We start from the raw sequence: 47,589 nt of genomic DNA on the forward strand, positions 1-47,589 counted from the left end.
CCTGGACGACCTGGCCGACGCGGGACGGCTGGCCGCGCCCACCGCCTGGGTCTTCGGCGCCGAGGCGCACGGGCTGCCCGACGACCTGACCGCCGCCGCGGACGCCCGGGTCCGGGTGCCGCTGCACGGGCGCGCCGAGAGCCTCAACCTGGCTGCGGCCGCGGCGGTGTGCCTGTACGCTTCAGCGAGAGCGCAGCGCCGGCCGTCGACCGGTCGCGCGGCCGAGACAGCAGGGGAGAGCGTCCGTCCATGAACGCGCCACGGCGTTCGTTTAGCCAGCCCGCCGGTGTCGGCGGGCGGCGGGCCTGACCTGCTCTCCGCACAACTCCCACCGGCGGGCTGCGGCACAGCCGCGCGTCCGTAGACTCGCTTCGCCGCCTGACGAGGGCCGGCGCCGCCGTGAGGGAGTGCCCGTACGCCATGACCTACCGCAACGATCCGTACGACCCGAAGCAGGTCGCCCTGCTCGACCCGGCCGCTCTGGCCGAGGCCGTCGCCGCCGCCGAGAAGGCGTTCACCGACGCCGCCGACCCGGACGCGTTGACCGCGCTGCGCCCGGCGCACCTCGGCGACCGGGCCCCGGTCTCGCTGGCCCGCCGCGAGATCGGCGCGCTGCCGCCGGCCGCCAAGGCCGACGCCGGCAAGCGGGTCAACGAGGCCCGTCGGGCGATCGAGAGCGCCTACGCCGCCCGCGCCGAGGTGCTGGAGCGCGAGCAGGCCGAGCGGATGCTGGTCGAGGAGCGGGTGGATGTCACCCTGCCGTACGACCGGCGCCCGGCGGGCGCCCGCCACCCGGTCAGCACACTCATGGAGCAGATCACCGACCTCTTCGTCGGGATGGGCTACGAGGTGGCCGAGGGGCCCGAGGTCGAGCTGGAGTGGACCAACTTCGACGCGCTCAACATCCCGCCGGACCACCCGGCGCGCGGCCTGATGGACACGTTCCACGTCGCGCCGGAGGGCTCGGGCACCGTGCTGCGTACGCACACCTCGCCGGTGCAGGCGCGCACGATGCTGACCCGCCAGCCGCCGATCTACGTGATCTGCCCGGGCCGGGTCTACCGCACCGACGAACTGGACGCCACGCACGCGCCGGTGTTCCACCAGGTCGAGGGCCTCGTCGTCGACAAGGGCATCACGATGGCGCACCTGCGCGGCACCCTGGACCACTTCGCGCGGGCCATGTTCGGGCCGGGCGCGAAGACCCGGTTCCGCCCGCACTACTTCCCGTTCACCGAACCCTCGGCGGAGTTCGACGTGTGGTTCCCGGAGCACCGCAAGGGGCCGCAGTGGGTCGAGTGGGGCGGCTGCGGCATGGTGAACCCGCGGGTGCTGCGGGCCTGCGGCATCGACCCGGAGGTCTACTCCGGATTCGCCTTCGGCATGGGCATCGACCGGACGGTCATGTTCCGGCACGGGGTCGGTGACATGCGGGACATGGTCGAGGGCGACGTCCGGTTCACCCGGGCGTTCGGGTACGGGTCGTGAGTCGGGTGCGAGTTACGGAGACGGTGGTCTGAGTCATGCGAGTTTCTGTCAGCTGGCTGCGCGAGCACGTCGACCTGCCGGCGCACCTGTCCCCGGCGGACCTGGAGCGGTCCCTGGTCGAGTTGGGCATCGAGGTCGAGTCCATCGTGGACCTGGCCGAGACGGTCACCGGGCCGCTGGTGGTCGGTGAGGTCCGCGAGATCGAGGAGCTGACCGGCTTCAAGAAGCCGATCCGGTTCTGCCGCGTCGACGTGGGCGACGCCAACGGCACCGGTGAGCTCCAGGAGATCGTCTGCGGTGCGCGCAACTTCGCGGTCGGCGACCGCGTCGTGGTGATCCTCCCCGGCGGCGTGCTGCCGGGGAACTTCGCCATCGGTGCGCGCCGGACGTACGGGCGCAACTCCAACGGCATGATCTGCTCCGCGAAGGAGCTCGGGCTGGGCGAGGACCACTCGGGCATCATCGTGCTGCCCGAGTCCAGCCCGGCCAAGCCCGGCGACGACGCCCGCCCGGTGGTGGGGCTCGACGATGTCGTGGTGGAGGCCGAGCTGACCCCGGACCGGGGCTACCAGATGTCGGTCCGCGGGATCGCCCGCGAACTCGGCCACGCGCTGGGGGTGCCGTTCCGCGACCCGGGTCTGGCGCCCGCCCCGGGCGCGACCGAGCGGCCCGCGTACCCGGTCGAGGTGCGCGACCCGGTCGGGTGTGACCGGTTCGCCGCCCGGATGGTGCGCGGCGTCGACCCGGCCGCGCCCTCGCCCGCCTGGATGGTGCAGCGGCTCACCACCGCCGGCATCCGCAGCATCTCGCTGCCGGTCGACATCACCAACTACGTGATGCTGGAGCTGGGCCAGCCGATGCACGCGTTCGACGCCGACCGGATCGCCGGCCCGCTGGTGGTGCGCCGCGCCGAGCCGGGGGAGAAGCTGACCACCCTGGACGGCGTGGTCCGTACGCTCGCGCCCGAGGACATGGTGATCTGCGACGACACGGGCCCGATCTCGCTCGCCGCGGTGATGGGCGGGGAGACCAGCGAGGTGGTCGAGGGCACCACGAACGTGCTCTTCGAGGCCGCCCACTGGGACCCGGTGATGGTCGGGCGCACCGCGCGCCGGCACAAGCTGTTCAGCGAGGCCGCGAAGCGCTGGGAGCGGGGTGTCGACCCGGCGCTGCCGCTGGTCGCCATCGAGCGGGCGGTCCGGCTGCTGGTCGAGCACGGTGGCGGCACGGCCGGCGAGGAGATCCTCGACATCGACCACGTCCGGCCGCGTACCCCGGTGCCCCTGCCCGCCGACCTGCCGTCGCGGCGGGTCGGGGTGGACTATCCGCCGGCCCGCGTGGTCGCGCTGTTGGAGGAGGTCGGCTGCACGGTGACCACCGGCGCCGACCGGCTCGCGGAGGACCCGGGCGAGGTCGGCGTCGCCGCCGGCGGGGCCCAGGCGCTCAGCGTCACCCCGCCGACCTGGCGGCCCGACCTCACCGACCCGGCCGACCTGGTCGAGGAGGTGGTCCGTCTCGACGGGTACGACCGGGTGCCGTCGGTGCTGCCGGTGGCGCCCGCCGGCCGCGGCCTGACCTGGCAGCAGCGGCGCCGCCGGGCGGTGGCCCGGGCGCTCGCCGACCAGGGGTACGTCGAGGTGCTCTCGCAGCCGTTCGTGGCCCCCGAGCTGGCCGATCTGCTGGGCCTGCCGGCGGGGGACGCGCGCCGGCGGGCGGTGCGGCTGGCCAACCCGCTGTCGGAGGAGGAGCCGCTGCTGCGCACCACGCTGCTGGGCCCGCTGCTCGGGGTGCTCAAGCGCAACCTGGGCCGGGGCCAGCGGGATCTCGCGCTGTACGAGATCGGCTCGGTCTTCCACTCGCGCCCGGGGGTGGGCGCTCCGCCCCGGATGGGGGTGGAGCACCGGCCGTCGGACGCCGAGTTCGCCGCCGCCGACGCGGTCCTGCCGGACCAGCCACGGCACGTCGCCGTGGTGCTCGCCGGTGAGGTCGAGCAGACCGGCTGGTGGGGTCCGGGGCGGGTGGCGGGCTGGATGGACGCGGTCGAGGCCGCCCGCTCGGTCCTGGCGGTCGCCGGCATCCCCGACGACCGGGTGACGGTGCGGGCGGCCGAGCACGCGCCCTGGCATCCGGGGCGGTGCGCGCAGCTGCTGGTCGGGGACACGGTCGTCGGCCACGCGGGCGAGCTGCACCCGGCCGTGGTCGCGGCGCTGGAGCTGCCGCGGCGTACCGCCGCGATGGAGCTGGACCTGGACGCGGTGCCGCCGGCGCCGATGCGCCAGGCGCCGAGGGTCTCGTCGTTCCCGCCCGCGCTGATCGACGTGGCCCTGGTCGTCGATGCCTCGGTGCCGGCGGCGGACGTGCAGGCGGCGCTGGTGGCGGGCGCCGGGGAGCTGCTGGAGTCGGTGCGGCTGTTCGACGTGTACGCCTCCGAGCAGCTCGGGGCGGGGCGCCGGTCGCTGGCGTACAAGCTGACCTTCCGGGCGCCGGACCGGACGCTGACGGTGGAGGAGGCGGTGGCCGCGCGGGACGCGGCGGTGGCCGAGGTGGCGCGGCGCTACGGCGCCACCCTCCGCGGCGCCTGATCCGTACGCGCGGGGCCCTCCGGACGGCGGTGCCGGTGGAGGGCCTCCGCGCGTGGGTTCCGCCCGACCCGGGAATCCGCAGACCTGACGCTGCCGTATCGGTGGCGTGAAATACTGCCCGAAGCTGAAGAATTAGGGCAGATCTACATGGTCGTGCGGGATGGGGCAGCCGAGCTCCCGGGGAGTCGCAAGCCCCCGCAGCGGGCCGGTTTCGTGGAACTGCTGTTCGACGTCGTACTCGTCTTCGCCTTCAACCGCCTCTCCGACCGGCTGGCCGAGCACCTGAGCTGGGAGGGCTTCTACTCGTCGCTGGTCCTGGTCCTGGCCCTGTGGTGGCTCTGGTACCGGATGGCCTGGACCGCGAACCGGTACGACCCGACCCGGCCGATGGTCCAGGTCATGGTCATCTTGACCATGCTCGGCGCCCTGCTGATGGCCGCCGCGTTGCCGGCGGCCTTCGAGGAGCGAGCCGCCGTCTTCGCGGCGGTCTTCGTCGCCGTCGAGGTGCTGCGACATCTCTGGCTGGTGCTGTTCGGCGGGGACGGACCCCAGCGACTGGTCACGATCCGGATCCTGTTCTGGGCCTGCGTCTCGGCGGTGCCGTGGATCGCCGGGGTCCTCGTCGACGACGACTCGCGGCTGGTCTGGTGGACGGTGGCGGTCCTCATCGACTACGCCGGCGGCCTGCTCGACTTCCCGACGCCGTTGCTCGGCCGGGCCGGCCTGCGGGGCCAGCCGATCGCGGAGGAGCACCTGACCGAGCGCTACCGGCAGGTGCTGATCATCGCCTTCGGTGAGTCGATCCTGACCTCGGGCATCCGGTTCAGCCCGTACGGCTTCGAGCGTGAGCGGACCGCCGCGCTGCTGGTGACGTTCGTGATCACGGTGCTGCTCTGGCAGATCTACTACTACCGGGCGGGGGAGCTGCTCCCGCACGCGATCGCCTCGTCCCGGGCGCCGGCCTACGTGGGCGACCTCGCGTCGTACGCGCACCTGGTCATGGTGGTCGGCGTCGCGGTCGTCGGTGTGGGGGACAAGCTCATCATCGGGCAGCCCCTCGGCGAGACCCGGGTCTCCTGGGTCATGGTCATCTTCGGTGGGCCGGTGCTGTTCCTCGTCGGCCGGGCGATGCTCGACTACGCGGCATTCAGCCGGATCTCCTGGTCGCGGCCGATCGGGGTGGGGCTGCTCGCCGCCCTCGCCCCGCTGACCCTCGCGTTGCCGCCGCTGCTGGTCGCCCTGACCGCCGCCGTGGTGCTGGCGGTGGTCGCCACCTCGAACGCGGTCACCTGGCGGCTCTTCCCGCGGGAGATGGCTCCGCCGCCCGTCGTGCGGCGTCGCGGCTGACGGCTGTCGGGCGAGACCGGGGAGGTGGCCCAGCTCCGCTTGAAGTTCATGCAGCGGACTGCATGAACTTGCGCTGTGTGGCCGCCGTCGCTAGCATGGATTGCATAGTCATGCGGAGGTGAGTATGGGTATCCGGGTCGCGGTCGCCGGGGCGAGTGGCTACGCCGGGGGCGAGCTGCTGCGCCTGGTCGCCGGGCATCCGGAGTTCGACCTGGTCGCCGCCACCGCGCACAGCCAGGCCGGGCACCGGCTGGACGCCGTACACCCGCACCTCACCGGGCTGGACCTGGTGCTGGCCCAGACCGACCCGGCCACCCTGGCCGACGCGGACCTGGTCTTCCTCGCCCTGCCGCACGGCCAGTCGGCGGCGCTCGCCGCGCAGCTGCCGCCCGAGGTGCGCGTCGTCGACCTCGGCGCCGATCACCGCCTCGCCGACCCGTACGACTGGGCGAACTACTACGGCGGCAGCCATGCCGGGCAGTGGACCTACGGCCTGCCGGAGCTGCCCGGCCAGCGCGCGCTGATCGCCGGCTCGACCCGGGTGGCGAACACCGGCTGCTACGCCGCGACGATCATCCTGGCGCTCGCGCCGCTGATCGCCGCCGGCGCGGCCCGGCCGGAGGACGTGGTGGTGGTCGCCGCCTCCGGCACCTCCGGCGCCGGGCGCGTCGCCAAGCCGCACCTGCTCGCCAGCGAGGTCATGGGCGACCTGTCGCCCTACCGCGTCGGCGCGCACCAGCACGTCCCGGAGATCAAGCAGGCCACCGGCGCGACCAGCCTGTCGTTCACCCCGCTGCTCGCGCCGATGCCCCGCGGCATCCTCGCCACGGTGACCGCCGTGCCGGCGCGGGGCGTCGATCCGCAGGCGGTGCTCGCGGAGGCGTACGCGGACGCACCGTTCGTGCACGTGCTGCCGGAGGGGCGGTGGCCGCACACCGCCGCCACCCTCGGTTCCAACTCCTGCCACCTGCAGGCCACCGTCGACGTCGACTCGCGCCGAACGATCGTGGTGAGCGCGCTGGACAACCTCGGCAAGGGCGCGGCCGGCCAGGCCGTGCAGAACGCCAACATCATGTTCGGCCTGCCGGAGACGACGGGCCTGTCCGTCTGGGGAGTCGCGCCATGAGTGTCACCGCCCCGCGGGGGTTCCGGGCGGCCGGTGTGGCCGCCGGGCTGAAGACCGGCGACGCGTCCGACGTCGCCCTCGTCGTCAACGACGGCCCGGACGCCGGGGTGGCCGGCGTCTTCACGGCCAACCGGGTCAAGGCCGCGCCGGTGCTCTGGACGCAGCAGGTCGTCCACGGCGGCGTGGTGCGCGCCGTGGTGCTCAACTCCGGCGGGGCCAACGCCTGCACCGGCCCGGGCGGCTTCCAGGACACCCACGCCACCGCCGAGCACACCGCGGCGGCGCTGACCGCGACCAACCCCCGGCTGATCCTCGCCGCCGGCGACGTCGCCGTCTGCTCCACCGGCCTGATCGGCGAGCGCCTGCCGATGGACCGGCTGCTGCCCGGCGTGCGCGCCGCCGCCCGGGCGCTCGGCCGCGACGGCGGGCCGGCCGCCGCCCGGGCCATCATGACCACCGACACCCGGCCGAAGAACACGATCGCCCACGGCAGCGGCTGGACCGTGGGCGGGATGGCCAAGGGCGCCGGCATGCTCGCCCCGGCGCTGGCGACGATGCTCTGCGTCCTCACCACCGACGCGGTGGCCGGCCCGGACGTCCTGGACGCGGCGCTGCGCTCCGCCTGCCGGGTCACGTTCGACCGGATCGACTCCGACGGGTGCATGTCCACCAACGACACGGTGCTGCTGCTGGCCAGCGGCGCGAGCGGCATCGAGCCCAGCGCCGCCGAGCTGACCGCCGCGGTCACCGCGGCCTGCCACGACCTCGCGCAGCAGCTGATCGCCGACGCGGAGGGCGCCACCAAGCAGATCGCGATCGACGTCGTCGGCGCGGCCGGCGAGGACGACGCCGTCGAGGTGGGGCGCAGCGTGGCGCGCAACAACCTGGTGAAGACCGCCCTGTTCGGCAACGACCCGAACTGGGGCCGCATCCTGGCCGCGGTCGGCACCACCGCCGCCCGGTTCGAGCCGGACGCGGTCGACGTGGCGGTGAACGGCGTGTGGGTGTGCCGGGGCGGCGCCGCCGCCGAGGACCGGTCGAAGGTCGACCTGGGCGGGCGGGACGTCACCATCCGCATCGACCTGCACGCCGGCGACGCGGCGGCGACGATCTGGACCAACGACCTGTCGCACGCGTACGTGCACGAGAACTCGGCGTACTCGACGTGACCACCGACCTCGCCCGCGCCCAGGCCAAGGCCGCCACGCTGATCGAGGCGCTGCCCTGGCTGGCCCGTTTCTCCGGCTCGACCGTCGTCGTCAAGTACGGCGGCAACGCCATGGTCGACCCCGAGCTGCAGAAGGCGTTCGCCGCCGACATGGTGTTCCTCCGCTACGCCGGCCTCAAGCCGGTCGTGGTGCACGGCGGCGGCCCGCAGATCTCGGCCATGCTGGGCCGGCTCGGCATCGACAGCGAGTTCCGGGGCGGCCTGCGGGTCACCACGCCCGAGGCGATGGACGTGGTCCGGATGGTGCTGGTCGGCCAGGTCGGCCGGGAACTGGTCGGGCTGATCAACGCCCACGGGCCGTTCGCCGTCGGCCTCTCCGGCGAGGACGCCGGCCTGTTCACCGCCGTCCGGCGGCCGGCGTACGTCGACGGGCGGCCGGTCGACGTCGGCCAGGTCGGCGACGTGGAGTCGGTGGACGTCTCGGCCGTCACCGACCTGATCGCGGCCGGCCGGATCCCGGTCATCTCGACGGTGGCGCCGGACGCGGACGGAGTGCTGCACAACCTCAACGCGGACACCGCCGCGGCGGCCCTCGCGGTCGCCCTGCAGGCCCGCAAGCTGGTCGTGCTGACCGACGTGCCGGGCCTCTACGCCGACTGGCCGGACACGTCCAGCCTGGTCAGCGAGATCACCACGGACGACCTGGCGAAGCTGCTGCCGGCCCTGGAGGCGGGCATGGTCCCGAAGATGGAGGCCTGCCTGCGGGCCGTGCACGGGGGAGTGCCGGCCGCGCACGTCGTCGACGGCCGGGTCGCCCACTCCACGCTGCTGGAAGTGTTCACGTCGGAAGGCTTCGGAACGATGGTGATCCCGTCATGACGCTGGTCCAACGCTGGCAGCAGTCCATGATGGACAACTACGGCACGCCGCCGCTGGCGCTGGTCGGCGGGTCCGGCGCCGTCGTGGTCGACGAGGCCGGCCGGGAGTACGTGGACCTGCTCGGCGGCATCGCCGTCAACGCCCTCGGCCACGCCCACCCGGCCGTCGTCGCCGCCGTGTCCCGGCAGGTCGCCACGCTGGGCCACGTCTCCAACCTGTACGTCGCCGAGCCGCCGGTGGCGCTCGCGGAGCTGCTGCTCGCGCTCGCCGGCCGGCCCGGTCGCGTGTTTCTCGCCAACTCGGGCGCCGAGGCGAACGAGGCGGCCTTCAAGCTCTCCCGGCTCACCGGCCGCACCCACGTGGTGGCCGCCCACGGCGCCTTCCATGGCCGGACGATGGGCGCCCTGGCGCTCACCGGCCAGCCGGCCAAGGCGGACCCGTTCCGGCCGCTGCCCGGCGACGTCACGCACGTCGGGTACGGCGACGCCGCCGCGCTGGAGGCGGCGGTCACCGACGCCACCGCCATGGTGATCCTGGAGCCGATCCAGGGCGAGAACGGCGTCGTCGTCCCGCCGTCGGGCTACCTCGCGGCGGCCCGACGGATCACCGCCCGGCACGGCGCGCTGCTGGTGCTCGACGAGGTGCAGACCGGCGTGGGTCGGACCGGGCACTGGTTCGCCCACCAGGCCGACGGTGTCGAGCCGGACGTGGTCACCCTGGCCAAGGGGCTCGGCGGCGGCCTCCCGCTGGGCGCCTGCGTCGCCTTCGGCGCCGCCGCCGACCTGCTGCGTCCCGGCTCGCACGGCACGACCTTCGGCGGCAACCCGGTCAGCTGCGCCGCCGCCCTCGCGGTGGTCGCCACGATCGCCAGCGAAGGGCTGCTGGACCACGTCAAGCGGGTCGGCGAGCGGCTGCGCCGCGGTGTCGAGGCGCTCGGCCACCCGCTGGTCGGGGGCGTCCGGGGCGCCGGGCTGCTGCTCGGGATCGTGCTGACCGCGCCGGTCGCGGCGGTCGCCGCCGAAGCGTTGCGCGAAGCCGGTTTCCTGGTCAACGCGGTGCAGCCCGGCGTGATCCGGCTCGCCCCGCCACTGATCCTCACCGCCGCGCAGGTCGACGCGTTCCTGGCCGCCCTGCCGGCCGCCCTCGACGCCGCCGTCCCGGCCGTCGCGCCGGCCGCCGCCGCCCCGACGCCGACCACCGCGACCAGCCCGGAGGCCCGCGCATGACCCGCCACTTCCTGCGCGACGACGACCTCACGCCCGCCGAGCAGGCGAGCGTGCTCGACCTCGCCGCCCGGATGAAGGCGGACCGGTTCGCGTACCGGCCCCTGGCCGGGCCCCGGTCGGTGGCGGTGCTCTTCGACAAGCAGAGCCTGCGCACCCGGATCTCCTTCGACGCCGGCATCGCCGAGCTGGGCGGGCATCCGCTCGTGGTGGACACCCAGGTCACCCACTTCGGGCGGGGCGAGACCCTCGCCGACGCCGGACGGGTGCTGTCCCGCTACGTCGCGGCGATCGTGCTGCGCACCCAAGGCGACGACCGGATCGCCGAGGTCGCCGCGCACGCCACCGTGCCGGTGGTGAACGCGCTCACCGACACCTACCACCCCTGCCAGCTCCTGGCCGACCTGCTCACCGTCCGGGAGCGCCTGGGCGGCACCGCCGGGCGCACCCTGGCGTACGTCGGGGACGCGGCGAACAACATGGCGCACTCGTACCTGCTGGCCGGGGCGACCGCCGGCATGCACGTCCGGGTCGCCGGGCCGGCCGGCTTCGATCCCGACCCCGAGGTCTTCGCCCGGGCCGAGAAGATCGCCACCGGCACCGGCGGGTCGGTCCGCGCCCACACCGACCCGGTCGAGGCGGTACGCGGCGCCGACGTGGTCGCCACCGACACCTGGACCTCGATGGGGCAGGAGTCCGACGGGCTCGACCGGATCACGCCGTTCCTGCCGTACCAGGTGAACGCCGGGCTGCTCGCGCACGCCGCGCCGCAGGCGATCGTGCTGCACTGCCTGCCCGCGCACCGCGGCGAGGAGATCACCGACGAGGTGCTCGACGGCCCGCGGAGCGCGGTCTTCGACCAGGCGGAGAATCGGCTGCACGCCCAGAAGGCGCTGCTGACGTTCCTCCTCGGGGCCGTACCGGCTCCGGACGTGGTGGCGCCGGCCGCCACCACCAGGGAGACGACATGACCGCCCCGCTGACCCGTGCCGCCCGCCACGGCCGCATCGTCGAGTTGATCCGCGACCGGGCGATCCACTCGCAGACCGAGCTGGCCGACCTGCTGGCCGGCGAGGGCATCCAGGTCACCCAGGCCACCCTCTCCCGGGACCTCAAGGAGTTGGGCGCGGTGACCGCACGCGGTGGCGACGGCCGCGCCGTCTACCTCATCCCGGAGGACGGCCACCGCCCGCTGCGCGAGGCCGAGACCGCGCCGGCGCGCCTCGTGCGGCTGCTGCACGAGCTGCTCAACGGGGTCGACGCCAGCGGCAACATCGCCGTGCTGCGCACCCCGCCGGGCGCAGCCCACTACCTGGCCAGCGCGTTGGACCGAGCGGGCCTGCCCGAGGTCGTCGGCACGATCGCCGGCGACGACACCATCCTCGTCGTGGCCCGCGAGGCCGATGGCGGTGCCGCGCTCGGCGACAAGCTCGCCGGCTGGGCCCGCCGCGAAGAGAACGTTGAAGGGAGCACCACACCATGACCGAGCGGGTCGTCCTTGCGTACTCCGGAGGGCTGGACACCTCCGTCGCCATCCCGTACCTGGCCGAGCAGACCGGCGCCGAGGTGATCGCGGTCGCGGTCGACCTCGGCCAGGGTGGCGAGGACCTGGCGGTCATCCGGCAGCGCGCGCTGGACTGCGGGGCGGTCGAGTCCGAGGTGGTCGACGCGCGCGACGAGTTCGCCGCCGACTACTGCCTGCCGGCCGTCCGGGCCAACGCCCTCTACATGGACCGCTACCCGCTGGTCTCGGCGCTGTCCCGGCCGCTGATCGTCAAGCACCTGGTCGCGGCGGCGAAGAAGCACGGCGGAACGATCGTGTCGCACGGCTGCACGGGCAAGGGCAACGACCAGGTCCGCTTCGAGGTCGGCCTGGGCGCGCTCGCCCCCGACCTGAAGATCATCGCGCCGGCCCGGGACTTCGCCTGGACCCGCGACAAGGCCATCGCCTTCGCCGAGGAGAAGGGCCTGCCGATCGACGTGACGGCGAAGTCGCCGTACTCGATCGACCAGAACCTGTGGGGCCGGGCCGTGGAGACGGGCTTCCTGGAGGACATCTGGAACGGCCCGATCGAGGACCTGTACTCCTACACCGCGGACCCGGCCGAGCAGCGGGACGCCGACGAGGTTGTGATCACCTTCGACGGCGGCAACCCGGTGGCGATCGACGGTGAGACGGTCACCCCGTACCAGGCGATCCTGGAGCTGAACCGGCGCGCCGGGGCCCAGGGCGTGGGCCGGCTGGACATGGTGGAGGACCGGCTGGTCGGCATCAAGAGCCGCGAGGTGTACGAGGCGCCGGGCGCGATCGCCCTCATCACCGCCCACCAGGAGCTGGAGGCGGTCACCGTCGAGCGGGACCTCGCCCGGTTCAAGCGGACCGTGGACCAGCGCTGGGGCGAGCTCGTCTACGACGGCCTGTGGTTCTCCCCGCTGAAGGACGCGCTGGACGCGTTCATCGACGACGCCCAGCGGCACGTCTCCGGCGAGGTGCGGCTCACCCTGCACGGCGGGCGCGCCACCGTCACCGGCCGGCGCTCCGAGGCCAGCCTGTACGACTTCGGCCTGGCCACCTACGACACCGGCGACACCTTCGACCAGTCGCTCGCCAAGGGCTTCGTGCAGCTGTGGGGTCTGCCCAGCAAGATGAGCGCCGCGCGGGACGCCCGGTTTGGCGGGGCGCGGTCTTGACCGCGAGCGGAAGGGGTGGGCGAGCGCGGCGGGTGAGCCCCGGGGTGGGGAGCGAAGGATGAACGCTGCCACAATGGGCGGGGTGGACGACAAGAGCCTGACGGAGAACAGCGCCGCCGCCAACCGGACGAGCCTGTGGGGCGGTCGCTTCGCCGGCGGTCCCGCCGAGGCCCTCGCGCGGCTCTCGGTGAGCGTGCAGTTCGACTGGCGACTGGCCCCGTACGACATCGCCGGCTCCCGGGCGCACGCCCGGGTCCTGGCCGGCGCCGGCCTGCTCGACCCGGAGGAGCTGGGGCGGATCCTGGCCGCGCTGGACGACCTGGAGGCGGCCTGCGCCTCCGGGGCGTTCCGGCCCACAGTGGACGACGAGGACGTGCACACCGCGCTGGAGCGCGGGCTGCTGGAGCGGCTCGGCAGTCTCGGCGGCAAGCTGCGCGCCGGGCGTTCCCGCAACGATCAGGTCGCCACCGACCTGCGGCTCTACCTGCGCGATCACGCCCGTGGCGTGGCCGCGCGCCTGGTCGAGCTGGCGGAGGCGCTGGTCGAGCAGGCCGAGCGGCACGTCGACACGGCCGCGCCGGGCATGACGCACGCGCAGCACGCCCAGCCGGTCACCTTCGGGCACTGGCTGCTCGCCCACGTGCAGCCGCTGCTGCGCGACCTGGAGCGGCTGCGCGACTGGGATCACCGCACCGCGATCAGCCCGCTCGGCGCGGGCGCCCTGGCCGGCTCCGGCCTGCCGCTGGACCCGGTGGCGGTCGCCAAGGAGCTCGGCTTCCGCACGTCCTTCGCCAACTCCATGGACGCGGTCGCCGACCGGGACTTCGTGGCCGAGTTCCTCTTCGTCACCGCGCTGATCGGCGTGCACCTGTCCCGCCTCGGCGAGGAGGTGGTGCTGTGGACGTCCCAGGAGTTCGGCTGGGTGGAGCTGGACGACGCCTTCGCCACCGGGTCGTCGATCATGCCGCAGAAGAAGAACGCGGACATCGCCGAGCTGGCCCGGGGCAAGTCCGGCCGGCTGGTCGGTGGCCTGATGAGCGTGCTCACCATGCTCAAGGGCCTGCCGATGACGTACGACCGGGACATGCAGGAGGACAAGGAGCCGGCGTTCGACGCGGTCGACACCCTTGAGCTGCTGCTGCCGGCCCTCGCGGGGATGATCTCCACGATGACGGTGCGGGTGGACCGCCTGGTCGCCTCCGCGCCGGTGGGTTTCTCGCTCGCCACCGAGGTGGCCGACTGGCTGGTCCGCAGCGGGGTGCCGTTCCGCGACGCGCACGAGATCACCGGCAAGCTGGTGGCGCTCTGCGTGGCCCGGGACTGCGCGCTGGACGAGGTGTCCGACGACGACCTCGCCGCGGTCAGTGAGCACCTCGACCCGAGTGTGCGGGACGTGCTCTCGGTCCGCTCCGCGCTCGCGGCCCGCACGACGCCCGGCTCGACCGGTCCGGGCCCGGTGGCCGACCAGCTCGCCGCCGCCGCCGACAAGCTCGCCGGCTGGAAGGAATGGGCCGCCGAGCAGGTCGTCCCCCGCTGACCGCCCCGCCGCCCGCCGCGAGCGCCGCCCGCCGCCCGCCGCACAACCTCGGGGAAACTGCTGCCTCAGCGGCGGCCGAGGCAGCAGTTTCCCCGAGGTTGCTCCTTGCTCAGGCGTGGGGGCGTTCGCGTTTCGGGAGCTTGGCCACCACCGCGTCGTAGGAGGCGTCGACGGCCTCGGTCAGCTCGTCGTCCGGGATGTCGCCGTCCAGGCGCAGGGTGTTCCAGCCGGAGCGGCCGATGTACGGCGAGGGGCGCGCCTGGTCGGGGAACCGGTGGATCCACTCGTCGGCGGCCTCCCGGTTGGGGCCGCACTTCAGGCCGATCCGGGCCTCGCCGTCGGCCGACCCGAGGAAGGCGAAGATCCGGCTGCCGACCTTCACCACCTCGTCGCCCTCCCACGGCTGGTCCAGCCACGCCCCCGGCTTGCCCAGGCAGTACGCCCGCATCTCCTCGCGCTCCATCGCCCCTCCCGACCCTCTGTCCTCGTCGACGTCCGCTCAGCAGGTACCGGCCGATTGACCGGCCAGGATGTCATCCGATCATGTCTGGCGGAGGATCGGAACGCTCAGTCGGGTGCGGTGCGGGCGGAGAGCCGTTCGTAGCGCTGCTTGGCGGCCTGCGCGCTGCCCAACCCCAGGCCGAAGGCGATCGCCTGCCAGGTCAGCCCGCGGGCGCGGGCCAGGGCGAGCAGCCCCGCCTCCATCGTGTCGACCTCGGCGCGCAGGTGCGGCACGAGGGTGAGGGCGGCGACCAGGTCGGCCTCGTCGACCGGTTCCTCGTCGGGTTCGGGCTGCGCCCCTCCGGCGGCGAGCGCGGTGACCAGCGCGACGGCCTCGTACGTGTCCGGCAGGTAGGGGTTGGTGTGCCGGCGGCGACGGGTTTCGGTGCCGGCGTGCCGCTCGGCGATGCGGTGCAGGGCCGCGTAGGTGCGTTCGGCGCGGGCGCGGGAGGCGTCCGGCGCGGTGAAGCTGTCGGGCGTGACGGTGGAGTCGGTCATGCCACCGACCCAATCATGTCAACGCAACGTTTTCAACAAATTATTGAAAGGGCTTCGGCCCCGGCGGCTCGCCACCCAGCGCCAGGTGCGGTTGACCAGGGCCGCGTACCCGAGCCCCACCGCGAGCGACGCCGCGAGGGCGACCAGCGGCAGGTCCCTCAGGTGCGGGTACACCTGCCAGTGCGTCAGGTAGATGTAGAGCGACCCGGCGGCGAGCACCCCGGCCACCTTGTTGACCACGCCGAGGCTCGGCACGGTCGGCAGCCACGTCAGCAGGGCGAAGCCGGCCACGATCACCGCCTCCCGCGCGGGCTGCCCGAAGAAGCCCGGCACGGTCAGGACCGCGGCGGCCGTCACCAGCAGGCGTTGGCGCACCCCGCCGGCCCGGGCCGCCGCCCAGCCGAGCGTGAACAGCCAACCGGCGACCAGCGCCGCCGGTAGGTCGTAGCGGGCGTCCAGGCCGAACACGTCATACCGGCCGAGCAGCGCGAGCGCGGTCAGCCCGAGCGGGAACGCGAACGGGTGCCGCCGCTCCCAGCGGTCGACCCGGCGCAGCCCGAGCAGCGCCGCCAACCCCACCAGCAGGTAGACGATCGCCTCGATGAACCAGAAGTGCCAGCCGTGCGGGGCGTCGTCCGGCCGCAGGACGCTGTTGACCAGCAGCAAGGTGCTCAGCTTGTACTGGTCGCTGAGCAGCATCACCGCGCCGATCCAGGCGACGGTGGGCAGCACGACGCGCAGCAGGCTCGCGCCGACCTGCCGCAGCCGGTCGCGCCGGCCGGCGTCGGTGAGCTGGAACCGGGCGAAGTTGAAGCCGGCCACCGCCAGCAGCAGGTGCGCCCCACCGGTGATGGTGAACAGCGGGATGTGCGAGCCGACGATCAGCAGGATCGCCACCGCCCGCAGCGCCACGCTGGTCTCCAGGGCCCGCCGCCGGCGGGGTCCGCCGGAGCGCGGCGGTCGAGCGCCGGCGGCGGCGCGCAGCTCCGCGATCGGCAGGGTGTGCCAGTTCGCCGGCAGGTGACCCAGCTCCTGCTCCAGCCGCACCGACATCTCCACGTACGACAGGGAGTCGCCGCCCAGGTCGACGAAGCTCAGGTCGGGTGTGACGTCGGTGCGGTCGAGCACCTGCGCGTACAGCCGGCAGAGATCACCGGCGGCGGCGGTCGGGGGCTCGGGCTCCACCTCGGCGGCGGCCAGCGCGCGCAGCGCCACCAGGTCGGGCTTGCCGGTGGCCAGCCGGGGCAGCTCGGCCAGCGGCAGCACCCGCACGGCGCGCGGGGGCAGCCCCACCTCGTCGGCCACCAGGCGGCGGATCCGGCGCGGATCACCGGCGCCGACCACCGCCACGATCAGCTCGTCGTCACCGCCGACGCAGGTCGCGGTGACATCGTGCGCGGCCAGCAGCGCCTCGACCTGCTGCGGGTCGACCCGCAGCCCGAGGATCTTGGCGAACCGGCTGCGCCGGCCGACGATCTCCCACAGGCCGTCCGGGGTACGCCGGGCCAGGTCGCCGGTGTGCAGTTCGTCGACGGTGCGCCCGAGCGCCAGGTCGGCGGGGGAGTGGGCGTACCCGAGCATGACGTTCGGCCCGGCGTAGACCAGCTCGCCGACCTCCGGGTCCGGCTGGTCGGCGACCGGGGCGAGCCGGAACGCGCCGCCGGGCACCGGCACGCCGATCGCCGCCGGGTGGTCGAGCGCCAGGTCCGGCGGGAGGTACGCCATCCGCGCGGTCGCCTCGGTCTGCCCGTACATGACGAACAGGTCCCAACCGCCGCGCCGGCCCAGCTCGGCGTAGCGGCGCACCCGCTCCGGGGCGAGCCGGCCGCCGGCCTGGGTGACGTAGCGCAGGTGCGGCAGGTCCAGGGCGGCGAAACCGACCCGGTCCAGCAGGTCGAAGGTGTACGGCACCCCGGCGAACGTGGTGGCCCGGGCCTCCCGGAACAGGTCCCAGAAGCAGGCGTCGGCGACCGACAGGTCGGTCAGCACCAGCGCGGCACCCCGGGCCAGGTGGCTGTTGACCACCGACAGGCCGTAGCAGTAGTGCAGCGGCAGGCTGGTGGCGGCCCGGTCGGTGTCCCGGATGCCCAGGTACTCGCCGATCGCCTCCGCGTTGGCCTGGAGGTTGGTGTGCGACAGCCGGACCAGCTTCGGCGAGCCGGTCGAGCCGGAGGTGGACAGCAGCAGCGCCAGGTCCGGGTGCAGGTCGTGTGCGGACGCCGCCCGGCGGTGCTCGACCCGCCAGCCCGCGGTGGCCGGGGCGACCAGCACGTCCGGGTCGTACGCCTCGACCAGGCCGGCGAGGGCGGCGTCGTGGCCGCCCGGGACCAGCAGGACCGGGTGGCCGGCGTGCAGCGCGGCCAGGTACGCCACCAGCGAGTCGACCGAGTTCGCGCCGACGACCAGCACCAGCCGGCGGCCGACGCCGAGCCGCTCGGCGGTCCGCGCGACCCGCCCGGCGAGGTCGGCGTACGTGATCTCCCCGTCCCGGGTCACGATCGCGGGTCGGTCCCCGTGGGCGGCCAGGTCGCGGACGAACGGCACCGCCTTGACGGCCGGGAGCAGGGAGGACGGGGGAGTCACGGGCACCAAGCCTAAGGTAAGCCTGCCCTAATCCCTAGTGCCGAGCGACCCGCGTCACGGCCGGATAGGGTCGCTGCCGTGGTGGCGTACCCGGAACGACGGTTGGATGATCCCGCGCGCCTGGCCGAGCTGCTCGCCGGCCCGGTCGTGCCGGCGGCCCGCGGCCTGCTCGGCGCCCGGCTCTCCGCCGGCGGGGTCACCGTCCGGATCACCGAGGTCGAGGCGTACGCGGGCACGGCCGGCGACCCGGCCTCGCACGCCCACCGGGGCTGTACGCCCCGCAACGCGGTGATGTTCGGCCCGGCGGGGCACGCCTACGTGTACTTCACCTACGGCATGCACTGGTGCATGAACGTGGTGACCGGGCCGGACGGGGAGGCGTCGGCGGTGCTGCTGCGGGCCGGCGAGGTGGTCGACGGCCTCGACGTGGCCCGGGCCCGGCGCACCGCCGTACGCCGGGACGTGGACCTCGCGCGCGGACCGGCCCGCCTCTGCGCGGCGCTCGGGATCGACAAGACCGGGTACGGCCGCTACCTGCTCGGGGACGGCCCGGTCCGGCTGCGGCCGCCGGCCGAGCCGGTGGCGCCGGAGTCGGTCAGCGCGGGCCCGCGGGTCGGCGTGACCGGCGCGCACGACGTGCCGTGGCGGTTCTGGATCACCGACGATCCGACGGTGAGCAGCTACCGCCGCCACGTCCCCCGTCGGCGCACCTGAGCCGAGGGCCGGGCAAAGCGCCGCACGGGGGTGTTCCAGGCGCGATAGTGAGCGGATGCGCGAACTGACCGCCGACGATCTCGGCCTGCTGCTCTCGGTCTTCGCCCTGCTGCTGATCGCCTTCGGCATCGACTTCCACCTGTCCAAGCGCTTCGTTCAGCGACACCGTCGAGGCGCGGTTTTCGCCGGCCTGGTGAGCCTGATCGGCGAGTCCGCGACGGCTCTCACGCTCGTGCTGACCTGGGTGGCCATCTGGAGCCCCGCCGCGTGGGAGCGCATCAGTGACCTGCTCGTGTTCGTCCCGGGTACGGTGGCCGTGCTGTGCGCCGTCCTCCTCACCGGCGAGAAGGCACTCGAGCGGCTGATCAGCATCAGGTCTTCGCAGTCCGACGACGACGGTGACGGGCAGTGACCAGCGCCCGCAGGCGGCCGGTCACGCTACGACCCGGCCGCGGGAGTGGCTAGGATTCGCATCCTTTCTCCCTTAAGATCGAGCAGCAATGCATATAGGTAGCAGTCGATCTGAACGCGGCTTGACGATTTGGGGCTGAGGATGGACATCAGGCTGTCGCGGCGAGCGGCTCTGGCCGTCGCCGCAGGCGCGGCTGCCGGGGTGTTGCCGGCATCGCCGGCGTTCGCGAACTACCAGGTGGCGCCGTTGCCGGCGGACAACCTGATCGCCAATCCCTGGTTCAGCAAGGTCGTCAGCGGAAAGCTCAAACTGGACACCTCCGGCTGGGCGTTCGTGGGGAGCCCGACCTGGGGCACCGGCAACGCCAAGCCGGACTGCCCTGGCCCCGCGCCGTGGAACACCAGCCACACCCTGCGCTGGGCACGCAACTCCGGCGCGTCACCGGAGTTTCATCCCAACGTAGAAGTGCGCGTGCACACGGTCGTGGCGGCCAACAGCTCGCATCGCACCCTGAAGTACTTCATGCACTGGGTGATGCATCGCATGACCCTCAAGGCGGTCGTCCACGGTGGCGGCAGCGCCAACGGCCCGTGGACGCAGCTGTGGACGCCGTTCCAGCACACGGAGACTGTCAACTGGACCCACGATCCGGCGTTGCCACGCAGCACCGCGTGGCAGCACTTCACCTCGATGCCGGGCAAATTCAGCGACTGGTACGCCCCGGTGCCGGTGGTCAAGACGCTCGCCCAGGGGCACCCCTACTACAAGGTCGAGCTGATCGGCAGCTATCCCACGCCTGACTCGACCACGACGGGCGGGGTCGGTGGAAAACTGACCGGGGTCTACTTCGCCACCAGCGCCTGACCGTCGACGGGTGACCGCCCGGGGACCCCGGAGCGCGGTGATGACGGAGGCGGTCCGGTTCGCGCCGGGACCGGGTGGCAACCGGCCGGTCCCGGCGCGGTGCGCTCAGCGCAGTCGGGCGGCGGCCCGCTCGGCGAGGTCGCGTACCCGGTCCGGGTCCGAGGGGTACGCCCGGACCGTGGCCACGTCGTCCCCGACCCGGACGACGGCGATGTAGGTGATCACCGGTTCGTCGTCGCCTGCCGGCGTCTGTTCCTGCCGGACGAGCAGCGACTCGTCGCCGGCGATCCCGTTGCCCACGACCGACACCCGCAGGCCCGGCGTGTTCACCGAGGGCTCTCCGCACCGGTCGATGACCGCGCGCACGTCGGCCAGGTTCTGCTCGGCCCACCCGGGGTAGTTCTCGACGATCTGGAAGGCGCTGTTGTCGCGCCCGGCCCGGTAGGCGGCGGTGTCGATCCGGATCTGGTAGCGCAGCGAGGGGAACGCGCCGGTCTCGTACGCCGGGCAGAGCCCCTCCCAGAAGCCCCAGAACCACCGGTCCGGGTTGTCGATCTGCTCCGCCTCGAAGGGCTGCCACCTGCCGGGGCCGAGGTCGCCCGGCTGGAGCACCCGGGCCGCCGGGGTGCGCACCGAGGCCGACGGGGTCGGGCTGGCGGTCGGGTCGGGTGCCGTGGCGGTCGGGCTCGGAGCCGTGGCGGTCCGGGTCGGTCCGCCCGGGGGCGCCACACTGTCGGGCCGCGACGGCAGGCCCGCGCCGAGGCCGGCGGCTGCGGTCGTGACGGCGAGCACGCCGGCTCCCGCGCCGATCGCCGTGCGCCGTGTCCGCTGCCGGCCGCGCCGTCGCACCTGCTCGGGCGGTGCGAAGTCGGCCGGGGGCCGCACGCCGCGCACACCGGCGAAGAGCCCATCGAGCTGGTCAGACATGGCTCTCCTCCTCGAGGTTGATGCTGAGCAGGCCGGCGAGGGCACGTCGGCCGCGCGCCAGCCGGGCCTTGACCGTGCCCTCCGGTGCCTGGGTCTCCCGGGCGACGGCCGCGACCGGCAGGTCGCAGAGGTGGTGCAGCACGATGGCGGTGCGTTGCTCGACGGGCAGCCGGGCGAGCGCGGTGACGAGCGCGACGCTGTCCGGGTTGGGGCCCGGCAGGTCACCCGGGGGACCGGCGCGACGGTGGGCGGTGAACGCGTTGCGGGCCCGTCGCCACCGGCTCACCGCGATCCGGCGGGCGACGGTACGCATCCACGCCTCGGGCGAGTCGCACTCGCGTACGGTCGACCACCGTTGCCAGGCCCGGGCGTACGCCTCGTGCAGCACGTCCTGGGCCTCCGCGGCGTTTCCGGTCAGCGCGTAGAGGAACTCGAAGAGCCGCTGCCGGGTCGCCCGGTAGAACGCGTCGAAGGAGCCCGACGCGTCCTCGGTCAACCGGGCGGCGGTGTCGGTGTCCGGCATGAGATCCCCTTCCCGTTTCGGCCCTTCGAGCCGGGCCGGCGGGCGCGGTCGGCCTGACACCGGGGATGACGCCCGACCCGGCGGCTCGGTTGCACCGGTTCGGACAAGGGTGCGCCAGGGCTTGGCCAGCCGGAAATTGACATCTAACATGTCAGTTGTGGACCTCAAGCCGCTCGGCCGGACCCTCCTGCGCGACCAGGCGTACGCCGCGATCAGGGCCGCGATCGTCGCCGGGACGCTCGCACCCGGCCAGGTCGTCCGCGACCGGGACCTCGCCGAGCAGCTGGGCTTCTCCCGGGCGCCGGTCCGGGAGGCGCTCGCCCGGCTCGCCGACGAGGGGCTGGTCGAGTCCAAGCCGCAGAGCCACACCCGGGTGACTCCGCTGATCCTGCGGGACGTCCGCGACGCCCTGGTCGTCGTACGGACGATGCACGAGGTGGCGGCCCGGTCGGCGGTGCACCGGCTGCGCCCGGAGGACGTCGACGCGATGCGCGCGGCCAACGCCGAGTTCGCCCGGGCGGTGCGCTCCGGCGACGTGGAAGCCGCTCTGACCGCCGACGACCGGCTGCACGACGTGCTCGTGCGGGCCGGCGGCAACCGGGCGGTCGCCGCCACGGTCGAGCGCTACACGCCGCTGATCCGCCGGCTTGAGCGGCAGCGGTTCGGGGCCGGGCCGGGGGAGGCGTCGATCGCCCGGCACGACGCGCTGATCGGGGCCTGCGCGGCCGGCGACGCGGACGCGGCCGCGGGGATCACCGCCACCATCTGGTCCAGCCTCGACGGCATCCTGCCGGCCGGCCCGCACGACGACTAGCTGAGGAGACGCCATGACCCCCGCGCTCGATGCCTTCCCCCGCTACCCGCTGCTCTTCGGTCGCTCCCCGGTGCACCCGCTGGAGCGGCTCACGGCGCACCTCGCCGGCGCCGAGCTCTGGGCGAAGCGGGAGGACTGCAACTCCGGCATCGCGTACGGCGGCAACAAGACCCGCAAGCTGGAGTACCTGGTCGCCGACGCGCTGGCGCGGGGCTGCGACACGCTGGTGTCGATCGGTGGAGTGCAGTCCAACCACACCCGGCAGGTCGCCGCGGTGGCGGCCCGGGCGGGGCTGCGCTGCGTCCTGGTCCAGGAGAGCTGGGTGGACTGGCCGGACGCCGGCTACGACAAGGTCGGCAACATCCTGCTGTCCCGGCTGGCCGGCGCGGACGTGCGGCTGGTGCGGGCCGGCTTCGGCATCGGCTTCAAGGAGAGCTGGCAGGCGGCGCTCCGGGAAATCGAGGAGGCCGGCGGCAAGCCGTACGCCATCCCGGCCGGCGCCTCCGACCACCGGCTCGGCGGTCTCGGCTTCGCCCGGTGGGCGTACGAGGTGGCCGAGCAGGAGCGTGAGCTCGGGGTCTTCTTCGACACCGTGGTCGTCTGCTCGGTGACCGGCAGCACCCAGGCCGGCATGGTCGCCGGCTTCGCGGCCCTGGCGGCGGCCGGCGGGCGGCCCCGCCGGGTCATCGGCGTCGACGGTTCCGCCAAGCCCCGGGAGACCTGGGACCAGGTCGCCCGGATCGCCCGGGCCACGGCCGACCTCGTCGGGCTCGACCGTCCGGTGGCCGACGACGAGATCATCCTCGACGACCGCTACCACGCCGGCACGTACGGCATCCCGGACGAGCGCACGCTCGACGCGATGCGCACGGCCGCGCGCACCGAGGGGATGGTCACCGACCCGGTGTACGAGGGCAAGTCCATGGCCGGCCTCATCGACCTGGTCACCAGCGGCGAGATCGGCCGGGACTCGACGGTGCTGTACGCGCACCTCGGCGGTCAGCCCGCCCTCAACGGCTACAGCGCGCTGTTCTCCTGAGCGGTCGCGCCCGGCCGCGTTCTGGCCGGCCGGGCCGGCCCTCGGTCAGGGCTGCCGGATCGCCTCGCCGGCCAGCTCGATGCGCACCGTCCGCCCCACCAGCACGCCGCCGCTGTCCAGCGGCACGTTCCAGACCAGGCCGTAGTCCTCGCGATCGATTTCCGCCGTCGCGTTGAAGCCGAAGATGTCCTGGCCGTACGGGTCGCGGCGGGCACCGCCGAACTCCGCCCGGAGGTCGACCGGGCGGGTAGTGCCCTTCACCGTCAACTCCCCGTGGATCACGAACCGCGTCTTGTCAGCCGGAGCCGGCGGCGCGACCTGCCCGGTTCCCCGGCCGAGCCGGTTGCCGCGCAGCCGTGCCCAGAAGAAGATCGGATCGGCGTCGTCGAGCCAGGTGATGCCGGTGCTCCGGTAGCGCAGTTCCGGAAACCGCTCCACGTCCAGGAAGTCGGCGCTCTTCAGGTGGGTGTCCCGGTCGGCGTTGGCGGTGTGGATGCTGCCCGCCTGGATGGTCGCGGTCACCGTCGACAGCAGCGGATCGTCGGCCACGTGGATCTCCGCCGTCGCCTCGTCGAACTCGCCCCGGACGAGGCTGACCATCATGTGCCGGGCCTCGAAACCGACCCGCTTGTGCGCCCGGTCGAGTAGGTAGATGCCCGCCGCCGGAATCGTGACGCCGTTCCACGACCGGGTGGCCGAGTCGGTCATGGTCATGCCATCCCCCCGAACTTTCTCCCCGCGGGCCCCCCGCCCGCGTGCCGCGACCGCCGTCCCCCCGGCCGGAGCCCGCGTGATCAGCATAGAAAGGCCAGCGTGGCGGCCCCGCCCGCAGATGGGACGGAAGTGACGGCGGGCACGCTCCGGCCGTCGGTGCCGCCGACGGGCGGAGCCAGCGGAATGATCCGCCGCACCTCTTGACGTCCCACATAAACGGGCGTAAACAAAGGGGAAGCCAAATCGAAACGGCGGTGAAACCAAGCGATGTACGCCGAGGAACGGCAGCAGGAGATCCTGCGCAGGGCTCGCGCCCAGGGACGCGTCGACGTGATGGTTCTGGCCGAGGACCTGGCGGTGACCAGCGAGACCATCCGGCGGGACCTGACCGCGCTCGAACGCGCCGGGGTGCTGCGCCGGGTGCACGGGGGTGCCATTCCGGTCGAGCGGCTCGGGTTCGAGCCGGCCCTCGCCGCCCGGGACGCGGTGCGGACCGCGGAGAAGGAGCGCATCGCCAAGGCGGCCCTCGCCGAGGTCCCGGAGGAGGGGGCGATCATCATCGACGCCGGCTCGACCACCGGACGGCTGGCCCAGGCGCTGACCGCGGAGCGGGAGCTGACGGTGATCGTCAACGCGCCGCCGCTGGCGACCCTGCTGGCCGCCCGACCCAACCTCAACGTGATCATGCTCGGCGGTCGGGTACGGGGCCGGACCATGGCGACGGTCGACGACTGGGCCCTTCAGGCGCTGTCCCAGATGTACGTCGACGTGGCCTTCATGGCGACCAACGGCTGCTCGGTCGAGCGGGGGCTCACCACGCCGGATCCCGCCGAGGCCGCCGTGAAACGGGCGATGATCGCCTCGGCCCGGCGCACCGTGCTGCTGGCCGACCACACGAAGTTCGGCAACGACTACCTGGCCCGGTTCGGCCGGCTCGCGGACGTCGACCTCGTCGTCACCGACACCGGGCTGAGCACCGCGGCCGCCGCTGAACTGCAGCACGCCGGCCCGGAGGTGATCCGGGCATGATCCTCACCGTCACCCTCAACCCGAGCCTGGACCGGGCCGTCGCCGTCGAGTCGCTGGAGCGCGGCGCGGTCCTGCGGGCGGCGTCCGCGCATCTCGACCCCGGCGGCAAGGGCGTCAACGTGTCACGGGCGCTGCTCGCCAACGACGTGCCGTCGCGGGCCGTCATCCCCTGCGGCGGCCCGGAGGGCGAACAGCTGGTCCGGCTGCTGGCGGCCGAGGGCGTACCCATGGTCGCCGTGCCGATCGCCGGGCGGACCCGGTCCAACATCACGCTCGCCGAGCCGGACGGCACCATCACGAAGATCAACGAACCGGGGCCGGCGCTCTCCGCCGCCGAGCTGGCCGCGGTCGTCGAGGTGGTCCTGTCCGCCTCCGGCACGGCCGACTGGGTCGTGGTGTGCGGCAGCAACCCGCCGTCGCTGACGGCCGACGACTTCAGCGAGCTGTGCCGCCGGCTGCTCGGCGCGGGGGTCCGGCTGGCCGTCGACACCAGCGGCCCGGCGCTGGTCGCGGCGGCGGCCGCGGGAGCGTGGCTGCTCAAGCCCAACCGGGAGGAGCTCGCCCAGGCCACCGGGCAGGCCGTCGACTCCACGCCGGATGTCGTCGCCGCCGCCCGGCAACTGCGCGCGCTGGGCGCCCGGGCGGTGCTGGCCAGCCTGGGCGCGGACGGCGCGGTCCTGGTCGACGACGACGGTGTGGTCACCGGCACCGCACCGGTCGCCGAGCGGCGCAGCAACGTCGGCGCCGGCGACGCCCTGCTCGCCGGCTTCCTGGCCGCCGGTGCCGCCGGCGGCGAAGCACTCGCCGAGGGCCTCGCCTGGGGCGCGGCGGCGGTCAGCCTGCCGGGCAGCCGGATGCCCGGCCCCGGCGACCTGCACCGCGACCACGTCCACATCGAACACCGGCCGGACCTGGTCCGGCACCTGCTCACAAGGGACTGACCGACGACCTCACCACCCCCTCCACCGGCCCTCCGGCCGGCAGTCGAACAGGAGGCCCTCCCATGGCCACGGACTACACCCCCGCCGTCACGGGAACCGGCGTCAAGGCCCGGATCCAGCGGATCGGCGGCCACCTGGCCGGCATGGTCATGCCCAACATCGGCGCGTTCATCGCCTGGGGCCTGATCACCGCGCTGTTCATCCCCACCGGTTGGATACCGAACGAGACCCTCGCCGAACTCGTCGGCCCGATGATCACCGTGCTGCTACCGGTGCTGATCGGGTACACCGGCGGCCGGCTGGTGCACGGCCAGCGCGGAGCGGTCGTCGGCGCCGTCGCCACGATGGGCATCGTGGTCGGCAGCGACGTGCCGATGTTCCTCGGCGCGATGCTGATCGGCCCGCTGACCGCGTACCTGCTGAAGCTCTTCGACGAGGCCATCGAGGACCGGGTCCGGGCCGGGTTCGAGATGCTCGTCAACAACTTCTCCGCCGGCATCATCGGCGGCGGCATGGCGCTGGTCGGTGTCTGGGTGATCGGCCCGGTGGTCCGGTCGTTCACCGACCTCGCCGGCGACGGCGTCGACTGGCTGGTCACGAACAACCTGCTCCCGGTTGCGTCCGTCCTGGTCGAGCCGGCGAAGGTGCTCTTCCTCAACAACGCGATCAACCACGGCGTGCTCGGCCCGCTGGGCGTCGCGCAGGCCGCCGAGACCGGCAAGTCGATCCTCTTCATGATCGAGTCCAACCCCGGCCCCGGGCTCGGGCTGCTCCTGGCCTTCCTGTTCTTCGGGCCCCGTACGCTGCGCCCCACCGTGCCGGCCGCGATCATCATCCAGTTCCTCGGCGGCATCCACGAGATCTACTTCCCGTACGTGCTGATGAAGCCGCGCCTCATCCTCGCGATGATCGCCGGCGGCGCGGCCGGTGTCGGCACCTTCATGATCACCGGCGCCGGACTGGTCGCCACCCCCTCGCCCGGCAGCATCTTCGCCTACGCCGCCGTCACGCCGCGCGGCGGCTGGTTCGGGGTCGTCCTCGGTGTCCTCATCGCCGCGGCGGTCTCGTTCGTCGTGGCCGCGGCGCTGCTCGGCTTCGGCCGGCTCAACGGCGAGGAAGCGGACGACACGACGGCCGGCGGCGACGCGACGATCGGCGGCGACGCGGAGGTCGCGGCCGGCACGGCCGGCGACACCGCGGACCTGCCGCGGCAGACCACCGGCACCCGTATCCCCACCACAGGCTCGGAGGCATGAGGGACATGGCCACCATTCAGGGAACCGACATCCGCAAGATCGTGATCGCCTGCGACGCCGGGATGGGCAGCAGCGTGATGCTCGCCAGCCAGCTCCGCAAGCAGCTCAGCAAGCACTCGGTGGCGGTCGAACACACCCCCGTCGAGCACATTCCCGCCGACGCGGACGTGGTCGTCGTGCACGCCGGGCTCGCCGCCCGGGCCCGGGCGGTCGCACCCGGGAAGGTCATCGTGCCGTTCCAGGTGTTCGTCGGCGATCCCTCGGTGGCCAAGGTGGTCGCCGCCGTGAAGAACGGTGGTGCGGTCGATGGCTGAGGTCGCCGCCGGCCAACTCGCCGCGCTGCTCGACCGGCGGGCGATCCGCCTCGACGAGCCGGCCGCCGACCGGGACGACGCGATCCGGCGCAGCGGCGCGGTGCTGGTCGAGATCGGCGCCGTCGAGCCGGCGTACGTCGACGCGATGCTGGCCCGGGAACGCTCCGTCTCGACCTACGTGGGGGAGGGGGTGGCGATCCCGCACGGAACCCTCGCCGGCAAGGACGCCGTACGCCGGGACGCGCTCGCGGTGCTGCGCTTCCCGGCCGGCGTGGACTGGGGCGGCGAGCGGGTCGCGCTCTGCGTGGCGATCGCCGCCCGCGGTGACGGCCACGTGGCCCTGCTCGCCCAGCTGGCCGAGATCCTGCTCGATCCGGAGCGGGCCCGCGCCCTGCGGGAGGCCACCGGGGCCGACGAGATCATCCGCCTGCTCAGGCCCGTCGACGAGGAGATTGACCGATGAAGGTTGTCCGCTTCCACGCCCCCGGTGACGTACGGGTCGAGGAGGCACCCGAACCCACACCGGGGCCGGGCGAGGTCCGGATCCGGGTCCGGAACTGCTCCACCTGCGGCACCGACGTGAAGATCTGGCGGTTCGGCCACCACCACATCGACCCGCCCCGGGTGATGGGCCACGAGGTCGCCGGCGAGATCACCGACGTCGGCGCCGACGTGGCGGTTTGGCGACCCGGCGACCGGGTCCAGGTCATCGCCGCGATCCCGTGCGGACGGTGCGACCAGTGCCGCCGCGGCCGGATGACGGTCTGTCCCAACCAGGAGTCGATCGGCTACCACTACGAGGGCGGCTTCGCCCAGTACATGGTAGTGCCGGCCAAGGTGCTCGCGGTCGACGGCCTCAGCCGGATCCCGGACGGCGTCAGCTTCGCCGAGGCGTCGGTGACCGAGCCGCTGGCGTGCGTCCTCAACGGCCAGGAGCTCGCCCGGGTCGGGACGGGCGACGACGTCGTGGTCGTCGGCTCGGGCCCGATCGGCTGCCTGCACGTACGGCTCGCACGGGCGCGCGGCGCCGCCCGGGTGACCCTGGTCGACCTCAACCGGGACCGGCTCGACCTGGCGGCGGCGCTGGTCGCGCCGGACGGCACGATCTGCGCGGCGGAGACCGACCCGGTCGAAGCGGTGCTCAAGGCGACCGACGGCGCCGGCGCCGACGTCGTGATCACCGCGGCCGCCTCCGGCGCGGCGCAGGAGCAGGCGCTGCAGATGGTCGGCCGCCAGGGCCGGATCAGCTTCTTCGGCGGCCTGCCGAAGGACAAGCCGGTCATCGCGGTCGACGCGAACCTGGTGCACTACCGCGAGCTCACCATCGTCGGCGCCAACGGCTCCAGCCCCGCGCACAACAAGGCGGCGCTGCAGCTCATCGCGAGCGGGGCGGTGCCGGTCGCCGACCTGATCACCGACCGGCTGCCGCTGGAGCGGGCCCTCGACGCGTTCGACATCGTCGCCCGCGGTGCCGGCATCAAAGTCACGATCGAGCCCTGACCGGCCCGGATCCCGGAGGAGTCGCCATGCCCGAACGTACCGTCGCCGTCGGGTCGACCAGCGGGCTGCACGCCCGCCCCGCCGCCCTCTTCGTCCAGGCGGCCAACGCCCAGCCCGTCGCCGTCAGCATCCGGCTGCCGGGCGGCCGGCCGGTCCCCGCCCGCAGCATGCTCTCCGTCCTGTCCCTGGGCGCCACCCACGGCACCGAGGTGATCCTCTCCGCCGAGGGCGAGGGCGCGGAGGCCGCCCTGCAGACCCTCGCCGACCTGCTGGTCCGCGACCTCGACGAGGAGCCGGCCGATGCCTGAGCGGCTGACCGGCATCGGGGTCAGTCCCGGGCTGGCGGCCGGCCCGCTGCTGCGGGTGGCACCGGCGCCCCGGCTGCCGGAGCCGGCCGCCGTCGCCGACGTCGAGGCGGAGCTGGCCCGGGCCGACGCGGCCCTGGCCGCCGTCGTCGCCGAGCTGCGCCGGCGCGCCGCCGCGGCGCGCCGGCCCGAGGCGACCGAGATCCTCCGGGCCCAGGCGATGATCGCCGAGGATCCCGTCCTCCACGACGCGGTCACCGAGGCCGTGCGGTCCGGCCGGGACGCGCCGCACGCGATCGCCGAGGCGTTCGCCGAACACCGCCGGGCGTTCCTGGCCGCCGGCGGCTACCTCGCCGAGCGGGTCACCGACCTCGACGACATCCGCGACCGCGCCGTCGCCGCGAGCCTCGGGCGGCCGATGCCGGGCGTCCCCACGCCGGGTCACCCGTACGTGCTGGCCGCCCGCGACCTCGCCCCCGCCGACACCGCCGACCTCGATCCCGAGCTGGTGCTCGCCCTGGTCACCGAGGTGGGCGGGCCGACCAGCCACACCGCCATCCTGGCCCGGTCGCTCGGGCTGCCCGCCGTGGTGTCCTGCGCCGGGACGCTCAGCGTCCCCGAGGGCACGATGGTCCGGGTGGACGGCGCGTCCGGCGAGGTGCTGACGGGCGCCGACGAGGCCGTGGTCGCCGGGACCCGGGCCGCGGCGGCGGCCCGGCGCCGCCGGGCGGGGGCGAGCCGAGGACCGGGCCGCACCGCCGACGGACACGCGGTGCGGCTGCTCGTCAACATCGGCTCGGCGGCCCAGCTGCGCGACGACGAGGGCGCCGAGGGCGTCGGGCTCTTCCGCACGGAGTTGCTGTTCCTCGACCGGAGCACGGCACCCGGCATCGACGAGCAGAGCCGGGCGTACGCGGCGGTCTTCGCGGCGATGGACGGCCGGCCGGTGGTGATCCGGACGCTGGACGCGGGCGCCGACAAGCCGTTGCCGTTCCTGGAGCAGTCCGGCGAGCCCAACCCGGCCCTGGGCGTACGCGGCCTGCGGATCGCCCGCCGTCGACCCGAGGTGCTGCGAGCCCAGCTGCACGCGATCGAGCTGGCGGCCCGGCGTACCGGCGCGGACGTGCGGGTGATGGCGCCGATGGTGGCCACGGTGGCGGAGGCCCGCGAGTTCGCCGCGGCCGTGCGTGCTGCCGGCCTCGACAGCGCGGGCGTCATGGTGGAGGTGCCGGCGGCGGCGCTGCGCGCCCCGCGCCTGCTCGACGAGGTCGACTTCCTCAGCGTGGGCACCAACGATCTCAGCCAGTACGCCTTCGCCGCCGACCGGCAGTGCGGCGACCTCGCCGAGCTGCTCGATCCCTGGCAGCCGGCGCTGCTGGAGCTGGTCGCCGGCTGCGCGGCCGCCGGCCGGACGGCGGGCAAACCGGTCGGTGTCTGCGGGGAGGCGGCCGCCGACCCCCTGCTCGCGGTGGTACTCGCCGGTCTCGGCGTGACCAGCTTGTCGATGTCGCCGCGGTCGCTGCCGCCCGTGCGGGCGGCGCTGGCCGCGCACACCCTCGCCGACTGCGAGCGACTGGCCACGCTCGCGCTCGCCGCGGCGGACGCCGGGCAGGCGCGTTCGACCGTCCGGCGGGAGGCGCGGCCGGTGCCGGACTGACCGGACCGCCGCCTGGCGCCGCCACGTCGGGGGCGGTCGACGCCGTCCCCGCTCGGTCGCTGCCGCGGGGCGGCTCAGCCCTCGGTGACGGGGAGGATGGTGCGGCTGCGCCCCGGCCGGGGGTACGCCTCGGCGGCCGCGGCGAGCCGGGCGGCGTGGTCACGTTGCCGCTGCCAGTGCCCGTACAGGGCGCCGCGGCGGGACAACCGGTCCACCTCGCTGATCGTCTCCGGTGCCACGTCGCCGGGCGGTGCGTCCCGCCACGGCGTGCCCGGCAGCGGCATGAAGGTGTGGGCGTGGATGCGGGCGCCGAGGTCGGCCAGCTCGCGGGCGAGGCCGAGCGACGCCTCGACGTCGGCCCGGTTCTCGCCCGGCATTCCGAAGATCATGTCGACGTTGATCCGGAATCCCTCCTCGACGCCGAGGCGGACGGCCCGCCGCACCTCCTCGACGCCGTGTCCCCGCTTGGCGGCGTCGAGGATCCGGTCCGAGCCGGACTGCGCACCCACGATGATGTTGTTGTTGGCGCAGTACCGCTTGACCAGCCGCAGCGCCTCTCGGGACACGTGTTCCGGCCGGATCTCGCTGGGGAACGACCCGAAGAACACCCGCCCCCCGGGGCCGATCCCCTCCTTGCACGAGGCGAGCAGCTCCTCGACGGCGGCGAGGTTCGGCTCGTCGTCCGCGCTGCCGTAGGACAGCGCGGTCGGGGTGATGAACCGGACGTCGCGCAGCCCTCGCCGCCGCATCTGGTCGACGTGCCAGCGGACGTTGGCGACGCTGCGGTGCCGGAACCTCGCCGAGAACATGAACGGCGTCTGGCAGAACCGGCAGGAGAAGACGCAGCCGCGGGTGATCTCCAGCGCGTTGAAGCGGTCCCAGCGCAGCGAGAAGCCCCGGAAGTCGTCGAGCGGCCGCCGCTGCGGGCGGCCGGTCCGCACGATGGCGCCGCCGGCGTCCCGGTACGCGAGACCGGGGATACCGGCCGGGTCGCCGACGGAGTCCACCAGGCGCAGCAGGGTGCTCTCGCCCTCCCCGACGGCGGCCACGTCCCAGCCGGCGTCGAGCGTCTGGACCGGCTCGGCGGTGGCGTGCACGCCACCGGCGACGTGGATCACGTTGGCCGCGTCGGCCTGTGCGCGGATGTCGGCCAGCTCCCGGGCCAGCGCCTCGGCGTCGGGCGAGTAGAACGACCAGAGCACCAGCACCCGGGTCGCGGCGCCGGCCGCCGCCCGGATGTGCGCCGCGGTCGCCGCCGGGGTCTCCCCGAAGCGCACCTCGTAGCGGGTTGCGGTCTCGTGCTGCTCCAGCGCGCCCAGCAGGACGTGCAGGCCGTAGGTCGCGGCCTTGCGGTAGCGCAGCACCAGCACCAGGTCGGGGGCATCCACGCGGGCGATTGTGTCAGTGATCCGGGACACGGGGCGATCACCCGCCAACGGAATAGTTGACTCGTCAAATATGTTGTGGGAGGCGTCCGGGATCATCGAGGCCCCGGCCGTACCACGAGGAGCGGGTCATGCAGTTCGGGATCTTCACCGTCGGTGACGTCACGGTCGACCCGACCAACGGTCGGGAACCGACGGAGCGGGAGCGCATCAAGGCGATGGTCACGATCGCCCTGAAGGCCGAGGAGGTCGGGCTCGACGTCTTCGCCACCGGCGAGCACCACAACCCGCCGTTCGTGCCGTCGTCGCCCACCACCATGCTGGGCTACATCGCGGCCCGGACCGAGCGGCTGCTGCTGTCCACCGCGACCACGCTGATCACCACCAACGACCCGGTGAAGATCGCTGAGGACTACGCGATGCTCCAGCATCTCGCGGACGGCCGGGTGGACCTGATGCTGGGCCGTGGCAACACCGGCCCGGTGTACCCGTGGTTCGGTCAGGACATCCGCAACGGGATCCCGCTGACCATCGAGAACTACGACCTGCTGCGCCGGCTGTGGCGCGAGGACGTGGTGGACTGGTCCGGGAAGTTCCGGACGCCGCTGCAGTCGTTCACGTCGACCCCGCGCCCGCTCGACGGCGTGCCGCCGTTCGTCTGGCACGGGTCGATCCGCAGCCCGCAGATCGCCGAGCAGGCCGCCTACTACGGCGACGGCTTCTTCGCCAACCACATCTTCTGGCCCAAGGAGCACACCCAGCGGATGGTGGGGCTGTACCGGCAGCGGTTCGAGCACTACGGCCACGGCTCCGCCGACCAGGCCATCGTGGGCCTCGGCGGGCAGGTGTTCATGCGCAAGAACTCGCAGGACGCGGTCCGCGAGTTCCGCCCGTACTTCGACAACGCCCCGGTCTACGGGCACGGGCCGTCGCTGGAGGAGTTCACGGCGCAGACCCCGCTGACCGTCGGCAGCCCGCAGCAGGTCATCGACCGGACGCTGACCTTCCGCGACTACGTCGGCGACTACCAGCGGCAGCTGTTCCTGATCGACCATGCCGGCCTGCCGCTGAAGACCGTCCTGGAGCAGCTCGACATCCTCGGCGCGGAGGTCGTGCCGGTGCTGCGCAAGGAGTTCGAGTCGGTGCGACCGGCGCACGTGCCGGACGCGCCCACGCACGCCTCGCTGGTCGCCGTCGCGGGCGGCGGCACGGACGGCACCCTCCACGCCGTCGACGACGTCACCGGTCGCGCCCCGGAGGCCGCACGATGAGCAGACGCACCATCGCCGTCGTCTCGGCCGGCCTCAGCCAGCCGTCGTCGACCCGGCTGCTCGCCGACCAGCTCGCCGCGGCCACCCGCGACGAGCTGGGCCGGCAGGGCGAGACCGTCGAGGTACGGCAGGTCGAGCTGCGCGAGCACGCCCACGACATCGTCAACCACCTGCTCACCGGCTTTCCGTCGCCGGCCCTGCGCGAGGTGCTGGACACGGTGACCGGCGCGGACGGGCTGATCGCCGTGACGCCGATCTTCAACGCGTCGTACAACGGGCTGTTCAAGTCGTTCTTCGACCTGGTCGAGGCGGACGCGCTCAGCGACCGGCCGGTGCTGGTCGCCGCCACCGGCGGCACGGCGCGGCACTCGCTCGCCCTGGAGCACGCGCTGCGTCCGATGTTCGCGTACCTGCGGGCGGTCGTGGTGCCCACGGCCGTGTTCGCCGCACCCGAGGACTGGTCCGGCGGCACGGCCGACGGCGCCCTGCGGCGGCGCATCGAGCGGGCCGGCGCCGAGCTGGCCGAGCAGGTGCGCCGGCGTCCGACGTCGACCGGACCGGCCGATCCGTTCGCGCTCAACGGCAGCTTCGAGGACCTCCTCGGCGGCCTGCGGGACTCCTGACCGGCCCGCGTGGAGCCCCGCGCGACCGGTCGGGTCGATCAGCGGGCGTGGCCGTACGGGTGGGCCACGAGCACCGGGCAGTGGGCGTGCTGCACCAGGGACTGGCTGACCGAGCCGAGCAGCATCCCGGTGAACCCGCCCCGCCCGCGGCTGCCGACGACCACCAGCGCGGCGTCGCGGCTCGCGTCGATCAGCGCCGTCTCGGGCTTGTCGGCGTGCAGCTCGCGGGGCGTCACGGTCAGCCCGGGGTGGCTGCCGCCGGCGGCCGCGGTGGCGGTGTCGAGCAGCTCCGCCGCCGCGGCGGCGTCCGCACCGGGCGGGCGGACGTGCACCAATACCAGCTCGGCCTCCCGGCGGGCGGCCTCGTCGGCGGCCTGCCCGACGGCCAGCTCCGCCGCCTCCGAGCCGTCGACGCCGACCAGGACCGGCCCCTCGACCGGGATCGGCTCCTCGGCCGGGCGCACCACCAGCACCGGGCAGTGGGCGTGTGTCGTGATCTGCGTACCGACCGAGCCGAGCAGCAGCCCGGCGAAACCGCCGTGGCCCCGGCTGCCCACCACGACCAGCTCCGCCCGGCGGGACTCCTCGACCAGGGTGGCGCCCGGCCCGCCGGCGACCTGCCGCGCCTCCACCGTCAGCCCCGGCCACCGGCCGACCAGGTCGGCGGCCGTGCGCCGCAGCATCTTCTCCGCCTCGTCGCTGGGCTCGGGGATGCCCAGCTCGTACGGGTTGATCGGCACGCCGTAGCCCAGCGGGTGCAGGTAGCCGTGCACGAGGTGCAGCGGCCGCGACCGGAGCACGGCGGCGCGGGCGGCGTGGTCGGCCGCCACCAGGCTCGACGGTGATCCGTCCACTCCCACCACGACGGGTCGGTTCATCAGCTGCTGCCTTCCGGACTCGGTCGGATCATTGTCTCCCGGGCCGGCCCCGGTCGGCTGGCCGGGGCGCAATCGTCGCCCGACGAGGGCCTCGGGCGCGGTGTCGCGTCGGCCCCGGCGCGACGGCGCGATCACGTGTCGGTGCGGGCCTGCCGCACGATGACCAGCGGGCTGTGCGCGTGGTGCAGGACGGCGTGGCTGACCGAACCGAGCAGCAGGCCGCCGAGGGCGCCGCGTCCCCGGGCGCCGACGACCACCAGCTGGGCGGTCTTCGACTCCTCCACCAGCACCCCGGCCGCGGAGCCGCGTACCAGGCGGCGCCGCACCGGCACCTGCGGGTACCGCTCGGCGAACCCGGCGAGCGACTCGGCGAGTGTCAGCTCCTCCTCCGCCTCGAAGGCGTCCAGGTCGTACACCAGGGGCAGGATCTCGCCCGGGCCGACCGGCGTCGGGTAGAGCCAGGCGTGCACCGCCACCAGCGGAACCTCCCGGCGGGCCGCCTCCTCGAACGCGAACGCGACCGCCTCGTTGGACAGCTCCGAGCCGTCCACGCCGACCACGATCGGGCCGTCGGCGCGCGGCTCGCCCCGGACCACCAGCACCGGGCACTCCGCCCGGGAGGAGACCTGCACGGTGACCGATCCGAGCAGCAGCCCGGCGAAGCCGCCCAGGCCCCGGTGGCCGAGCACCATCAGCGCCGCCTCGCGGGACTCGGCCAGCAGCACCGGAGTCGCCGCGCCGTCGGTCACGACCCCGGTGGTCCGCACGTCGGGGGCCACCTTGCGGGCCTGCTCGACCGCCTCGGCGACGTACTGCTCGGCCTGGCCGCGCAGGCCGGCGGTGGCCGGGGCACCGGGCGCCGGGCCGAGCGGGGCGCCGGTCAACGGCCAGATGAAGGCGTGCACCACCCGCAGCGGACGCTGCCGGTACTCCGCCTCCCGCGCCGCCACCCGGACCGCCTCCAGGGCCGCGGCGGAACCGTCCACGCCCACCACGACCGGGGCACCGGTGTTGATCGTCATCACGTCCTCCTTCGGCTCACCTACAGCCTGCCCGATCGACCGGCTTCCGGGTCAGAGGCCCCCGTCCCGGGCATACCGGGCCGTTTGTCCCGGGCCCAACGGCCCGGGCGGGCGGCGGCACCGGCGCAGCGCCCCGGCCGGGTCAGCGGGAACCCCGGGTCAGCCGCAGGACCAGACCCGGCAGGACGCTGACCGCGGCGCAGGCGAGCAGCTCCACGGCGCCCAGCGGCTCGGTGCCGAGCAGACCGCGCAGCGGCGGCAGCAGCACACCGGCGACCTGCAGCAGCGCGGAGACGGCCACCGCGACCGGCAGGGCGAGGTTGCCGTGCCGGGCGCCGGGCGGGCGGGGCGCGCGGACGGCGAGCGCCACGCCGAGCTGGGCCAGGCCGAGCACCACGAACACCACCGACTGCCAGGGCCGGCCGGCCCACGCGGCGGCCACGCCGGCGCCGAGCACCACGGCGGCGATCACAGCGCCACCGACCAGCACGTCGCGACCGAGCCCGGCGCCGAGCACCGACTCCGTGGGGGAGCGCGGGGCCCGGCGCAGCGTGCCGGGCTCGGCCGGCTCGGCCCCGAGGGCCACCCCGGGCACGCCGTGGGTGAGCAGGTTGATCCAGAGGATCTGGGCCGGCAGCAGTGGCACCGCCAGCCCGAACAGCGGCCCGAGCAGCATCACGGCGATCTCGGCGACCCCGCCGGAGAGCGCGTACCGCAGGAACCGGCGGATGTTGTCGTAGATGCGGCGGCCCTCACCGATCGCGGTGGCCACCGTGGCCAGGTCGTCGTCGACGAGCACCAGGTCGGCGGCCTGGCGGGCCACCTCGGTGCCGCCACCCATCGCCACGCCGATGTCGGCGCGGCGCAGCGCCGGCGCGTCGTTGACGCCGTCGCCGGTCATCGCCACCACGTGGCCGCGGGCCTGCAGGCCGGCGATGATGTCGAGCTTCTGGTCCGGCTGGGTCCGCGCGTACACCCGGGTGTCCGGGTGCGCGCCGGCCAGGTCGCCGTCGTCGCCGCGGGCGAGCGGGTCGCCGTCCCGCCACAGCCCGAGCTGACCGCCGATCGCCGCGGCGGTGGCCGGGTGGTCCCCGGTGACGAGCACGAGGCGTACGCCGGCGGCGTCGAGGTCCCCGGCGATGTCCGCGGCCCGCGCGCGCAGCGGGTCGCCGACCGCGACCAGGCCGGCCGGCAGCAGCCCGGTCGGCCGGGCCGGGTCGTCCGGCGGCGCGTCGAGGAGGGCGGAGGCGACCGCGAGCACCCGCAACCCCTCCGCGGCGAGCCGCTGCGCGGCGGCGGTCAGCCCGGCGATCTCCGCGTCGGTGGCGTCGAGCACAGGGCGGGCCAGCACGCTCTCCGGCGCGCCCTTGCAGACCACCAGGTGCCGGCCGTCGCAGGAGCGGTGGACCGTGGTCATCCGGCGCAGGTCCTGGTCGAACGGGGCTTCGGCGATCCGCGGCCAGGCGGCGCGGGTGGCGTCCGGGTCCAGGCGGCAGCGGGCGGCGAACGCCACCAGCGCCGCTTCGAGGGGGTCGCCGACCGCCGTCCACTCCGGCCGTTCGCCGGCGGGCGGGGCCAGGGTCGCGTCGTTGCAGAGCAGCCCGGCCCGGGCCAGGCGGCGCAGCTCGTCCGGTACGGGCACCGGCTCGCCCCGGTGGTGCACCGCGCCGTGCGGCGCGTACCCGGTGCCGGTGACCCGGTAGCGGGAGCCGTCGGCGGTGACGGCGTGCTGCACGGCCATCCGCCCCTCGGTGAGGGTCCCGGTCTTGTCGGCGGCGATGACGGTGACCGAGCCGAGCGTCTCCACGGCGTGCAGCCGGCGGGGGATGGCCCGGGCACCGGCCATCCGGCGGGCGCCGAGCGCGAGGGCGAGCGTCACCACGGCCGGCAGCGACTCCGGCACCGCCGCCACCACCAGGCTGACCGCCGTGACCGCCATGTCCACCAGCGGCCGGCCGCCGAGCACACCGACGGCGAAGACCAGGCCGGAGAGCACCACGGCGGCCAGGCCGAGGATTCGGCCGAGCGCGGCCAGCCGCCGTTGCAGCGGGGTGGCGGCCGGCCGCGTCGCGGCCACCAGCTCGGTGATCCGGCCGAGGGCGCTGGCGGCGCCGGTACGCGCCACCGTGCCCGTGCCGCGGCCGGTGGTGACGACCGTGCCGGCGCTGGCCTCCTCGCCGGCGTCGCGGCTGACCGGCACCGACTCACCGGTGAGCGCCGACTCGTCCAGGGTGAGTCGGGCGGTGTCGGTGAGCAGCACGTCGGCGGGGACGACGTCGCCGGCCTCGATCCGGACCAGGTCGCCCACCACGACCTCGGTGGCGGGCAGGACGAGGTCGTGACCGTCCCGCACCACCCGGGCGGTCGGCGCGGCGAGCCGGTCGAGGGCCGCGATGGCACGGTCGGCGCGGACCTCCTGGGCCACGCCGATCGCGGTGTTGACCAGCACGACCAGCAGGATCACGGCGGTGTCGGGGTAGTCGCGCAGCACCGTGGTGACCACTGCCGCGGCCAGCAGCAGCGCGACGAGGGGATCGGCGAGCTGGCGCAGCACGCGGACGGCGAGGTGCCGGCGGGGCGGCGCGACCGCCGCGTTGGGCCCGTCGGCGCGCCGCCGGGCGGCGGCCTGCGCCGAGGTCAGGCCGGCCGGCGGCGCCGGCGCCGTGGCGAGTTCGGTCATCGTGCGTACGCCCGCGGCCACCGTGGCCTCCGTGTCCTGCCGCGGCGCGCCCCGCCGGCCCGCCGTCCCACGTCCAGCCTGCGCCGTCCCGCCCGGTAGGGGCAGGGGCGGATCTCCCGCGCGATCCGGGACCAACGGCCCTGCCGCGACCGGTTCTGCGGCGGTGAACTGACGGTGGAGCTTCGTACCCGGGTCAGGAGGGGTGCCGGCCATGACCACACTCGACGTGCTACGCGCACACCCGTTCCTCGCCGAGATGCCCGAGTCGTCGCTGTCCCGCCTGGCCGCGTACGCGCGCCCGGTCGTGTGGCACCCCGGCCAACGGCTGTTCCGGGCCGGGCGGCCGGCGGAGCGGTTCTGGCTGGTCCGCGGCGGCGAGGTGCTGCTGGACGTCGCCGTGCCCGGCCGGGGCGACATCGGGATCGAGTCGATCGGCGCGGGAGGAGTCCTCGGCTGGTCGTGGCTCTTTCCGCCGTACCGCTGGCAGTTCGGCGCGGCGGCGGTCCAGCGCACCACGGCGGTGGAGTTCACCGCCGCGGCCGTCCGCCGGCTGATCGAGACCGATGACGCCCTCGGCAAGGAGCTGACCACCCGGTTCATGGCCGTGGTGGTGGACCGACTCCAGGCGGCCCGGGGCCGCCTGCTCGACCTGTACGGCTACCCGACCGAGCTGCCGTCGGCCGGCTGACCGGCGCGGCGCGGGCGGCGTCCGGCGCGGGGGCCGTCGCTCAGCCGTCCCGCGACCGCACCACCAGCTCGTCGACCTCCAGCCGACCGATCCGCAGCTCGCGCAGCACCGCCCGCCGGATCGTGAGCCGCCCGATCGCCACCGCGCCGAGCGCGAGGGCGCCGACGGCCACCGCTCCCACCGCGAGCGCGCCGAGGGCCGCCGCGCCGCCCGCCCCCGCCCCGCCCGCGCCGGCACCGAGCACGCGCGCCAACCTGAGTCGAACTCCCGTCGCCATCCGGTCATTCTCGCGGCGCCGGACTCCGCGCGCGCCCTTACCGAGGTCTCGGGCCTGGCCGGGCCCCTGGTACGACCCGAGGTGTCGACCACGGGCCGGTTCTGCCAACCGGCCGCCCCGGCGGGCGCGGACGGCAGGGGGGACCTCGTCCGCGCCCCGACCGGGGCGGTGGGCCGCGGGGGGACGCGGCCGGTGGCGGGCGTCGCGCAGGGGGGAGAGCGCGGCACCCGCGTGTCGGTCAGTGCTGGACCACCAGGCGGCGGGCCCGCAGCAGCCGTGCCCACCAGGGCCGCGGTGCCCGTGGCGGCGGCAGCGGCAGGCCCTTGAGGCTGACCCAGCCGCCGGGGCCCATCGTCACCGTGCCGATCGCCGGGGGCCGGCGCCGCAGCGCCGCCGCGGTGCCGGCCGCGACCAGGCCGAGTGCGACCACGCCGGCGGTCGCGGCGAGTAGCCGGTCCGGGTCGAGCACCGGCCGGTACCGCACCCGCCCGCCGGAGAGGACGAACGCCCCGACCGGGCGGCCGTCGCGGGTCACCGGCACCAGGGCCGCCGCCGGCTCGCCCGGCAGGTGGAGGACCGGACCGACCGGTACGCCGGCCGCCGGGCCCTCCGCCGCGGCGGCTGCCGGGCGCGGGAGCGGCGGGGTGAACGGCGCGGGTCCGGTGGGATTGAGGATCGCGGTCATGGCAGCCACCCCTCTCAACGGGTGTCGGACGCGGCGCCGGTCGGGTCGACGGCGGCCCGGCCGGCGGCCAGCCGGGCGATCGGCACCCGGTACGGCGAGCAGGAGACGTAGTCCAGGCCGGCGTCGGCGAAGAAGCTGATCGACGCCGGGTCGCCGCCGTGCTCGCCGCACACCCCGACGGTGAGGTCCGGGCGGGCGGCCCGCCCCTCGGCCACGGCGAGCCGGACCAGCCGGCCCACCCCGGCGGTGTCGACCGTCTCGAACGGGGAGACGGTCAGGATGCCGCGCTCCAGGTACGCCCCGATGAACGACGCCTCCACGTCGTCGCGCGAGAACGCCCAGGTGGTCTGGGTCAGGTCGTTCGTGCCGAAGGAGAAGAAGTGCGCCTCGGCCGCGAGCGGCCCGGCGGTCAGCGCCGCTCGGGGCGTCTCGATCATCGTGCCGACCGGGATCGGCGGGACGCCCGGCACGCCGGCGAGGACCTCCTCGATCTCGGCGCGGACGGCGGCCAGCTCGCGGACGTCGCCGACCAGCGGCACCATGATCTCCGGTCGCGGGTCGCCGCCGGCCCGGACCCGCTGCGCCGCCGCCTCGGCGAGGGCCCGGACCTGCATGGCGAACAGGCCGGGAACGACCAGGCCGAGCCGTACCCCGCGCAGTCCCAGCATCGGGTTCGCCTCGTGCATCCGCCGGACGGCGGCCAGCAGGACCGCGTCCCGGCCCGGGTTCCCGCCCGTCGCCTCGGCGCGGGCCACCCGGGCGGTCAGCTCGTGGAGCGGGGGCAGGAACTCGTGCAGCGGCGGGTCGAGCAGCCGCACGGTCACCGGCAGCCCGTCCATCGCGGCCAGGATCTCGACGAAGTCGGCCCGCTGCACGGGCAGCAGCGCCGCCAGGGTCGCGGCGCGGGTCGCCGGGTCGTCGGCGAGGATCAGCCGCTCCACCAGTTCCCGGCGCTCACCGAGGAACATGTGCTCGGTGCGGCACAGCCCGATCCCGGCCGCGCCGTACGCGCGGGCCCGGCGGGCGTCGGCGGCCGTGTCGGCGTTGGCGCGCACACCCAGCCCGCGGACCGAGTCGGCGTGCCGCAGCAGCCGGTCCACGGCGGCGACCAGCCGGTCCGACTCCGGGGCCAGCTCGCCGGCGAGGTAGCGGGCGACGGGGGAGGGCGCGACGGGCACCGCGCCCGGGTACACCGCACCGGTGCTGCCGTCGATGGAGATCACGTCGCCGGCCCGGAGCACCCGGTCGCCGACGGCGACCTCGCCGCGCTCCGCGTCGATCCGTAGCTCCTCGGCGCCGCAGACGCAGGTCCGGCCCATCCCGCGGGCCACCACGGCGGCGTGCGACGTCTTGCCGCCGCGCGCGGTGAGCACCCCCGTCGCGGCGATCATGCCGGGCAGGTCGTCCGGGTTGGTCTCCTGCCGGACCAGGATCACCGGTCGGTCCGCGGCGACGGCCGCCGCCGAGTCGAACACGATCGCGCCGACGGCGGCGCCGGGGGAGGCGGCGACACCGGTGGTGAGCGGCGGCGGCGCCGCCGCGGTGTCGAACGCCGGGAACATCAGCTGGGCGAGCTGCCCGCCGTCGACCCGGTGCAGCGCCTCGTCGAGTGTGATCAGCCCCTCGTCGACGAGCTGGGCGGCGATGGCGAACCCGGCGCCCGGGGTGCGCTTGCCGACCCGGGTCTGCAACATCCACAGCCGGCCGCGCTCGATGGTGAACTCGACGTCGCACAGGTCGCGGTAGTGCCGCTCCAGGACGCCCATGATCCGCATCAGTTCGGCGAAGCTCGTCGGGTCGATCCGTTCCAGCTCGGCCAGGGGCACGGTGTTGCGGATGCCGGCCACCACGTCCTCGCCCTGCGCGTCGGCCAGGTAGTCGCCGTACACGCCGGGCTCCCCGGTGGCCGGGTCGCGGGTGAACGCCACCCCGGTGCCCGAGTCCGGGCCCAGGTTGCCGAAGACCATCGCCATCACGTTGACCGCGGTGCCCAGGTCGTCCGGGATGTGCTCGCGCCGGCGGTAGAGCACCGCGCGCTCGGCGTTCCACGACTCGAAGACGGCGCGGATGGCCAGGTAGAGCTGCTCGTGCGGGGCCTGTGGGAAGTCGTGTCCGACGTGCGCGGCGTACACCTTCTGGTAGGTGTCGACCAGCGCGCGCAGCGCCGCCGCGTCCGGCCCGGCCGGCCCGGCCGCCGCGCGGACCGCCGCCAGCTCCCGCTCGAAGTCCTCGGCCGGCACGCCGTGCACGGTCCGCCCGAACATCTGGATCAACCGCCGGTACGAGTCCCAGGCGAACCGCTCGTCGCCGGTACGCGCGGCCAGCCCGGCCACCGTGGCGTCGTTGAGGCCGATGTCGAGGATCGTCTCCATCATGCCGGGCATCGAGTACCGGCCGCCGGAGCGGACCGCCAGCAGCAGCGGGTCGTGCGGGTCACCGAGCTGCCGGTCCAGCCGTACCTCGATCGCCCGCAGGTGCGCGTTGACCTCGTCGAACAGGCCGACCGGCGGCCGGCCGTCGGCAAGGTAGGCCCGGCACGCGTCGGTGCTCACCGTGAAACCGGGTGGCACCGGCAGCCCGAGGCGGGTCATCTCGGCCAGGTTTGCGCCCTTGCCGCCGAGCAGATCCGCCCGGTTCCGGTTGCCCTCGATGAAGTCGTAGACGTATCTGGTCATGGCTGCCGGCCTCCTCCGTCACCCGCGGGGCGTCGTCCCCCTTCGTTGGTAGCCCCGCGCGCGAGGGCTCCGGCAGGGCCGGACGGGACCCGGTCCGGGCCAGAGGTCCCGATCCGGCCTTGCCGGTTCGGGCCGGATCGACCGGCGTGTCGGTGGCACGTCCTATCCTCGACGTCGATGACTGACGACCTGAGCCTGCGCCCCGTCCTCGACGACGACCTGCCGCTGTTCTTCGCCCACCAGCTGGACGCCGAGGCCAACTGGATGGCGGCGTTCGGACCGAAGGACCCGGCCGACCGCGCCGCGTTCGAGGCCCACTGGCGCCGGGTCCGGGCGGACCGGGCCGTGGTGTCGCGCACCGTGCTCGCCGGCGGCGAGGTGGTCGGCCACGTGAACGCCTTCCCGGTCGACGGGCGCACCGAGGTCAGCTACTGGATCGATCCGCGCCGCTGGGGCCGTGGGTACGCGACCGCGGCGCTCGCCGCCCTGCTCGGCGAGGTGCCGCTCAGGCCGGTGCACGCGCGCGTCGCGAAGGACAACCGCGCCTCGCTCGCCGTGCTCCGCAAGTGCGGCTTCGTCGTGACCGGTGAGGACCGGGGGTACGCGCACGGGCGCGGCGCCGAGGTCGAGGAGTGGATTCTCGAGTTGTCCGGTCCGGGCCCCGGCACCGGCCTGACCAGGGCGGGCACTACCCTCGCGGGGTGAACTGGCTCGAACTGATCGGCTGGACCGGCTCCGCGGTGCTGGTCTGGTCGCTGCTGCAGACCCGCATCCTCCGGCTGCGCGCGCTGAACCTGATCGGCTGCCTGGTCCTGATCGGCTACAACGCGGCGGTGCAGGTGTGGCCGATGGTCGGCCTGAACGTGGTGCTGGCGGGCATCAACGTGTGGTATCTGCGCGGCATGCTGGCCACCCGGCACGACGAGGCGACCTACGACGTGGTCGAGGTCGGCGTCGACGACCAGTTTCTGGCCCACACGCTGCGGGTGCACGCGGCCGACATCGCCCGCTTCAACCCCGGGTTCAGCTGGCGCACCGACGGGGAGCGGTCGGCGTTCCTGGTGATGAAGGCCGACGAGGTGGTCGGGGTGGTGCTGTCGCACGCCGAGCCCGGCGGGGTGGCCCAGGTCGACCTCGACTACGTGACCCGGCGGTTCCGCGACTTCACCCCGGGCGAGTTCGTGTACCGGCGCAGCCGGCTGTTCACCGAGCGGGGCTTCCGGCGGGTGGTCAGCCCGCCGGGCATGGTCGCCCCCTACTACCACCGGCTCGGCTTCCGCCGGGAAGGCGACGCGTACGTGCTGGATCTCCCAGCCGCCGGGTAGAGGATTCCCTTCCCCGTCCGCGGGGCACAGATGCGCGTACGCCGGCGGGCCCCGCCCGGCGGTGCGGGCGGCGGACGGGATGAGGAGTACCGGGCGTGCAGAGCTACGGGAGCCAACTGGCCCTGGTGGGAGTCCTGGTCGTCCTGAACGCGCTCTTCGCGGGCAGCGAGATGGCGCTGGTGTCGCTGCGGGACAGCCAGATCCAGCGGCTGGAACGCACCGGGCGAGGCGGGCGCACCCTCGCCCGCCTCGCCCGGGACCCGAACCGGTTCCTCGCCACGATCCAGATCGGCATCACCCTGGCCGGGTTCCTGGCCTCGGCTGCCGCGGCCGTCGCCCTGGCCCGGCCGCTGGTGCCGCTGCTGGCGCCGCTGGGCGGGGCCGCCGAGACGGTCGCCATCGTGCTGGTCACCCTGGCCCTGACCTTCGTCACCCTGGTCTTCGGCGAGCTGGCTCCGAAACGCATCGCCATGCAGACCGCCGAGCGCTGGGCGCTGCTGGTGGCCCGCCCGCTGGACGTGCTGGCGGGCCTCACCCGCCCGGCGGTCTGGGCGCTCGGCGTCACCACCGACGTCGTGGTCCGCCTGGTCGGCCTCGACCCGAAGCGCGAGCCGGACGAGATCGGCCCGGACGAGCTGCGCGACATCGTGGCGGGCAACCACGGCTTCACCAAGGAACAGCGAATGATCATCGCCGGAGCGGTGGAGATCGCCGACCGGCAGCTCAAGGCCGTGCTCGTACCCCGGTTGCAGGTCTTCACCCTGGACAGCGGCACCACCGCGGAGGCCGCCCGGCTGGTGCTCGCCGCCACCGGCCACTCCCGCGCGCCGGTGGTCCGGCACGGCGGCCTGGACGACGCGGTCGGCGTGATCCACCTGCGCGACCTGGTCGGGGTGCCCGACGACCGGCCGGTCGACGACATCGCCCGGCCGCCGATGCTCCTGCCCGACTCGCTGCCGGTGGTGGACGCGCTGCGCCAGTTCAAGGCCGAGCGCCAGCACATCGCCCTGGTGGTCGACGAGCGCGGTGCGGTCGACGGGATCGTCACCCTGGAGGACATCCTCGAGGAGATCGTCGGCGAGATCTACGACGAGACCGACCGCGACGGCCACGCGGTCCGCGCCGAGCCGGACGGATCGATGCTGCTGCCCGGCACGTTCCCGGTGCACGACCTGCCCGACGTCGGCGTCGAGCTGCCCGCCCGGCCCGGGGGCGACTACACCACGGTGGCCGGCCTGGTGCTCGCCGGCCTCGGTCACATCCCGACCGTGGCCGGCGAGAGCGTGACGGTCGACGGGTGGGAGCTGGTGGTGCTCCGCATCGAGCACCGGGCCATCACCCAGGTACGGGTACGCCGGGCGGCCCACGACGAGGAACCCGCCCGGGCGCATTGACGGCGAGGAAGGGACCGCGGGTTGACGCCTGGTTGCACCGGAGGGCCCGCCATGACATCGGACCCGCACCCGTACGGTCGCCCGTCGGCGCGGGACGGCCGGGACGCCCCGGCGGACCCGGCGTCAGGCGGTGCTGAGGTTCTGCAGGCGGACCTGGCCGCGCGCGACCAGGCGGTCGTCGGCGTCGGTGATCTCCACCTGCCACAGCTGCTGGCTGCGCCCCCGGTGCACCGGTGTGCCGACGGCCGTCAGCTCACCCTCGCGGACCGCCCGTAGGAAGTCGGTCTGGTTGGACACGCCGACGACCTGGCCCCGGTCGGCGAGCCACAGCGCGCCGCCGACGCTGGCCGCCGTCTCGACCACGGAGCAGTAGACGCCGCCGTGCTGGATGCCGAACGGCTGGTGCAGCTCCGGGCGGACCTGCCAGCGGATGACCACCCGGTCCGCGCTCGCCTCGTCGAACTTCAGGCCCAGCAGCGCCACGAAGCCACCCGTCAGGTCCGGCTCGTCCACGTCTCTCCCCCTCGTCGGTCGGCAGGCGGCCAGCGTATCGGCCTGGCAAACCCGGTACGGCTCCCGGCCGGTCATGGGGGAGAATCGGTGACCGTGACCGACACCAGCCTCCCGCCGTCCGGGCGGGAATCACTCTTCGACGACCTGCGGTGGCGTGGCCTGATCCAGGACTCCACCGGCCTCGACGAGCTGCGCGCGCTGCTCGACGGCCCCGGGGCGGCGTTCTATGTGGGCTTCGACCCGACCGCGCCGAGCCTGCACGTCGGCCACCTCATGCAGGTCGCCACCGCCCGGCGGCTGCAGCTCGCCGGGCACCGGCCGCTGCTGCTGGTGGGCGGCGCGACCGGTCAGATCGGCGACCCGAAGGAGAGCGCCGAGCGCACCCTCAACCCGCCCGAGGTGGTCGCCGGCTGGGTCGAGCGGATCCGGGATCAGCTCGCGCCCTTCGTGTCGTACGAGGGGGTCAACGCGGCGCAGCTGGTCAACAACCTGGACTGGACGGCCGAGATGTCGGTGGTCGAGTTCCTGCGTGACGTGGGCAAGCACTTCCCGGTCAACAAGATGCTGGCCCGGGAGGTCGTCAAGGCCCGACTGGAGAGCGGCATCAGCTTCACCGAGTTCAGCTACCAGCTGTTGCAGTCCCACGACTTCTTCGAGCTGCACCGCCGGCACGGCTGCCGGCTCCAGTTCGGCGGCTCGGACCAGTGGGGCAACATCACGGCCGGCGTCGACTACATCCGCCGTCGCGGCGGCGGGCCGGTCGAGGCGTTCACGACGCCCCTGGTCACCAAGTCGGACGGCACCAAGTTCGGCAAGACCGAGGGCGGCTCGATCTGGCTGGACCCGGAGCTGACCAGCCCGTACGCGTTCTACCAGTTCTGGGTCAACGTCGACGACCGGGACGTGAGCCGGTACCTGCGCTACTTCAGCTTCCGCTCCCGGGAGGAGCTGGAGGCTCTCGAGAAGGAGACCGCCGAGCGGCCGGCCGCCCGGGCGGCGCAGCGGGCCCTCGCCGAGGAGCTGACCGCGCTGGTGCACGGCGAGCGGGAGATGGCCCAGGCGGTCGCCGCCAGCCAGGCCCTCTTCGGCCGGGGTGCGCTGGACGAGCTCTCGCCGGCGACCCTGCGGGCGGCCCTCACCGAGGCCGGGCTGGTCCACCTCGACGAGCTGCCCGACGTGGCCGGGCTGCTGAAGGAGTCGGGCCTGGTGCCGAGCAACAAGGAAGCCCGGCGGGTCATCGCCGAGGGCGGCGCCTACGTCAACAACAACCGGGTGACGTCGGCCGACGCCGTGGTCACTCCGGAGGACCTGCTGCACGGCCGATACCTGGTGCTGCGCCGCGGGAAGCGGGCGTTCGCGGGCGTCGAGCTGCGCAGATAGGCGTGCGTCGAGAGTGTGACCGGGGACGCGTCCGGCGGATTTGACGATCACTCCGCCGGACGCGTAGCTTTCTCTCTGCCAGCGCGGAACGGACGAAAAAGGGCGAAAGTCCTGACGGCCGGAGCGCGGGAATGACCTCCGGGTCGGACGGGTTGACCCTC

General features: G+C 74.4%; 46 protein-coding genes (1 of these 46 running past the window's edge). 32 read left to right on the plus strand and 14 right to left on the minus strand.

Annotated features, from left to right (window positions below):
- The 12 genes from EV376_RS16150 to argH form a co-directional block, all read left to right on the plus strand.
- A protein-coding gene (locus EV376_RS16150; RefSeq protein ID WP_130324139.1) for a TrmH family RNA methyltransferase crosses the window boundary here: on the plus strand, positions 1 to 253 show its end. Its footprint begins 638 nt before the window's first position; 253 of the gene's 891 nt are visible here — the last part of the coding sequence; its start codon lies beyond the left edge, outside the window; the stop codon is at positions 251 to 253.
- 167 nt (positions 254 to 420) lie between these two features.
- A complete protein-coding gene (gene pheS, locus EV376_RS16155) occupies positions 421 to 1,488 on the plus strand; it encodes a phenylalanine--tRNA ligase subunit alpha (protein WP_130324141.1) in 1,068 nt (355 codons plus the stop codon).
- A 35-nt stretch (positions 1,489 to 1,523) separates the two neighbouring features.
- Complete coding sequence (gene pheT, locus EV376_RS16160; RefSeq protein ID WP_130324143.1) at positions 1,524 to 4,070, plus strand: phenylalanine--tRNA ligase subunit beta; 2,547 nt, start codon at positions 1,524 to 1,526, stop codon at positions 4,068 to 4,070.
- 147 nt (positions 4,071 to 4,217) lie between these two features.
- Positions 4,218 to 5,417, plus strand: a complete 1,200-nt coding sequence (locus tag EV376_RS16165) for a low temperature requirement protein A (protein WP_130324145.1) — start codon at positions 4,218 to 4,220, stop codon at positions 5,415 to 5,417.
- A gap of 124 nt (positions 5,418 to 5,541) precedes the next feature.
- On the plus strand, positions 5,542 to 6,543 hold the full coding sequence (gene argC / locus EV376_RS16170; RefSeq protein WP_130328686.1) for an N-acetyl-gamma-glutamyl-phosphate reductase: 1,002 nt from the start codon (positions 5,542 to 5,544) through the stop codon (positions 6,541 to 6,543).
- Positions 6,540 to 7,712, plus strand: a complete 1,173-nt coding sequence (argJ, locus tag EV376_RS16175) for a bifunctional glutamate N-acetyltransferase/amino-acid acetyltransferase ArgJ (protein ID WP_130324147.1) — start codon at positions 6,540 to 6,542, stop codon at positions 7,710 to 7,712. The genes argC and argJ overlap by 4 nt, the downstream gene beginning before the upstream one ends.
- Positions 7,709 to 8,590 (plus strand): acetylglutamate kinase, encoded by an 882-nt coding sequence (gene argB, locus EV376_RS16180; protein WP_130324149.1) that lies wholly within the window; start codon positions 7,709 to 7,711, stop codon positions 8,588 to 8,590. The genes argJ and argB overlap by 4 nt, the downstream gene beginning before the upstream one ends.
- Positions 8,587 to 9,816, plus strand: coding sequence for an acetylornithine transaminase (locus EV376_RS16185; protein WP_130324151.1), 1,230 nt, complete (start codon positions 8,587 to 8,589; stop codon positions 9,814 to 9,816). Before argB ends, EV376_RS16185 begins: the two co-directional genes overlap by 4 nt.
- A complete protein-coding gene (gene argF / locus EV376_RS16190; RefSeq protein WP_130324153.1) occupies positions 9,813 to 10,784 on the plus strand; it encodes an ornithine carbamoyltransferase in 972 nt (323 codons plus the stop codon). Before EV376_RS16185 ends, argF begins: the two co-directional genes overlap by 4 nt.
- The gene (locus EV376_RS16195; protein WP_130324155.1) at positions 10,781 to 11,296 is read left to right on the plus strand and encodes an arginine repressor; all 516 of its coding nucleotides are present in this window, start codon (positions 10,781 to 10,783) and stop codon (positions 11,294 to 11,296) included. The genes argF and EV376_RS16195 overlap by 4 nt, the downstream gene beginning before the upstream one ends.
- Positions 11,293 to 12,504 (plus strand): argininosuccinate synthase, encoded by a 1,212-nt coding sequence (locus EV376_RS16200; protein WP_130324157.1) that lies wholly within the window; start codon positions 11,293 to 11,295, stop codon positions 12,502 to 12,504. Before EV376_RS16195 ends, EV376_RS16200 begins: the two co-directional genes overlap by 4 nt.
- 73 nt (positions 12,505 to 12,577) lie before the next feature.
- Positions 12,578 to 14,041 (plus strand): argininosuccinate lyase, encoded by a 1,464-nt coding sequence (gene argH, locus EV376_RS16205; protein ID WP_130328687.1) that lies wholly within the window; start codon positions 12,578 to 12,580, stop codon positions 14,039 to 14,041.
- A 109-nt stretch (positions 14,042 to 14,150) separates the two neighbouring features.
- Here the strand turns inward: argH and EV376_RS16210 are convergent, their stop codons facing one another.
- The 3 genes from EV376_RS16210 to EV376_RS16220 form a co-directional block, all read right to left on the minus strand.
- Positions 14,151 to 14,504: an MmcQ/YjbR family DNA-binding protein gene (locus tag EV376_RS16210; protein ID WP_130324159.1), complete on the minus strand. Its 354-nt coding sequence runs from the start codon at positions 14,502 to 14,504 to the stop codon at positions 14,151 to 14,153.
- Positions 14,505 to 14,608: 104 nt separating this feature from the next.
- A complete protein-coding gene (locus EV376_RS16215; RefSeq protein ID WP_130324161.1) occupies positions 14,609 to 15,040 on the minus strand; it encodes a DNA-binding protein in 432 nt (143 codons plus the stop codon).
- An 18-nt stretch (positions 15,041 to 15,058) separates the two neighbouring features.
- A complete protein-coding gene (locus EV376_RS16220; protein ID WP_130324163.1) occupies positions 15,059 to 17,629 on the minus strand; it encodes an AMP-binding protein in 2,571 nt (856 codons plus the stop codon).
- Between the two features lie 72 nt (positions 17,630 to 17,701).
- On the opposite strand from EV376_RS16220, the gene EV376_RS16225 reads away from it, so the two are divergent.
- The 3 genes from EV376_RS16225 to EV376_RS16235 all read left to right on the plus strand — a co-directional run bounded on the left by EV376_RS16225 (position 17,702) and on the right by EV376_RS16235 (position 19,613).
- Positions 17,702 to 18,337, plus strand: a complete 636-nt coding sequence (locus EV376_RS16225; RefSeq protein ID WP_130324165.1) for a DNA-3-methyladenine glycosylase — start codon at positions 17,702 to 17,704, stop codon at positions 18,335 to 18,337.
- Positions 18,338 to 18,392: 55 nt separating this feature from the next.
- Positions 18,393 to 18,749, plus strand: coding sequence for a hypothetical protein (locus tag EV376_RS16230; protein WP_207228172.1), 357 nt, complete (start codon positions 18,393 to 18,395; stop codon positions 18,747 to 18,749).
- A gap of 141 nt (positions 18,750 to 18,890) precedes the next feature.
- A complete protein-coding gene (locus EV376_RS16235) occupies positions 18,891 to 19,613 on the plus strand; it encodes a hypothetical protein (RefSeq protein WP_130324167.1) in 723 nt (240 codons plus the stop codon).
- Between the two features lie 105 nt (positions 19,614 to 19,718).
- On the opposite strand, the gene EV376_RS16240 is transcribed toward EV376_RS16235, so the two are convergent.
- Both EV376_RS16240 and EV376_RS16245 read right to left on the minus strand, forming a co-directional pair.
- A complete protein-coding gene (locus tag EV376_RS16240; protein WP_130324169.1) occupies positions 19,719 to 20,540 on the minus strand; it encodes a hypothetical protein in 822 nt (273 codons plus the stop codon).
- Positions 20,533 to 21,063, minus strand: coding sequence for a SigE family RNA polymerase sigma factor (locus EV376_RS16245; protein WP_130324171.1), 531 nt, complete (start codon positions 21,061 to 21,063; stop codon positions 20,533 to 20,535). Before EV376_RS16245 ends, EV376_RS16240 begins: the two co-directional genes overlap by 8 nt.
- A 157-nt stretch (positions 21,064 to 21,220) precedes the next feature.
- On the opposite strand from EV376_RS16245, the gene EV376_RS16250 reads away from it, so the two are divergent.
- On the plus strand, positions 21,221 to 21,877 hold the full coding sequence (locus EV376_RS16250; RefSeq protein ID WP_207228174.1) for a GntR family transcriptional regulator: 657 nt from the start codon (positions 21,221 to 21,223) through the stop codon (positions 21,875 to 21,877).
- Between the two features lie 13 nt (positions 21,878 to 21,890).
- On the plus strand, positions 21,891 to 22,916 hold the full coding sequence (locus EV376_RS16255; protein ID WP_130324175.1) for a 1-aminocyclopropane-1-carboxylate deaminase: 1,026 nt from the start codon (positions 21,891 to 21,893) through the stop codon (positions 22,914 to 22,916).
- Between the two features lie 45 nt (positions 22,917 to 22,961).
- Here the strand turns inward: EV376_RS16255 and EV376_RS16260 are convergent, their stop codons facing one another.
- On the minus strand, positions 22,962 to 23,624 hold the full coding sequence (locus EV376_RS16260) for a YceI family protein (RefSeq protein WP_130328688.1): 663 nt from the start codon (positions 23,622 to 23,624) through the stop codon (positions 22,962 to 22,964).
- A 273-nt stretch (positions 23,625 to 23,897) separates the two neighbouring features.
- On the opposite strand from EV376_RS16260, the gene EV376_RS16265 reads away from it, so the two are divergent.
- The 8 genes from EV376_RS16265 to ptsP all read left to right on the plus strand — a co-directional run bounded on the left by EV376_RS16265 (position 23,898) and on the right by ptsP (position 30,632).
- Positions 23,898 to 24,659: a DeoR/GlpR family DNA-binding transcription regulator gene (locus EV376_RS16265; RefSeq protein ID WP_130324177.1), complete on the plus strand. Its 762-nt coding sequence runs from the start codon at positions 23,898 to 23,900 to the stop codon at positions 24,657 to 24,659.
- A complete protein-coding gene (gene pfkB / locus EV376_RS16270) occupies positions 24,656 to 25,600 on the plus strand; it encodes a 1-phosphofructokinase (protein ID WP_130324179.1) in 945 nt (314 codons plus the stop codon). The genes EV376_RS16265 and pfkB overlap by 4 nt, the downstream gene beginning before the upstream one ends.
- 62 nt (positions 25,601 to 25,662) lie before the next feature.
- Entirely contained in the window at positions 25,663 to 26,856 is a 1,194-nt protein-coding gene (gene mtlA, locus EV376_RS16275; protein WP_130324181.1) for a PTS mannitol transporter subunit IIBC, read from the plus strand.
- Positions 26,857 to 26,861: 5 nt separating this feature from the next.
- Positions 26,862 to 27,170, plus strand: a complete 309-nt coding sequence (locus EV376_RS16280) for a PTS sugar transporter subunit IIB (RefSeq protein WP_130328689.1) — start codon at positions 26,862 to 26,864, stop codon at positions 27,168 to 27,170.
- The gene (locus EV376_RS16285) at positions 27,163 to 27,633 is read left to right on the plus strand and encodes a PTS sugar transporter subunit IIA (protein ID WP_130324183.1); all 471 of its coding nucleotides are present in this window, start codon (positions 27,163 to 27,165) and stop codon (positions 27,631 to 27,633) included. Before EV376_RS16280 ends, EV376_RS16285 begins: the two co-directional genes overlap by 8 nt.
- On the plus strand, positions 27,630 to 28,670 hold the full coding sequence (locus tag EV376_RS16290) for a zinc-dependent dehydrogenase (protein ID WP_130324185.1): 1,041 nt from the start codon (positions 27,630 to 27,632) through the stop codon (positions 28,668 to 28,670). Before EV376_RS16285 ends, EV376_RS16290 begins: the two co-directional genes overlap by 4 nt.
- A 26-nt stretch (positions 28,671 to 28,696) precedes the next feature.
- Positions 28,697 to 28,978, plus strand: a complete 282-nt coding sequence (locus tag EV376_RS16295; RefSeq protein WP_130324187.1) for an HPr family phosphocarrier protein — start codon at positions 28,697 to 28,699, stop codon at positions 28,976 to 28,978.
- A complete protein-coding gene (gene ptsP / locus EV376_RS16300; RefSeq protein ID WP_130324189.1) occupies positions 28,971 to 30,632 on the plus strand; it encodes a phosphoenolpyruvate--protein phosphotransferase in 1,662 nt (553 codons plus the stop codon). Before EV376_RS16295 ends, ptsP begins: the two co-directional genes overlap by 8 nt.
- Before the next feature lie 74 nt (positions 30,633 to 30,706).
- Here the strand turns inward: ptsP and EV376_RS16305 are convergent, their stop codons facing one another.
- The gene (locus EV376_RS16305) at positions 30,707 to 32,020 is read right to left on the minus strand and encodes a TIGR04013 family B12-binding domain/radical SAM domain-containing protein (RefSeq protein ID WP_486482652.1); all 1,314 of its coding nucleotides are present in this window, start codon (positions 32,018 to 32,020) and stop codon (positions 30,707 to 30,709) included.
- A gap of 128 nt (positions 32,021 to 32,148) precedes the next feature.
- On the opposite strand from EV376_RS16305, the gene EV376_RS16310 reads away from it, so the two are divergent.
- Both EV376_RS16310 and EV376_RS16315 read left to right on the plus strand, forming a co-directional pair.
- The gene (locus EV376_RS16310; RefSeq protein WP_130324193.1) at positions 32,149 to 33,288 is read left to right on the plus strand and encodes an LLM class flavin-dependent oxidoreductase; all 1,140 of its coding nucleotides are present in this window, start codon (positions 32,149 to 32,151) and stop codon (positions 33,286 to 33,288) included.
- Positions 33,285 to 33,911, plus strand: coding sequence for an FMN reductase (locus tag EV376_RS16315; RefSeq protein ID WP_130324195.1), 627 nt, complete (start codon positions 33,285 to 33,287; stop codon positions 33,909 to 33,911). The genes EV376_RS16310 and EV376_RS16315 overlap by 4 nt, the downstream gene beginning before the upstream one ends.
- 38 nt (positions 33,912 to 33,949) lie before the next feature.
- On the opposite strand, the gene EV376_RS16320 is transcribed toward EV376_RS16315, so the two are convergent.
- From EV376_RS16320 to EV376_RS16330, 3 genes are all read right to left on the minus strand, one after another.
- Positions 33,950 to 34,789 (minus strand): universal stress protein, encoded by an 840-nt coding sequence (locus tag EV376_RS16320; protein ID WP_130324197.1) that lies wholly within the window; start codon positions 34,787 to 34,789, stop codon positions 33,950 to 33,952.
- A gap of 131 nt (positions 34,790 to 34,920) precedes the next feature.
- Positions 34,921 to 35,811 carry a universal stress protein gene (locus EV376_RS16325; RefSeq protein ID WP_130324199.1) on the minus strand — a complete coding sequence of 297 codons (891 nt, stop codon included), beginning with the start codon at positions 35,809 to 35,811 and terminating at the stop codon, positions 34,921 to 34,923.
- Between the two features lie 142 nt (positions 35,812 to 35,953).
- Positions 35,954 to 38,512 carry a cation-translocating P-type ATPase gene (locus EV376_RS16330; protein WP_486482653.1) on the minus strand — a complete coding sequence of 853 codons (2,559 nt, stop codon included), beginning with the start codon at positions 38,510 to 38,512 and terminating at the stop codon, positions 35,954 to 35,956.
- A 190-nt stretch (positions 38,513 to 38,702) separates the two neighbouring features.
- Between EV376_RS16330 and EV376_RS16335 the strand changes: the two genes are divergently transcribed.
- Complete coding sequence (locus EV376_RS16335) at positions 38,703 to 39,179, plus strand: cyclic nucleotide-binding domain-containing protein (protein ID WP_130324201.1); 477 nt, start codon at positions 38,703 to 38,705, stop codon at positions 39,177 to 39,179.
- 40 nt (positions 39,180 to 39,219) lie between these two features.
- Here EV376_RS16335 and EV376_RS16340 read toward each other — a convergent pair whose 3' ends face one another.
- The 3 genes from EV376_RS16340 to ppdK form a co-directional block, all read right to left on the minus strand.
- A complete protein-coding gene (locus EV376_RS16340) occupies positions 39,220 to 39,456 on the minus strand; it encodes a hypothetical protein (protein ID WP_130324203.1) in 237 nt (78 codons plus the stop codon).
- A gap of 238 nt (positions 39,457 to 39,694) precedes the next feature.
- Positions 39,695 to 40,141, minus strand: a complete 447-nt coding sequence (locus EV376_RS16345; RefSeq protein WP_130324205.1) for a hypothetical protein — start codon at positions 40,139 to 40,141, stop codon at positions 39,695 to 39,697.
- Positions 40,142 to 40,155: 14 nt separating this feature from the next.
- A complete protein-coding gene (gene ppdK / locus EV376_RS16350; protein ID WP_130324207.1) occupies positions 40,156 to 42,816 on the minus strand; it encodes a pyruvate, phosphate dikinase in 2,661 nt (886 codons plus the stop codon).
- 177 nt (positions 42,817 to 42,993) lie between these two features.
- Between ppdK and EV376_RS16355 the strand changes: the two genes are divergently transcribed.
- The 3 genes from EV376_RS16355 (at position 42,994) to EV376_RS16365 (ending at position 45,535) form a co-directional block, all read left to right on the plus strand.
- Entirely contained in the window at positions 42,994 to 43,521 is a 528-nt protein-coding gene (locus EV376_RS16355; RefSeq protein ID WP_130324209.1) for a GNAT family N-acetyltransferase, read from the plus strand.
- The gene (locus EV376_RS16360; protein WP_130324211.1) at positions 43,518 to 44,141 is read left to right on the plus strand and encodes a hypothetical protein; all 624 of its coding nucleotides are present in this window, start codon (positions 43,518 to 43,520) and stop codon (positions 44,139 to 44,141) included. The genes EV376_RS16355 and EV376_RS16360 overlap by 4 nt, the downstream gene beginning before the upstream one ends.
- Before the next feature lie 95 nt (positions 44,142 to 44,236).
- The gene (locus tag EV376_RS16365) at positions 44,237 to 45,535 is read left to right on the plus strand and encodes a hemolysin family protein (protein ID WP_130324213.1); all 1,299 of its coding nucleotides are present in this window, start codon (positions 44,237 to 44,239) and stop codon (positions 45,533 to 45,535) included.
- Between the two features lie 123 nt (positions 45,536 to 45,658).
- Here EV376_RS16365 and EV376_RS16370 read toward each other — a convergent pair whose 3' ends face one another.
- Positions 45,659 to 46,048, minus strand: coding sequence for a PaaI family thioesterase (locus tag EV376_RS16370; RefSeq protein ID WP_130324215.1), 390 nt, complete (start codon positions 46,046 to 46,048; stop codon positions 45,659 to 45,661).
- Positions 46,049 to 46,141: 93 nt separating this feature from the next.
- On the opposite strand from EV376_RS16370, the gene tyrS reads away from it, so the two are divergent.
- The gene (tyrS, locus tag EV376_RS16375; RefSeq protein ID WP_130328691.1) at positions 46,142 to 47,428 is read left to right on the plus strand and encodes a tyrosine--tRNA ligase; all 1,287 of its coding nucleotides are present in this window, start codon (positions 46,142 to 46,144) and stop codon (positions 47,426 to 47,428) included.
- The last annotated feature ends 161 nt before the right edge of the window (positions 47,429 to 47,589 follow it).

The organism is Micromonospora sp. CNZ295 (genome assembly GCF_004217535.1).

What these genes read in the sequence shown, in the direction of transcription:
- EV376_RS16210 (WP_130324159.1), bottom strand. Translation starts at nt 14,504, where the DNA reads ATGGAGCGCGAGGAGATGCGGGCGTACTGCCTGGGCAAGCCGGGGGCG.
- EV376_RS16245 (WP_130324171.1), bottom strand. Translation starts at nt 21,063, where the DNA reads ATGCCGGACACCGACACCGCCGCCCGGTTGACCGAGGACGCGTCGGGC.
- EV376_RS16295 (WP_130324187.1), top strand. Translation starts at nt 28,697, where the DNA reads ATGCCCGAACGTACCGTCGCCGTCGGGTCGACCAGCGGGCTGCACGCC.
- EV376_RS16235 (WP_130324167.1), top strand. Translation starts at nt 18,891, where the DNA reads ATGGACATCAGGCTGTCGCGGCGAGCGGCTCTGGCCGTCGCCGCAGGC.
- EV376_RS16315 (WP_130324195.1), top strand. Translation starts at nt 33,285, where the DNA reads ATGAGCAGACGCACCATCGCCGTCGTCTCGGCCGGCCTCAGCCAGCCG.
- EV376_RS16240 (WP_130324169.1), bottom strand. Translation starts at nt 20,540, where the DNA reads ATGTCTGACCAGCTCGATGGGCTCTTCGCCGGTGTGCGCGGCGTGCGG.
- EV376_RS16195 (WP_130324155.1), top strand. Translation starts at nt 10,781, where the DNA reads ATGACCGCCCCGCTGACCCGTGCCGCCCGCCACGGCCGCATCGTCGAG.
- argF (WP_130324153.1), top strand. Translation starts at nt 9,813, where the DNA reads ATGACCCGCCACTTCCTGCGCGACGACGACCTCACGCCCGCCGAGCAG.
- EV376_RS16285 (WP_130324183.1), top strand. Translation starts at nt 27,163, where the DNA reads ATGGCTGAGGTCGCCGCCGGCCAACTCGCCGCGCTGCTCGACCGGCGG.
- argJ (WP_130324147.1), top strand. Translation starts at nt 6,540, where the DNA reads ATGAGTGTCACCGCCCCGCGGGGGTTCCGGGCGGCCGGTGTGGCCGCC.
- EV376_RS16340 (WP_130324203.1), bottom strand. Translation starts at nt 39,456, where the DNA reads ATGGCGACGGGAGTTCGACTCAGGTTGGCGCGCGTGCTCGGTGCCGGC.
- EV376_RS16230 (WP_207228172.1), top strand. Translation starts at nt 18,393, where the DNA reads ATGCGCGAACTGACCGCCGACGATCTCGGCCTGCTGCTCTCGGTCTTC.
- EV376_RS16200 (WP_130324157.1), top strand. Translation starts at nt 11,293, where the DNA reads ATGACCGAGCGGGTCGTCCTTGCGTACTCCGGAGGGCTGGACACCTCC.
- EV376_RS16320 (WP_130324197.1), bottom strand. Translation starts at nt 34,789, where the DNA reads ATGAACCGACCCGTCGTGGTGGGAGTGGACGGATCACCGTCGAGCCTG.
- pheS (WP_130324141.1), top strand. Translation starts at nt 421, where the DNA reads ATGACCTACCGCAACGATCCGTACGACCCGAAGCAGGTCGCCCTGCTC.
- EV376_RS16260 (WP_130328688.1), bottom strand. Translation starts at nt 23,624, where the DNA reads ATGACCGACTCGGCCACCCGGTCGTGGAACGGCGTCACGATTCCGGCG.
- EV376_RS16290 (WP_130324185.1), top strand. Translation starts at nt 27,630, where the DNA reads ATGAAGGTTGTCCGCTTCCACGCCCCCGGTGACGTACGGGTCGAGGAG.
- EV376_RS16335 (WP_130324201.1), top strand. Translation starts at nt 38,703, where the DNA reads ATGACCACACTCGACGTGCTACGCGCACACCCGTTCCTCGCCGAGATG.
- EV376_RS16185 (WP_130324151.1), top strand. Translation starts at nt 8,587, where the DNA reads ATGACGCTGGTCCAACGCTGGCAGCAGTCCATGATGGACAACTACGGC.
- argC (WP_130328686.1), top strand. Translation starts at nt 5,542, where the DNA reads ATGGGTATCCGGGTCGCGGTCGCCGGGGCGAGTGGCTACGCCGGGGGC.
- EV376_RS16345 (WP_130324205.1), bottom strand. Translation starts at nt 40,141, where the DNA reads ATGACCGCGATCCTCAATCCCACCGGACCCGCGCCGTTCACCCCGCCG.
- ptsP (WP_130324189.1), top strand. Translation starts at nt 28,971, where the DNA reads ATGCCTGAGCGGCTGACCGGCATCGGGGTCAGTCCCGGGCTGGCGGCC.
- EV376_RS16325 (WP_130324199.1), bottom strand. Translation starts at nt 35,811, where the DNA reads ATGACGATCAACACCGGTGCCCCGGTCGTGGTGGGCGTGGACGGTTCC.
- EV376_RS16280 (WP_130328689.1), top strand. Translation starts at nt 26,862, where the DNA reads ATGGCCACCATTCAGGGAACCGACATCCGCAAGATCGTGATCGCCTGC.
- EV376_RS16265 (WP_130324177.1), top strand. Translation starts at nt 23,898, where the DNA reads ATGTACGCCGAGGAACGGCAGCAGGAGATCCTGCGCAGGGCTCGCGCC.
- pfkB (WP_130324179.1), top strand. Translation starts at nt 24,656, where the DNA reads ATGATCCTCACCGTCACCCTCAACCCGAGCCTGGACCGGGCCGTCGCC.
- mtlA (WP_130324181.1), top strand. Translation starts at nt 25,663, where the DNA reads ATGGCCACGGACTACACCCCCGCCGTCACGGGAACCGGCGTCAAGGCC.
- EV376_RS16310 (WP_130324193.1), top strand. Translation starts at nt 32,149, where the DNA reads ATGCAGTTCGGGATCTTCACCGTCGGTGACGTCACGGTCGACCCGACC.
- argH (WP_130328687.1), top strand. Translation starts at nt 12,578, where the DNA reads ATGGGCGGGGTGGACGACAAGAGCCTGACGGAGAACAGCGCCGCCGCC.
- ppdK (WP_130324207.1), bottom strand. Translation starts at nt 42,816, where the DNA reads ATGACCAGATACGTCTACGACTTCATCGAGGGCAACCGGAACCGGGCG.
- EV376_RS16355 (WP_130324209.1), top strand. Translation starts at nt 42,994, where the DNA reads ATGACTGACGACCTGAGCCTGCGCCCCGTCCTCGACGACGACCTGCCG.
- EV376_RS16215 (WP_130324161.1), bottom strand. Translation starts at nt 15,040, where the DNA reads ATGACCGACTCCACCGTCACGCCCGACAGCTTCACCGCGCCGGACGCC.
- EV376_RS16165 (WP_130324145.1), top strand. Translation starts at nt 4,218, where the DNA reads ATGGTCGTGCGGGATGGGGCAGCCGAGCTCCCGGGGAGTCGCAAGCCC.
- EV376_RS16255 (WP_130324175.1), top strand. Translation starts at nt 21,891, where the DNA reads ATGACCCCCGCGCTCGATGCCTTCCCCCGCTACCCGCTGCTCTTCGGT.
- pheT (WP_130324143.1), top strand. Translation starts at nt 1,524, where the DNA reads ATGCGAGTTTCTGTCAGCTGGCTGCGCGAGCACGTCGACCTGCCGGCG.